The organism is Planomonospora alba (assembly GCF_039534085.1).
GTDB classification, from domain to species: domain Bacteria; phylum Actinomycetota; class Actinomycetes; order Streptosporangiales; family Streptosporangiaceae; genus Planomonospora_B; species Planomonospora_B alba.
Genome location: NZ_BAAAUT010000012.1, coordinates 1 through 57,671, shown reverse-complemented (window position 1 = coordinate 57,671; position 57,671 = coordinate 1). Strand labels below are relative to the sequence as shown.

The window sequence follows — 57,671 nt, the reverse complement described above, 5'->3', positions numbered from 1 at the left end:
GCCGCTCGGTGGGCAGGCCGTTGTCGTCCCAGCCCATCGGGTAGAAGACCTCGCGCCCGCGCATGCGCTGGAAGCGGGCGATCGTGTCGGTCTGGGTGTAGGAGAAGACGTGGCCGACGTGGAGGGAGCCGGAGACGGTCGGCGGCGGGGTGTCGATCGAGTAGATCTCCTCCCGCGTGCGCGAGCGGTCGAACCGGTAGGTGCCCTCGGCCTCCCAGCGGCCTACCCATACGGACTCCAGGCCGGCGAGAGTCGGTTTCTCGGGCATGGGCGCGTGGCGTGGTCGCTGATTCGTCATGCTTCCCCATGGTATGGCTTCACATGATCCGCCGCCGGGGGAGACTAGTGTTCGTTATCCGAGGGGAACCATGCGCAGGGCGGCGGCGCCGCCCGGGGAGGAGACGCACCGTGGCCGACGAGCAGGAGAAGCAGGATCTGGTCTGGAAGGCCGTCGGCGGCCTGGTGGGGTTCGCCACGGCGTGGGCGGCCAAGAAGGTCCTCGGCTTCGCCTGGGAGAAGACGACCGGCAAGAAGCCCCCGGCCGACCACGACTCCCTCGACGTCAGCCTCGCCGAGGCGATCGGATACGCCGTGGTGATGGGCGTGGGCATGCAGGTGGCGCAGATCGTGATGGCCCGTACCGCCAGGAAGCGCTACGACGCGTGGAAGGCCCTGAAGGAGGCCGCCAAGGACGTCGTCGACTGAAGGGGCGCCGGAGCCTCCTGGCGGTGCGGGTCACCGCGGTGACGCCGGCGGCGTCAGGCCTCGAGCGCCGTCAGGAACTCCCTCGCCCAGTGGTCCACGTCGTAGGTCGCCACCCGGCGGCGCAGCGAGCGCATGCGCCGGGACAGGTCGTGCGGCGTGGCCCGCATCGCCGCGAGCATCGTCCGTTTGAGGCCGTCCACGTCGTAGGGGTTGACCATGAACGCCTGCCGCAGCTCGTCGGCCGCCCCGGCGAACTCGCTGAGCACCAGGGCGCCGCGCAGGTCGTGCCGGCAGGCGATGTACTCCTTGGCCACCAGGTTCATGCCGTCGCGCAGGGGCGTGACGACCATCACGTCCGCGGCGAGGTAGAGCGCGGCCAGCTCGTCCCGGCCGTAGGACTGGTGGAGATACTGCACGGGCTGCTGGCCGATCTCCCCCTGCTCGCCGTTGATCCGGCCCACCTGCAGCTCGATCGAGTCGCGCAGCCGCACGTACGCCTGGACCCGTTCCCGGCTGGGCGTGGCGATCTGCACGAAGACCGCCTCGCCGGGCTTGACGGAGCGGTCGGCGAGCAGCTCGCCGAAGGCCTTCAGCCGCTGGCCGATGCCCTTGGTGTAGTCGAGCCGGTCCACGCCGAGCAGGACGTACTCGGGCTCGCCCAGCTCCGCGCGGATCTCCTTGGCCCGGGCGACGATGTGCGGCTCGCGGACCAGGGTGTCCAGCTCGCTGAAGTCCACCGAGATCGGGAAGGAGCCGGCCCGCACCACCCGGCCGTCCTCGGTGTAGATCTCGTGCTTCTGGTGGTTGAGGCCGAGCATGCGCCGGCAGAGCCGGACGAAGTTGGAGGCCCCGCCGGGGCGCTGGAAGCCGACCAGGTCGGCGCCGAGCAGTCCCTCCAGGATCTCCCGCCGCCAGGGGAGCTGCTGGAAGAGCTCGCCGGGCGGGAAGGGGATGTGCAGGAAGAAGCCGATGCGCAGGTCGGGGCGGAGCCTGCGGAGCATCGCCGGGACGAGCTGGAGCTGGTAGTCCTGGACCCACACCACGGCGCCCGGCTCGGCGGCCTCGGCGGCGGCCTGGGCGAAGCGCTCGTTGACCGTGCGGTAGGCGTCCCACAGGACGCGGGAGTAGACCGGGGTGGCCACCACGTCGTGGTAGAGGGGCCAGAGGGTGGCGTTGGAGAAGCCCTCGTAGTAGAGCTCCACCTCCTGCCGTGACAGCGGGACGGGGATCAGGTGCATCCCGTCGTGGTCGAAGGGGTCGAGGTGCTCGTCCGGGGCTCCGTGCCAGCCGATCCAGGCGCCTTCGCGGCGCTGCAGGACGGGGGCGATGGCGGTGACCAGTCCGCCGGGGCTGCGCCGCCACATGTCCTCTCCCACCCGGTCGACGGGGAGACGGTTGGCGACGATCAGGAACGAGCTGGTGCTCGTCACAAAATCCTCCAAGTAGTCGACTTACCCTGTCAACTACCCCATTCCGGCGATTTTATGACTTTCCGGACGGCAGAGCACGGTTGCGGCGCAGGTCGTCACGGACCGTGTCCGCGAGCCTCCTCGTCGCCGCCCGGTTGAGCGCCCCTCCCGCCACGGCGCCGGTCAGGAACGGGCCGAGCGTGGTGAGGTGGCGGCCGAGCGTGCGCATGAGCCGGTTGCGCAGAGCGGTCTTGGTCGCGGTGCCCAGGGCGAGGGTGACGGAGGCGGGGGACAGCGGGTCCACTCCGCGCTGCTTGGACCAGGCCGTCACGAAGGCGACGGCCCGCTGGGCGCCGGTGCCGGGGACCTGCACGCCGTACACCTCGTGCAGCTCGGCGATGAGCTTGACCTCGATGGCCGCCACGACCAGCGTCTCGGCGACGAGCTGGGCGGGGGCGGACAGCAGCAGGGGCGGGGCGGCGAACTCCGCGGCCGCGAGGGCTCCGCCGATCGCGCCGACCGTCATGGTGGCCTTGGCCGCGGTCCGGACGAGGTCGTCGGCCAGCGCCTCGGCGGTGAGCCCGTGGTGGTGCTCGGAGAGGGTGGCCAGGTCGCGGATCGGGATCCGGGGGGCCACCGCCATGAAGACGTCGGCGAGCCAGCGGCCCCGGCCGACCCCGGCCTGCCTGGCCTTCTTCGCGCCCTCGGAGAGCGCCCCCGCCAGCCGGCCGAGCAGCCGGCGCCGCTCGGCCCCGTCCATGCCGCCGTCCTCGGCGAGCCGGCCGACGAGCTCGGCCACCTCCCGCTCCGCCGGGCCGGTCGGCTCCCCCGCCGTGGAACCGTCCGGCCCGGCGCCGGTCCGTTCGTTGTCTGACGTCATGTCGCGGAACCTCCTCAGGGCGTGTCCTCGGTCGCGGCCCCTACCCTCGGGTGAAGGGACACACCTACAGGACAGGCCGTCGGAACGGTCGTCAGGCCGCGCACTCCCGGCAGATCTGCTGGCCGTTCTTCTCCACGGCGAGCTGGCTGCGGTGGTGCACCAGGAAGCACCGCGCACAGGTGAACTCGTCGGCCTGGCGAGGAATCACCCGGAGCGAGAGCTCCTCGTTCGACAGGTCCGCGCCCGGCAGCTCCAGCGACTCGGCGAGGTCGGTCTCGTCGATGTCGATGCTGCCCGAGGACTTGTCGGTACGGCGTGCCTGCAGTTCCTGGAGACTGTCCTCGCTGAGGTCGTCGTCAGTCTTGCGTGGACTGTCGTAGTCGGTAGCCATCGGTCTGCTCCATCCCCCTCATCTATCTGTCTGCGCCCGCTCGCGCGTTCTAACGTCCGAGAGGTCCGTCTTGTGCCCGAACCGACGGAGAGATTCCTGCTTCGGTACCCCGCCGGAACGACCGCCGAACCTCCTCACACGTGAGGGACCCGCCACCAACGGGCATGGTTAGCCAAATATGGCCGGAACCACAGCATTGGCGGCATGCACCACCGTGTTCGACGGCACATCCAACCACATGTGCGGCGTGAGCGAGACGCCCCCCGCCGGATCACCGCGACTGGAGTCTCACGGTGACCACGAGGCCGCCTCCGTCCCTGGGGACGGCGGCCACGTTGCCTCCGTGAGCCCGCACGACCGCGCGCACGATGGACAGCCCCAGGCCCGCTCCCTTGTCCGAGTCGACGCGGTCGGCGCTCAGTCTCCGGAACGGTTCGAACAGGCTGTTCACCTCGTACGCGGGCACGTGCGGCCCCGTGTTGGCCACCTGAACAAGCAGAGCACCCTCCACCATTCCCGTCCGCACCCAGACTTTTCCGGATTCGGGAACGTTGTACTTGATGGCGTTCTCCACCAGGTTGGCCACGCACCGCTCCAGGAGCACCGGATCGCCCACGGTCCCGGCGCTGCGCAGCTCCGTGGCGATCTCGACCCCGGCCTCCTCGGCACGCGGGGCGAGCTGCTCCACGGCCGTCTCCGCCACCTCCTTGACGTCCACCGGTTTGCGCACGCTCAGCTCGCGCTCGCTCCGGGCCAGCAGCAGCAGGCCCTCGATCAGGCGCTCGTTGCGGGCGTTGACCTCCAGGAGGGTGCGGCCCAGCGCCTTGAGGTCCGCCGACGCCTCCGGGTCGCTCAGCGCGATCTCCAGAACCGTCCGGTTGATCGTCAGCGGGGTGCGCAGCTCGTGCGAGGCGTTGGCCACGAACCTGCGCTGCGCGTCGAAGGCGACGTTGAGCCGGGTCAGCATGGCGTCGAAGGTGTCGGCCAGCTCCTTGAGCTCGTCGTTGGGGCCCTGCAGGTCGATGCGCTCGTGGGCGAGGGTCGAGTCCGAGAGCTTGCGCGCGGTGACGGTCATCTTCTGGATCGGCCGCAGCGCCCGGTCCGCGACGACGTAGCCGATGATCAGCGCGAAGATGCCGACCCCGACCAGCGCCATCAGCGACCTGTAGAGCATGTTCTGCCGGGTGAGCAGGATCGTGCTCTCGCGCTGCAGTGCCCACCACTGCTTGACCTTCCACTCGTCCCCCGGCGGGTAGTCGAAGGCGGTGTAGTGCGGCCAGACCACGTCGATGGACCAGGCGACCATCACGTACATGACGAACAGCAGCACCGCGCCCGCCATGAAGAACAGCGCGCCGTAGGTGAGGGTGAGCCGCCACCGGATGCTGATCCGGTTGGTCACCGCCTTCGCCCGCTCCAGGAGGGGCACCTGCAGCGGCGCGGCGCCCACCGGAGGCGGGCCGTCCCAGGCCGGCGGCCCGCTCGGCGGCGGGGGCGGCGGTCCGCCCGGACGTCCGGGCGCGGGCTTCGGCTCCCTGCTCCCGGCGCGCTCGGAGTGCGGGCTGATCATCGGATGGGTCGGCACCGCGTGCCCCGGCTCCTCCTCCGGGCCGGGGACCGGACGCTCCTCCGGAGTCCCGCTCACCGCTTCCCCCGTCCCCGCCGCACGCCGGACCGCCCGCTCACAGCCGGTATCCCACGCCGGGCACCGTCTCGATCACCTGAGGCTCGCCCAGCTTCTTCCGCAGGGTCATCATGGTCACCCGCACCACGTTGGTGAACGGGTCGATGTTCTCGTCCCACGCCTTGTCCAGCAGGTCCTCCTGGCTGACGACCGCGCCCTCGGCGCGCATCAGCTCCTCCAGGACCGCGAACTCCTTCTTGGTGAGGCTGACCTCCTGGCCGTCCCGGGTCACCAGCCGCTTGCCCGGGTCCAGGCGGATCCCGGAGCGCTCCAGCACCGGCGGGAGCGCCGGGGCCGAGCGGCGGCCGAGCGCCCGCACGCGCGCGACCAGCTCGACGAAGGCGAAGGGCTTGGCCAGGTAGTCGTCGGCGCCCAGGCCGAGTCCCTCGACCCGGTCGTCGACGTCGCCCGAGGCGGTCAGCATGAGGATCCGGGAGGCGGTCCGCCCGGCCACCAGCCGGCGGCACACCTCGTCCCCGTGCACCTTGGGCAGGTCCCGGTCCAGCACGATCACGTCGTAGTCGATGTAGCCCGTCTTCTCCAGCGCGGCGGCGCCGTCGTAGGCCACGTCCACGGCCATGGCCTCGCGCCGCAGCCCGGTCGCGATCGCGTCCGCGAGCACCCGCTCGTCCTCCACCACAAGCACCCGCACGACCCCTGACACCTCCGCTGGGAAAAACCGGGAACAGTCCGGGAGACCCGCGCGCACGAGCGCCGGAACGGTCTCCCGCCTCCGCCCCATTGTCGCCCCGCCGCTCGTAAGCCTGCGGTAAGGGGTCCGCCACGGAGGGCGGCCCGACGGTGATGTGGCGCACACCGATGTTTAGGACACGCGGAGCAGCGGGTACAGGCGTAGGCACCCCTTTTACACCGAACGCCCTTCGGACCCCGTGAGAAAGAAGGTGAGATGGGCGAGTTCACCACCACGATCGAACACCGCCTCGACCAGGCCTACAAGCACCTGAAGGAGGCCCGGTCCACCGGCGACGACTACCTCGCCGACACGCTCACCGCAGAGATCGAGGACCTGCGCCGACTCGCCACCGACAACGGCGTCTCGCTCCAGCGCTGACGCGAGCAGCCGCACGGCGCCCCCCGTCCTCGACGGGGGGCGCCGTGCGGCGTCCCGGGGCCCGGGCTCAGGCGTCCCGCTCCGGATCGAGCGGGGCCAGCAGGTCGTGGAGCTCCTCGAACAGTCCCGGCGCCGCGCAGATCGTCAGCTCCGGGCTGCACGGCCTGCCGTGCAGCCCCCCGATCCTGGCTCCCGCCTCGGTGGCGACGAGCCCGCCGGCCGCCCAGTCCCAGTACTGCGGGCCGCGCTCGTAGTAGCCGTCCACCCGTCCCGCGGCGAGCGCGCACAGGTCCGAGGCCGCCGAGCCGCCCCGGCGGATGTCGCGCACCCGGGGCAGCACGTGCGCGAGCACCTCCGCCTGGACCGCCCTCCTGCCGGGCTCGTAGCCGAACCCGGTGGCGATCAGGGCGCGGTCCAGCCGCACCCCGCTGTTGCAGCGCAGCCGTTCGCCGGCGAGCCAGGCCCCCTCGCCCCTGGCCGCGGTGAAGACCTCCCCGCGGGGCACGATGTTCACCACGCCCGCGACGATCTCGCCGTCGGCCTCGACCGCGATGCTCACCGCCCACTCGGGCACGCCGTACAGGAAGTTGACCGTCCCGTCGATCGGGTCGACGACCCAGCGGACGCGGCCCCCGCCGGTGGCGCCGCCCTCCTCGCCGAGGATCGCGTCGTGCGGCCTGGCCTCCTTGATCCTGGCGCGGATCAGCTCCTCCGAGGCCCGGTCCAGCGCCGTCACCACGTCGGTGGGGCTGGACTTGGTCGCCAGCACCTCGGGCCGGGCCGGCCGCTTGGCCAGGAGCATCTCCCCGGCCTCGCGGGCGATCCGCTCGGCCAGTTCCAGGAACTCCACGGCGCTCCAACTCGTCATCGCTCACCACTCCTCAGCCGGTCCACGCCCCCATCGTCCCCCGCGGGCCGTACGGCGTGCCGCGCCGGGCCTGTGACGATGCTCACGGCCGCCGTCCGCGGCCGCGCCGCAGGCCCCGGCGGCGCGGCCGGGAGCGCTGCGGGCGGCGGCGGGCAGCACGCGGGAGCGCGGTCAGGAGAGCGACTCCGGGCGCTTCCACTCCTGGCCGAGCACGTGCTGGGCCAGGAAGGCCAGGACGGTCTCGTACCAGACGACGGCGTTGCCCGGCTTGAGCACCCAGTGGTTCTCGTCGGGGTAGTACAGGAACTTCGACTCCACGCCGGAGCGCTGCAGGTCCCACCAGAGGCGCAGGCCCTCGCCGATCGGCACCCGGTAGTCCTTGTCGCCGTGGATCACCAGCATCGGCGTGGTGATCTTCTCCAGCGACAGGTGCGGGGAGAGCTTGGCGTACAGCTCCGTGCCGGGCCTGCCGAACTCGCGCTGCCAGTACATGGACGCGTCGGTGGTCCCGGCGAACTGGTCCAGGTGCCAGAGCGAGGCGTGGGTGACGATCGCCCGGAACCGGTCGGTGTGCCCGGCGACCCAGTTGGCCATGTAGCCGCCGAAGGAGCCGCCCATCGCGGCGGTCCGCTCGGCGTCGACCTCGGGCAGCTCCAGCGCCGCGTCGGTGATCGCCATCAGGTCGGCGTGGGTGCGCGGGCCCCAGTTCGCCCAGCCGCGCCGGATCATCTCGGGCCCGTAGCCGGTGGACAGGCACGGGTCGGGCAGCAGGACGGCGTAGCCCTTCTCCGCCATGATCCACGGGTTCCACCGCCAGGACCAGTCGTTCCAGCTGGACAGCGGGCCGCCGTGGATCCACAGCAGGAACGGCGCCGGGCTCTCGGCGGAGGCGCCCTCGGGCAGCACCAGCCAGGCCCGGATCTCCGCGCCGTCGTCGGCGGTCGCGGTGAGCTCCCGGAGCGTGCCGGGCAGTTCCAGGGCGGGGGCCGGGGACGCCAGCTCCTCGACCGCCCCCTCCGCGGTGATCCGCACCGGGCCCGCCGGGCGGTCCACGGCGCTGCGCAGCGCGTAGACGGCGCCGTCGGGGGCGGCGTTCAGCGAGGAGTAGGCGGCGTCGTCGGGTGTGAGCCGCACCGGCTCGGAGCCGTCGGCCGGGACGCGGAAGACCGGGCGGCGGCCCCGGTGGTCGGCGGCCACGTACAGCGAGGCCGAGTCGGGCGCCCACACCATGTCCGACGGCCACAGCCCGCCGCCGGCGGCGTGCCCCTCGCCGGTGGCCAGGTCGACGATCCAGATCGTGCTCTCGGGGATCTCGGTCGTGGAGGCGTGGTTGCCGCGCACGCAGGCGACCCTGCGGCCGTCGGGCGAGACGGCGAGCGGCCCCTCGAAGTCGTGGCCGTCCAGGCTCGCCAGGACCCGGCGGGCGCCGCCGTCGCGGGTGTCGATCAGGACCAGCTCGGAGCGGAGCTCACCGCCCGGCAGCGGGACCGACCAGGTGGCGACGGCCGCGCTCCCGTCCGGGAGCACCTTGTAGGAGGCGTTGGTCAGCGCCTTGCCGGCTTCGGGGGTGAGATCCCTCACCTCGGCCAGCCGGTCGCCGCCGAGGACGCCGGCGAACAGCCGGGGCTCGCCGGGACCCAGGTCGTGGTCCCAGTAGCGCACCGGGTAGCTCTCGTGCAGGATCGCGCTGATCCCGGCGTCCTTGCGGGCCTTGCGCCGCTCGGCCTCGGTGGCCTCGTCGCCGGGCAGGACGTCGGAGCCGAAGACGACGACGGGCCCGCCGGTGGCGAAGCCGCCGATTCCGCCGGGCCGGGAGGCGATCTGACGGGCCTCGCCGCCGCCCATGGGCAGCAGCCAGAGCGCGGGCGCCTCCTCGTCGGGGTCCTTGACCGTCGGGTCGGGGCGGCGGGAGCCGAACAGCACGTCACCGTCCGCGGTGAACTCCGCCCCGGCCTCGCCCTTGACGGACCTGGTCAGCCGGTACGGCGCGCGCCCGTCGAGGGGGATCTCCCACAGCGCGGTCCCGTAGGACCTCCCGTCCGGGTTCAGGGCCTGCACCACGCTCACCAGACGGGTCCCGTCCGGGGAGAGCCGCAGGGACAGCACCCGCGGTACGCCGACATAGTCACGCATGTCAGAAAAAGGGGTCACGCCACCGAACCTACCTCTCCCGGGCGGGCCGTCCACCCGTCCGGCGGGCCGCTCCGCTGCCGGGTGCCGGTGCCGCCGTCCGGAGCACCCGCCGCATGCGGTTTGATGAGAGCCATGGGGACTGTGGGGAGTTACGACGCGCTGCTCGTCGTCTCGTTCGGAGGTCCGGAGAAGCCGGACGACGTGATGCCTTTCCTGGAGAACGTGGTACGGGGGCGGGACATCCCGCGCGAGCGCCTGCTGGAGGTCGAGGCGCACTACCAGCGCTTCGGCGGGGTCAGCCCGATCAACCAGCAGTGCCGCGACCTGATCGCGGCCATCGAGCCGACCGTCGGCGTGCCGGTCTACTGGGGCAACCGCAACTGGCACCCCTTCCTGGAGGACACGCTCCGGCGGATGGCCGCCGACGGGGTCAAGCGGGCCGCGGCCTTCGTCACCTCGGCCTACAGCTCCTACTCCGCCTGCCGGCAGTACCTCGACGACATCGCGCTGGCCCGCGCGGCCGTGGAGGGCGCCCCGGAGGTCGTCAAGCTCCCGCACTACTACGACCGGCCGGGCTTCGTCTCGGCCATGGTGGACCACACCCGCCAGGCCCTGGAGCGGCTCCCGGCCGAGCACCGGGACCGCGCGCGCCTGGTCTTCACCGCGCACAGCGTCCCGCTCTCGATGGCCGCGACGTCCGGGCCGGACGGCGGGGCGTACGAGGCCCAGCTGCGCGAGGCCGCCCGGCTGGTCGTGGCGGGCCTGGGCGGCGACCGCGCGTGGGACCTGGTCTGGCAGAGCCGGAGCGGCCCGCCGCACGTGCCGTGGCTGGAGCCCGACGTCTGCGACCACCTGCGCGGGATCGACGCCCCGGCGGTGGTGCTGGTGCCGATCGGTTTCGTCTCCGACCACATGGAGGTCGTCTACGACCTCGACGTGGAGGCGGCCGGTCTCGCCCGGGAGATGGGCCTGCCGCTGACCAGGGCCGCCACCGTGGGCACCCACCCGGACTTCGTCGCGGTGGTCGGCGAGATGCTGGCCGAGCCCGAGCCGCCGGCCTGCCCGGCGAACTGCTGCCCGGCCCCGCCGCGCCGCCGCCCGCACGCGTAGCGCGCCGCCGGCCGGTCCCGCGCCTCACGGGTAGGCGCGGGCGTAGCCCTCGGCCAGCCCCAGGACCTTCCTGACGTACGACCACGAGTGGTTGTAGAACCAGACGGCCTTCTCCAGCTTCTTCCCGCCCTGGCCGGCGCCGTTGGCGCACAGGTAGTTGGCCGCCGAGGGGACGGCGTCGTAGGGGTTCCAGATGTCCCTGACGCCGTCGCCGTCGCCGTCCACGCCGTAGGCCTTCCAGGTGGCGGGCATGAACTGCATCGGCCCCAGGGCGCCCGCCGAGGACGGGCCGTTGTTGCGCCCGTGCGAGCTCTCCACCTGGCCGATCGCGGCGAGCACGGTCCACGACAGGCCGGGGCAGACCTCCGCCCCCCTGCGGTACAGCTCCAGGTAGCTGTCGGGCCGCCCGACCGTCGCCCGGCGCGCCGCCTGGGGCCGCGCCCCGCCCTCCTCCCGCGCCGCGGCGTCCCGCGCGGCGGAGGGGTCCGCCGCCGCGCCCAGCGTCACCACCTGCGATCCGGCGCCCAGCAGCTTGCGCATGTCGGCCGCGAGCGCGGCCGTCGCCTTCGCCGGGCCGTGCACCAGCAGCGCCACCCCGGGCAGCAGCCCGAGCCGCCGCCCGGTCTCCGTGCTCACCAGGCCGTCCACGCCGGACAGGCCGAGGCGGGCCGAGGCGGCGAGCCGGAGGCGGGGGCCGCCGTCCACCTGGTAGTGCGAGCCGAGGAGCAGCCCGAGGCGCCGCACCGCCGCGCCGTCGGCGATCAGCTCCCCCCGGGCCAGCGCGTCCCACACGCCCTGCTCGCGCGCCACCGCCCGCGGCGCCCAGGGGCGGAAGCGCTCCGGGTCGACCGCGAGCAGGTTGAGTCCCGTCCCGGAGACCTGTACGGCCCCGCCGTCGAACGCCTCCGCCTTCCGGACGTGCTCCAGCCCGGCGATGTCCTGCCTGGTCTGCTCCGGCAGGGTGGACCTGGAGACCACCATGAGCCGGGGCGGGGTCAGGGCGAGACCGGAGCCGGCGGGCGGCGCGGCCGGCGGCGCGGCGGTCGGCGGCGCGGCGGCCGCGGGCACGGCCTGCGGGGAGAGCGCCCTGAGGTCGGCCGGTCCCGCGCCGGGGGCGCCCGAGGCGGCGGGGTCCGGCTCGGAGGACGTCATGAGGCCGGCGGGCCGGACGGCCACCACCACCGCGCCCGCCGCGGCGGCGAGGGCCACCAGTCCCACCAGGACCGCCACGAGCACCCGCAGACCGGGAAGACCCGGGCGGTCGTTCACGTTGCCTCCACCGGGCCGTACAGCATGCCGTCGCGTGTTAAACCACTTGCCGGGCTGCCGTTTGGTACGAAATCGTCAGATCGATCCACGCCGGGGGCGTGCGGAAGGGGAACATCGGTGGTCGGGCCGTACCGGGAGCTGTTCAGCACGCCCGGCGTCAAGGGTTTCGTGATCTCGGGCTTCGTCGGGCGGATGCCGATGTCGATGCTGGGGCTCGGCATCATCCTGCTCGTCGAGACCCTGACCGGGTCGTACGGCATGGCGGGCGCGGTCGCTGCCACGGTCAGCGTCTCCTATGCCGTCGCCGCGCCCTTCTCCGGGCGCCTGGTGGACACGTTCGGTCAGGCCAGGGTAATCGTCCCGCTCGTCCTCGCGCACGGCAGCGCGCTCACGGCCCTGATGCTCTGCGCGGAGTTCGCCGCGCCGACCTGGACGCTGTTCGCCTCGGGCCTGGCGGCGGGCGCGACGTCGGTCTCCCTCGGCGCGCTGGTGCGCGCCCGCTGGACCCACGTGCTGGCGGGATCGGACCGGCTGCACACCGCGTTCTCGTTCGAGTCGGTCGCCGACGAGCTCATCTTCGTCGGCGGCCCGGCGCTGGCCACCGCCCTGGCCACCATGGTCAACCCCTACATCGGCCTGATCGTGGTCGTGGTCTGCACGCTGGCCGGCACCCTCGTCTTCGCGCTGCAGCGCGGGTCCGAGCCTCCGGTCCGCCGGGACGGGGCGCGGGGCGGCACCCCCATCACGATCCCCGGGGTCGCCCTGCTGTCGTGCGTCTTCCTGGCCATGGGCGCGGTCTTCGGCTCGATGGACCTGATCACGGTGGCGTTCGCCGAGGAGCGCGGGGCGCCCGCCGCGGGGGGCCTGCTGCTGTCCGCCGTGGCGGCCGGGAGCCTGACCTCCGGGCTCTGGTACGGCGCGCGGCGCTGGAAGCTCTCGCTGCGCGGCCGCTTCGTCCGCGCCCTGGGCGCGTTCGCCGCCGGGTTCGCCCCCATCGTCCTGGTGGGCGACCTGCGGGTGATGACCGTGGCGCTGTTCGTCGCGGGCCTGTCGATCTCCCCCACGATCATCACCGGCTACGCGCTGATCGAGCGGCTGGTCCCGGCCCACCTGCTGACCGAGGGCATGTCCTGGCTGTCCACCGCGATCGGGTTCGGGGTGGCGCTGGGCGCGTGGGCCGGAGGGCGGCTCACCGACGCGTTCGGCGCCTCCAACGCCTACGCCCTCCCCCTGCTGTGCGCCCTGCTGGCGGCGGCCGTCGGCCTGGCGGGTTCCGCCTGGCTGCGCACCCCTGTTGCCCGGCAAGAATCATGAGTATCGTTCATATTCGTGCGTGAGTTCCGCAACTGGGCGGGGAACCAGTCCGCCGTGCCCGCCGAGGTCCGCGCCCCCGCCTCGGTGGAGGAGGTCGTGCGGGCCGTACGGGACGCCGCGGCGTCCGGGCGGCGGGTGCGCATGGCCGGCACCGGCCACTCCTTCACCGGCGTCGCGCTGACCGACGGCCTGCTGCTCCGGCCGGACGCGCTGACCGGGATCCGCGAGGTCGGCGACGGCTGGGTCACGGCGGCGGCGGGCACCCCGCTGCGGGCGCTCAACGAGCAGCTCCACCACCGGGGCCTGGCCCTGGCCAACATGGGCGACATCACCGCGCAGACGCTGGCCGGGGCGATCCAGACCGGCACCCACGGCACCGGCCGCGACGTCGGCGGCCTGGCCGACCAGGTGCTCGCACTGGAGCTGGTGCTCGCCGACGGCGAGGTCGTCACGGTCCGCGCGGGCGCCGCCGACCCCGGCGAACGGGACCTGTTCGACGCCGCCCGGGTGGGGCTGGGCGCGCTCGGCGTGCTGACCGCCGTGACCTTCCGGGTGGAGCCGTCGTTCCTGCTGCGCAGCGTCCGCGAGCCGATGGCGCTGAGCACGATCCTCGGCTCGCTCGACGCGCTCACCGCCGCCGACGAGCACCTGGACTTCTTCTGGCTGCCGCACACCGACACCTGCCTGACGAAGCGGAACAACCGCAGCCCGGGCCCGGCGGACCCCCCGGGCGCCCTGCGGCACTGGCTGGACGCCGTGTTCATGGAGAACACCCTGTTCGGCGCGCTCTGCGGGATCGGCGCCCGCCTGCCCGGCGCGATCCCCCGGCTCAACGCGCTCTCCGCGGCGGCCCTGTCGGCCTCCGCCCGCACCGACACCTCCTACAAGGTCTTCACGAGCGTGCGGAGCGTGCGCTTCCTGGAGATGGAGTACGCCGTCCCGCGCGAGCACCTGGGCCGGGCGCTGCGCGAGACCCGCGACCTCGTGGCGGCGGAGGGCTGGAAGATCAGTTTCCCCGTCGAGGTGCGGGTCACCCCGCCCTCCGGCGCGTGGCTGTCCACCGCCTACGGCAGGGAGACGGGCTACATCGCCTGCCACGTCTACCGGCCCACGCCGAACCCCGAGTACTTCGCGGGCGTCGAGGAGATCATGACGCGGCTCGGCGGGCGGCCCCACTGGGGGAAGCTGCACACCCGCGACGCCGCCTACCTGCGCACCGTCTACCCGCGCTTCACCGACTTCCTGGCGCTGAGGGACCGCCTGGATCCCCTGAGGCTGTTCGCCAACGACCACCTCGACACCGTCCTGGGCCCCTGAGCGCCGGGCGCAAGGCCGTGCCCAAGCGGCCGCCAAGGAACGGCGTGTCCGCGCCCCCGGCACGCTCCCGGCGGGCACACTGCCCAGTGCCCGAGCCGTCCCGACCCCGAGGGAGCCCGCCGCCGATGACCTTCCTCCGCCGCCCCGCCCCGGTACGGCGCGCAGCCGCGCCCGCCCCGGCCGCTCCGCAGGCCGCCCCGCAGGCCGCCCCGGCGTCGACCGCGGGCACCGGCCCGACGGCGACTCCGGAGACCGGTCCGGCGGCCGTCCCCGCGGCCGGATCCCCACCGGTCCGCCGCCGCGCCCTGACCGCACCCGCCGCGCCGTCCGGCCCCGGCGGCGGGCCGGACGCCGCCCGGGAGCGCGAGGCGGGCCCCGCCGCGCGGGACCCCCGGCCGGTTCCGGTCTCTTCGGCGAAGTCCACGGCGGCGCCGGAGGTTATTCGGAAGAATCCGTCCAGGACCCGAACCTGCTGCTCCGCCCGGATGTCCCCCGATCGGGCGAACACACCAAATGTGATCGGCGTCACATCGATGCGAGCCCTCTCCGGCAAGGCTATGTTCGGACATGCCGGGTACGGTGCTGGCAGGCAACCGGCACACGCGAGACACTCAAGGGTCCGGGGGAAGATTGAGCACGACGACGAAGGGACTCGCATGCAGGAGCTCCGACTCGTCGCGGTGAGTGAGGACGGGACCTACCTCGTGCTGGCGACGGCCGGCCGGGGGACCCGGTTCACACTCCCCGTCGACGACCGGCTCCGCGCAGCCGTCCGCGGCAACTTCTCCCGTCTCGGCCAGTACGAGATCGAAGTGGAGAGCCCGTTGCGCCCCAAGGAGATCCAGGCCAGGATCCGCGCCGGCGAGACCGCCGAGGAGATCGCCGCCACCGCGGGCATCCCGGTCGAGCGGGTGCGCTGGTTCGAGGGCCCCGTGCTCCAGGAGCGCGAGTACATGGCCCAGCAGGCGCAGCGCTGCGCCGTCCGGCTGCCCGACGCCACCGCGCCCGGGCCCACCCTCGGCGAGCTGGTCACCGAGCGGCTGACCCGCCGCGGCGTGCCCGCCGACGAGATCGACTGGGACTCCGCCAAGCGCGACGACAACCTCTGGCGGATCAAGCTCGGGTTCGTGTGGAACGGCCACACGCGCCACGCCGAGTGGCTCTTCGACCCCCGGCGGCGCCACATCACCCCGCACGACGACGAGGCCAGGCGCCTGTCGGCGAGCGAGTACGTCGAGCCGCCCGAGGACACCACGGTCACGCCGTTCGTGCCCCGCGTGGTGACCAAGCTCGCCCCGGTGCCCCCGCTGACACCGGAGCCCCCGGACCCGGCGCCCGTGCCGCTGGCCTCGGTCCTGCGGTCCGGCCCTCCGGCGGAACCGCCCGCCGCCGGACCCCCCGCCGTGCCCCCCGCCGTGCCCCCCGCCGTGCCCCCCGCCGGGTCCGCCGATCCGGCCGCCGACGCCCCCGCCGATCCCCCGGCGGCGGACGCGGCCGGGCTCCGCCTTCCGGAGACGCCCGCCCCGCAGGCGCCGGCCGGGCCCCCAGCCGCCTACGTGCGGCCTCCGATGCCCCCGCTCCCGGAGGGCTTCGAGGCCCCGCCCGTGCCCGCCGTGCCGCCGCTGCGCGCCCCGGGGGCGCCCGCTCCCGAGCCGGTGGTCCGGCCCGCCGAACCCGCCGCGCCGTCCGAACCCGCCGCAGCCGCACCCGCCGAGCCCGCCGTGCGGGAAGCGGTGGAGGAGACCGCGGAGCCCGCGGGCGAGCCCGCGACCCCGGCCGCCGAGGCCGGCCGGGTTCCCGGCGGGCCCGCCGCCGACGCCGAGCGGGTCCCCGAGACCCCGCAGGCCCCCGCCGAGGACGGGGAGGCGGCCGCCGCCCCGGCCGCGCAGGAGGCTCCGATCACCGTGCCCGCGGCTCGGCTGAGCGCCGACCGGCCCGGCCGTCCCCCCGCCGAGCCGGCCCGCGAGGCCGTGCGCAAGGAGGCCGAGCCCGCACCGCGGAGCGGACCGGACAAGCCCGCGGACAAGGCCCCCGCGGACAAGCCGGTGGACAAGCCCGCCGACCCGCCGAAGCCCGCCCCGGCCCCGGCCCCGGCCCCGGCCCGCCCGGCGAAGCGGGGCCGGGGACGCCGCGCGTCCGTGCCGACCTGGGACGAGATCATGTTCGGCGCCCGCCGCCCCGACTGACCGGAGCGTCCCCGGGCCCGTCCCGGACGGGCCCCGGGGCACCCGCGGCGGAGCGGCCCGGCGGCCGCCCGCACGAGGCCCTCCCCGCCCGGGCGGCGGGGAGTGCCGGCGGATCAGTCGGCGCCGGGCGCGACGAACGGCGCGAGCCAGTCGGGGGTCACCTCGGAGACGAAGGCGACGCCCTCCGCCTCGCCGACGTCCAGGGCCGTGTATCCGCCGGTGCCCGCGCCCACCCCGGCCACCACGCTCAGCAGCCCGGCCCTGCGCTGGAACCAGGTCTGGCTGAGCGTCCAGCCGACGACGGCGCGCCGCTCCACCACGGCCTGGGACCGGCGCAGCGACCCCGACCGCACCGCCAGGCGGGAGCCGTCGTAGGCGTGCCCCAGCGAACGGTAGCGGTCGAGGCCGAGCGGGACGCCCAGCAGCGCGAGGAGCAGCCCGGCGGCCACGGCCCCCCACCAGGGCCCTGACCAGATCACCGCGGGCGGCAGGGCGCACGCGGTGGCCGCCAGCCAGGGGAAGACCGCCCGGAACAGCCTGCGCCTGCGCGCCGCCGGAGGATGCGCCCGCAGGTCCGCCCTGATCGGCCCGACCGCCTCCCCCGTCACCTCGAGCGCGACCTTGCGCGGCACCACGGGCAGGAGCTGGCCGCGGGTCTGCGAGTCTCCCAGCCCGGTCACGATCGCCCAGGCCCGGGCCATGCCCGCCTGCCGTTCCAGCAGGCTCTCGACCAGTTCGAACCCGCGCACCCTGCGCCGCTCCAGCGACACGCTCCTGCGGGTGAGCAGACCGCGCTCCGCGACCAGGTACCCCTCCCTGGCCTTCAGGGTGAAGTCCCAGTTGAACAGCGCGTACACCGCCATGTCGACGGGCGGGGTGATCAGCAGCAGCAGGACGAGGGCCGCGACCAGCACCCCCCAGTGCTGCCACAGCCACTCCGCGGCGCTCCACAGGGCCCGCCGCTCGACGCCCAGCTGCTCACCCCACTGGAAGGCGGCGCCCACCCCGGCCGCCAGCAGCGCGAAGGGGCTCAGCAGGTACGCCCCCGACAGGGGGCCGTAGGCGAGCCACCTGCGCGGCACCGCCAGGAAGACCCGCTCGGGGGTCGCCTCGCCGATCTCGTGGCGGACCGGGGCGGGGACCGCGCCGTCCGGCACCGGAACGCCCGTCGCGGGCCCCTGCCCCGCACCGGCCACCGGAGCCCCGGGGGCGGCCCCGGCGGCCCCGCGGGCCGCCCGCCGTGCCATGCGGGCCCGGGCGTGCCAGAGCAGCACGGCCTTGAGCCGCTCGGCCTCCGCCCGGGTCACCCCGTCGAGCTCGCCCTCCTGCTTGTCGTCGCCGCCGGCGCCGGTGTCGATGCGCAGCACGGCGATGCCCAGCAGGCGGTGCAGCGGCGGATGGCTGACGTCGACGCCCCGGATGCGCTCCAGCGGGATCGTCCGCACCGACCGGCTGACCAGCGACCGGGTCAGCTCCAGCCGGTCGCCGACGACCTGGTAGGTGAAGGTCGCCCAGCGCACGGCGGAGTAGACGACCGAGCCCACGACGCCGAGCGCCGCCCACGCGAACGAACCGGCCGAGAACCCGCCGAGGAACAGGACTCCGACCAGCGGCAGGAAGAGCGAGGGCAGCATCCGGATCGGATCGGTCAGCAGCACCTTCGGACTGAGCCGCAGCGCCGGCGTGGCCGGCGGCTGCGCGGGCTCCGGGCCGAACTGCGGACCGGGCTGCGGAGCATACGGCGAGGCCGTACCGGATGGCGGCTGATCCGACGGCTGCGGGCCGGCAGGCGGAGGCTGCTCGGACGGCCGCGGATCGGAAGGCGAGGGTCCGGTCACGTCGCGTCGTCCCTCAGCTCCTCGGCCCGCCGGGCGAGCTCCGCGGCCAGCCGCGCCGCCACCTCGTGGTCGAGGCCTCTGATCGTGGACGAGCCGGCGTGGGAGGCCGTACGGATCTCCAGCGTGGCGAGGCCGAGCATCCGCTCGAACCAGCCCTGCGCCTTGTCCACGGTCTGGATCCGGCTGACCGGGACGAACACCCACTCCCTGCTGATCCATCCGGAACGCGCGTAGACCACGTCCCCGGTGAGCTCCCAGCGGTGGACCGCGTACCGCCAGAGCGACTCGGTGACGGTCCCCGCCGCCAGCGCCACGCCCACCGGCCACGGCAGCAGCGCGGCGTTGTCCAGCGCCCAGCCGGGCAGCCAGGACCAGCGCGCCTCGTCGATCCAGCGGGCCAGGAACACCGAGCCGCCGGTCAGGAGCACCGCCCAGACCATCCCCTGCAGCAGCCACAGCCAGATCGCCCGCCGGGAGACCGGATGGGCCGGGTCCCTCAGGGGCACCCCTCCGGGGCCCTGCGCGGACCGGGCGCGCCCGCCCTCCCCGGCGGGCGGCACCGCGGCGTCCACGGCGTTCCCGTTCATATCGCTCTGATCGCTCACAACGCCAGCCTAAAGGGTCGTTTTCCGGCAGGTGGAGCGCCGTGTCAGGGGCCCGTCAGCGATCCCTCAGCGATCCCTCAGCGATCCCTCGGTGACCCCCGGCTCCCGCCGGACGGGCGTCAGGAGAGTGTCAGCGGGCCCGTGCATGCTGAGGGCGCATCGCGTCGCTCCGGGTGTCCGGAGCGACCCACTCCAGACGCTCCGACCTCAGGGAACCGCTCATGCAACCTGCCATCCAGGCGGAAGGCCTGATGAAACGCTACGGAGAGACCCGGGCACTCGACGGGGTCGACCTCGTCGTCCCCCAGGGGCGCCTGCTCGGCGTCCTGGGACCGAACGGCGCGGGCAAGACCACCGCCGTGCGGATCCTCGCCACGCTGCTCCGCCCCGACGCGGGCAGGGCCTCGGTCGGCGGGTTCGACGTGGTGCGGCAGGCCCACCGGGTGCGCTCGCTCATCGGCCTGACCGGGCAGTACGCCGCGGTGGACGAGATGCTCACCGGCGTGGAGAACCTCATGATGATCGGCCGGCTGCTCGGCATGTCGCGGGCGGACTCCCGGCGGCGGGCGGCCGAGCTGCTGGAGCGCTTCGACCTGTCCGCGGCGGGCGCGCGGGCCGCCAAGACCTACTCCGGCGGCATGCGCCGGCGCCTGGACCTGGCGGCGAGCCTGGTCGGGCGGCCCCAGGTGCTGTTCCTCGACGAGCCCACCACCGGCCTCGACCCCCGCAGCCGGACGGAGCTGTGGAGCGTCGTGCGCGGCCTGATGGCCGACGGGGTGTCGGTGCTGCTCACCACCCAGTACCTCGAGGAGGCCGACCAGCTCGCCGACGACATCGTGGTCTTCGACCACGGCAGGGTGATCGCCTCGGGCACCTCCGACGAGCTCAAGGCGACCACCGGCGCGCAGGTCCTGGAGGTCCGGCCGCTGCGGTCCTCCGACCTCGACCTGGTCGCCCGGGTCGTCGCCGACGTCATCGGCGAGACCCCGGACCTGACCGGCGGGAAGGCCACCGCGTCCGTGCGCGACCCGGCGGTCGTGCCCGCCGTCGTGCGCCGCCTCGACGACCTGGGCGTCGTGGCGGGCGAGCTGGCGCTGCGCAAGTCGAGCCTCGACGAGGTGTTCCTGGCCCTCACCGGCCACCGGGCCGAGGAGGAGCCCGACGCGGAGAAGGAGGAGAGCCTCGTATGACCGCGATGACGACGGCGGCCCCCGCGGCCCCCGCCCCGGCCGCGCGCGTCGGCCCGGTGGCCACGCTGCGCCAGACGATGACGCTGGCCTGGCGCAGCCTGGTCCAGATCAAGCACAACCCGTGGGAGCTGCTCGACCTGAGCATCCAGCCCATCATGCTCCTGCTGCTGTTCACCTACGTGTTCGGCGGCGCGATCCTCGGATCGACGGACGGCTACCTGCGGTTCGCCCTCCCCGGGCTCCTGGTGCAGAACGCCCTGTTCTACACGCTGTCCACCGCGATCGGCCTGAACACCGACATCTCCAAGGGCGTCTTCGACCGGCTCCGGAGCCTGCCGATCGCCCGGACCGCCCCGCTGGCCGGCAGGGTCATCGCCGACACCGCCAAGCAGGTGTGGGCCTTCGCCCTGCTCGTCGGCTTCGGCATGCTCCTGGGGTTCCGGGTCGGGACGAGCGTGCTCGGCCTGCTGGGAGCCATGGCCCTGCTGGTCGTGGTCGCCCTGGCCATGTCGTGGATGTCGGTCCTGATCGGGCTGCGGGCGTCCAGCCCGGAGAAGGTCCAGATGATCGCCTTCTCCGTGATGATGCCGCTGACCTTCACCAGCAGCGCCCTGGTGCCGGACCAGACCTTCCCCGGCTGGCTGGAGACCTGGTCCGGCCTCAACCCGGTCACCCACCTGGCCGACGCGATCCGCGGCCTGCTGATCGGCGGCGAGGTGGCCCGTCCGGTGCTGGTCTCCCTGCTCTGGTCCGCCGGCTTCGTCGTGGTCTTCGCGCCGCTGGCGGTCCGCGCCTTCCGCAGCCGGGTGTGACCCGCTCCCGCGGGCCCTCGCCGCGGCGGGAGACCGCCCCGGCGCCCCCGCGGGCCCTGCGGGGGCGCCGGGTGAGCCGCCCCGCGGAGGCGGGAGTCGCGTAACGTTTCCGGTCCGGGGACGGATTCCCACCGGGGCGGCGGGAGATCCGCCGCTGCGGGCGTCCCGCCCTGAGGCGGGCTCCCCGCCGGAGGCGGCGGGCGGCCGCGGGGCACCGCGGAGTTCCGGGAGAACGGGGGTACGGCGTGCTGGTGGTCCACGGTGCCTGGGTGGACGGGCGGCTGGGGCTGTGGGCGGAGGACACCGCCCGGCCCCGCGGCCCCGCCCCCCGCGGTCCCGCCTCAGCCGGTCGCGCCGATCCCGCCGCGCCGCAGGCCGGTCCTCCCGGGCGGGAGGCCCCTCCCGCCCATCCGTTCGCGGCGGCCGCGCCCGTCCTGGCCGCGGCGCTCGCGGAGGGGGCCGCCCCCTCCGAGGGCGCTGCGGAGCAGGCCGAGCTGCCCCTGCTGCTCCCGGCCTCGGCGCGGGGCCCGCTGCCCTCGCCCGAGTCGGGCCGGGCCGTCCCGGCCGCCGCAGGCGCCGCGATCTCCCCCTGGCGGGTGCCGGCGCTCCTGCTCCGGCCCGCCGCCGCCCTCCCGCTGCTCGGCTCGGTCCCGCTGCACGACGTCCCGCCCGTGCTCGACGCCGGTGACGAGCCGGTGTGGGCACCCGGCCTGTCGCTGCGCTACTTCGCCGTCGTGGGCGAGCACGCGCGCGCCCTGGTCCGGCGGGGCCGGATCCTCCCGCAGCTCGCCTGGGCGGGCGACGTGCCCGAGGCCCGCTGGCGGCCCGTGCTCACCGGGGCGGACGCGGCCGCCCTGCGCGACCTCGCCGCGGCCATGCCGCCGGTCTGCCGCGCCGTACGCGGGGAGCGGCCGTCGGCGCGGGTGCTGCGCGAGGCCCTGGACGCACTGGTGGACGGCGCGGCGCGGCTGGCGATGCCCGACCGGCTGATCGCGGGGAACCGGCCCGGCCTGCGGAGTGCGCTGACCGACCGCTGGCTGCACGCGCTGACCGCCGAGGACCCCTCGCTCCCCTCCGCCCGGCCCGCCGAGGCCGCCGCGCTGGACGAGGCCCTGCGCGCGTGGCTGGCCGCCGGGCACGAGCTGGACGGCCCCGTCCGGGCCTGCTTCCGGCTGACCGAACCGGCGGACGACGGCGGCCCGGACGGTGACCCGGACCGCGCCCCGTGGCAGGTGGAGTTCGGCCTGTCCCCCGCCGGGGAGCCCGGCCGCATGCTGCCCGCCGCCCGGATCCTGGCCGGCGAGCGGGCCCCGTGGCTGCCCGAGCGGCCGATGGAGCTCCTGCGCACCGAGCTGGAGCGCGCCGTCCGCCTCCACCCCGGCCTGCACACCGCGCTGCGCTCCGCCGAGCCGACCGGCATGGCGGTCGAGACGGCCTGGGCCTTCTCCTTCCTGCGGGGCGGCGCGCCGGCGCTGCGGGCCGCCGGGTACGGCGTGCTGCTGCCCGCCTGGGCCGGCCGGACGGGACTGGGCCTGCGGATGACCGCCCGCGCGACCGGCGCGGAGGGCCGGACCGGGCGAGGGGCCGACCGGGGGACCGGGCGGACGACCGGCCTGGACGACCCGGTGGCCGTACGGTTCGACGTGGTCGTCGGCGACCACGTCCTGAGCGAGGAGGAGCTGGCCGGGCTGGCCGGCCGGCGGATCCCCCTGGCCCGGATCGCGGGCCGGTGGGTCGAGCTGGACGACGCGCAGCTCAAGGCCGCGCTGCGGGCCGCCGGGCGGCGCGGCGGCGAGGCGACCGTGGGCGGGGTGATCCGCGAGGTCGTGGAGGGCGGTGACGGGGAGCTGCCGCTGGTCGGCGTGGAGGCCGACGGTCCCCTCGGCGATCTGCTCTCGGGTGAGGCCGACCGCCGCCTGACCCCCGTCGCCACCCCCGCCGCCTTCCGCGGCACGCTCCGCCCCTACCAGGAGCGCGGCCTGTCCTGGCTGAGCTTCCTGTCGGGTCTCGGCCTGGGCGGCGTGCTCGCCGACGACATGGGACTGGGCAAGACCGCGCAGACGCTCTCCCTGCTGCTCGGCGAGCGGGCCGGCGGACGGGCGGTGCCGCCGACGCTGCTGGTCTGCCCGATGTCGCTGGTCGGCAACTGGCAGAAGGAGGCGGCCCGGTTCGCCCCCTCGCTCCGGGTCTACGTCCACCACGGCGGGGCGCGCCACCGCGAGGAGGCGGAGCTGGCCGCGGCCGTCCGGGAGGCGGACCTGGTCGTCACCACCTACGGCACGGCCCTGCGCGACGCCGGGGCGCTGGCGCGGCTGGAGTGGGAGCGGGTGGTCTGCGACGAGGCCCAGGCGATCAAGAACAGCACCGCCCTGCAGTCCCGCGCCGTGCGGTCGATCCCCGCCAGGACCCGGCTGGCGCTGACCGGCACCCCCGTGGAGAACCGCCTCTCGGAGCTCTGGTCGATCATGGAGTTCTGCAACCCGGGCCTGCTCGGTTCCGCCAAGCGGTTCCGAAAGCGCTACCAGGAGCCGATCGAGACGCGCGGCGACGAGGACGCCTCCCGGGCGCTGCGGCGGGCCACCGGGCCGTTCGTGCTGCGCCGTCTCAAGACCGACCGGTCGATCATCTCCGACCTGCCGGAGAAGCTGGAGATGAAGGTCTGGTGCACGCTCACCTCCGAGCAGGCGGAGCTGTACCGGGCCGTGCTGAACGACATGCTCGGCAGGATCGACCGCACCGAGGGCGTCGAGCGGCGCGGCAACGTGCTGGCCACGATGACCCGGCTCAAGCAGATCTGCAACCACCCCGCCCACCTGCTCGGCGACGGCTCGCCGCTGGCGGGCCGCTCGGGGAAGCTGGCCCGGCTGGAGGAGATCGCGGCGGAGGTCGTCGCGGAGGGCGACAGGGCGCTCGTCTTCACGCAGTACGCCGCCTTCGGCTCGCTGCTCCAGCCGTACCTCGCCGCCCGGCTGGAGGTTCCGGTGCTCTGGCTGCACGGCGGTCTGCCCAAGGCCCGGCGCGACGAGCTGGTGGAGCGTTTCCAGAGCGCCGAGGGGCCGATGCTGTTCCTGCTCTCGCTGAAGGCGGCCGGGACCGGACTCAACCTGACCGCCGCCAGCCACGTCGTCCACGTCGACCGGTGGTGGAACCCCGCGGTGGAGGACCAGGCCACGGACCGGGCGTTCCGGATCGGCCAGAAGCGCAACGTCCAGGTGCGGAAGTTCGTCTGCGTGGACACTCTGGAGGAGCGGATCGACGAGATGATCGAGCGGAAGAAGGCCCTGGCGGAGACCGTGGTCGGCACCGGCGAGGACTGGATCGCCGACCTGTCCACCGAACGGCTCCGCGAGCTGTTCGCCCTCGGCCCCGGGGCGGTGAGCTGACGTGGCACGCGCCGGGCACGGCGGGCCGGGGCGGAGCGGACCCGGGCGGGCGGGGTCCGGGGGCGGCGTCCCGGGGCGCGACGCCGGGCAGGACGCCCCCGGGTCGGAGCCGGTGGAGGACACGCCGTTCGAGCGGCGGCTGGACGACTTCTACTCGCCGGGCGTCCCCTTGAGCCGGCTCCGCCCCCGCGCGGACGGCACGCCCGCGTCCGCCGACTTCCTCCTGCGCGCCCTGGAGCCGCCGCAGGTCAAGGTCCGGCACATCCCCCTGGTCGACCTGCTGCGCAAGCCCTACCGGGCGCTGGGCGAGGACGACTGATCCGCGGGCCCGCCCCCGGCGGTCCCGCGGCCCGCCAGGGAGAGGAGGTCCGTGCGGGACAGCGCCCGGCCGCGCCCGTAGTGCCGGGCGAACTCCTCCTCGCCGAGGGCGGACCTCGCCCCGCCGGTGATCCGCACGTGGTCGAAGTCGACGACCGCGTCGGCGCCCCGGGCCGTCGCGGCCCCGCCGAGCAGCGCCGCGGCCCGGGCGGGGTCGCCCTCGGCCAGCGACAGACCCGCCAGGCCGATCAGCACCACGCCGAACGCGGCCGCGTCCGCCGAGCCCGCCGCCTGCTCCAGCGCCGTGCCGAGCAGGCGGCGGGCCCTGGCCAGGTCGCCCTCCTGCTCGGCCAGCATGCTGAGCGAGACGTTCACCAGCGCCCTGATCTGGACCGGCATGGCGGCCTCGGCGTCCACCATCCGCAGGGCGTCGGCGTAGTAGCCCCGGGCCTCGGCCAGGTCACCGCTCTCGCGGGCGAAGTCGCCCCGGGCGGTGAGGAAGGCCACTCCGCCGACCCGGTCGCCGCTGCGCAGGGCGGTGCGGAGCGACTCGTCCAGCATCCGCCTGGCCGTCGCCCGGTCCCCCAGCAGGTTGAGCGCGAAGGCGACCCTGCCGCGCATGTAGGCGATCTCGTCGACCGCGTCGATCCGCTCCAGGACGGCGACGGCCCCGCGCAGCCGCTCCAGCCCCTTCTCCGGCTCGCCGCGCATGAAGTCGAGCTCCGCGAGCACGCCCATCGCGTTGCCGGTGCCCCAGCACTCGCCGAGCTCCTCGAAGCCGCGCAGGCAGCCGCGCAGCTCCGCCTCGGCGGCGTCCGTCCGGCCGGCGGCGAGGTGCTCGGAGCCGCGGAACATGCGGGCCAGGGCCCGCACCCAGGGGTCGGGGTGAGCGGACATCCCGTCGAGGTGCCCGCCGTCCGGGTGGACGCCCGTGAACATCTCGGCGATCGGCCCGGCCAGCACGACCAGGGGGTGCCAGGGAGGCTCGACCTCCTGCCTGGCCAGGCGGGCCGCCTCCGCCAGCTCGGCCCGCGCGACGTCGAGCCCGATGCCGGTGCCGACCGCGCTGGCCCCGTGGACCGCCCGGACCAGGGCCAGCTGCCCCGGTCCGGCTCCGTCGGCGAGCCGGAGCACCTCGCGCGCCCGGTGGGCGGCCTCGGCGCGGTGCCCGCGCAGCCACCAGTACCAGCCCATCGCGCCGACCAGCCGGAACGCCAGGCCGGCACGGCCCGCCTCGGTGGTCCAGCGCAGCGCCGCCGACAGGTTGTCGTGCTCACGGGACATCTCGGCGAGACAGGCCGCCTGCCGCCGGTCGCGGAGCCCGGGGTCGGCGCTCTCGGCCAGCTCGGCGAAGAACTCCGCGTGCGCCAGCCGGAACCGCTCCTCCTCGCCCGCGGCGGCCAGCCGCTCGGCGGCGTAGGCGCGGATGGTCTCCAGCATCCGGTAGCGGGGGACGGCCCCGTCGCGGGCGGCCACCGTCACCAGCGACTTGTCGACCAGGCGGGCCAGCACGTCGAGCACGTCGCCGCGCGGCAGCCCCTCCCCGGAGCAGACCCGCTCGGCGGCCTCCAGGGAGACGCCCCCGGAGAAGACCGACAGCCGCCGCGCCAGCGTGCGCTCCGGCCCGTCCAGCAGGTCCCAGCTCCACTCCACCACCGCGCGCAGCGTCCGGTGCCGGGGCAGCGCCGTACGGCTGCCGCCGGTCAGCAGGCGGAAACGGTCGTCGAGGCGGTCGGCGAGCTGACCGGCGGACAGGGAGCGCAGGCGGGCCGCGGCCAGTTCGATGGCGAGCGGCATGCCGTCCAGCTCGCGGCAGACCCGCACCACCGCCTCGATCTCGGCCTCGGGCCGGTAGCCGGGGCGGACGGCCGCGGCGCGCTCGGCGAACAGGCGGACCGCCGGGGAGCGGAGGGCGGCCTCGGCGTCGAGGGCGCCGTGCGGGCCGCCGCCCTCGGGCGGGAGCCCCAGCGGCGGCACGGGCCAGGTCAGCTCTCCGGTGATGCCGAGCGGCTCGCGGCTGGTGGCGAGGATCCGCACGCCGGGGCAGCCGGGGAGCGGCCGGCCGGCGAGCGCCGCCGCCGCCTCGACCACGTGCTCGCAGTTGTCCAGGACGATCAGCACCCGCTTGCCGGACAGGACGGCGAGCAGGCGGGAGACCGGGTCGCGGACGGGCGGGGGGAGGACGCCGGGCGGCGGGATCGATCCGTCGCGCAGCCCCAGGGCCGAGAAGACCGCCTGCGGCACCTCGTCCGGCTCCCCCACCGGGGCCAGCTCGACCAGCCGGACGCCGTCGGGCATCCGGCCGGCGACCGCCTCGGCCGTCTCGACCGCCAGCCTGGTCTTGCCGGCGCCGCCGGGGCCGAGCAGGGTGACCAGCCGGTGGTCCGCCAGCAGCTCCGACGCGCGGGCCACGTCGTGCTCCCGGCCGACGAAGCTGGTGAGCCTGGCCGGCAGGCTGCCCGGGCGCGGCGCCGCGGGAGGCTCCCGCGTCCCAGCCGGGGCCCGGGGGCCGGGGCGGGTCCCGGACGGGGGATCCCCGCGCAGCATGGACAGGTGGAGCCCGGTCAGTTCGGGTGAGGGGTCAGCGCCCAGTTCCTCGGCGAAGAGCGCGCGGGCCTCCTCGAAGGCGGCCAGCGCCTCGACCCGGCGGCCCGCGCCGTACAGCGCGCGCATGAGCTGGCCGCGCAGCCGCTCGCGGAGCGGATGGGCGGCGATCAGCGCGGGCAGTTCGGCGATCAGGTCGCTCTGGCGGCCGAGCAGCAGGTCGGCCTCGACGCGGTCCTCCAGGGCGGCCAGGCGCAGCGCGTCCAGCCGGGCCACCTGGGCGGCGACGATCCCGTTCCCGCCGAGGTCGGACAGGGCGGCCCCGCGCCAGAGGGCCAGCGCGGCGCGGATGGTGTCCGCGGCGTCGGCCGGGGAGCCCGCGGCGAGGGCGGAGCGGCCCTCGGCGGCCAGCCGGGCGAACCGGTGGGCGTCCACCCGGTCGGGGTCGGCGGCCAGCCGGTAGCCGGTCGCCGTGGCCTCCACCAGGGCCCGGTCCTCCCGCAGGACCGTGCGGAGGCGGGAGACCAGCGCCTGCAGGGCGTTGCCCACCGCGGCCGGGGGGTCGTCCCCCCACACCCCCGCGACCAGCCGGTCGGCCGGGACCGCCCGCCCGGCGTCGAGGAGCAGCAGGCAGAGGAGGGCGCGCAGGCGCCGCCCCGCGATCTCCACGGTCCGGTCGGCACGGCGGATCTCGAGGGGACCGAGGATCGAGAAATTCACCCCGATATCCAACTTCACCCCGTCCATCCATTGATTCTGTCCGATTCCACGGCATTCCCGTCCCGCGGAACCTGGCGATCCGGTCGGTGCACCTTCCAGATCCGCGTAGCATCATCGGGCATGGGGCAGTCGAACACGTCTACGCGCGCGCGCCGGGCCGCCACGATGGCGGTGTCCGCGGCGCTCGTCGTCGTCTCCTCCGGATGCGGCATGGTCGGCAGCGCCGCCTCCGCCGAGCGTCTCCAGCTGGAGCCGCTCAGCGTCTCGAGCCCCACGCTGCGGGACGGTAGCCCCCTGCCGTCCGACTACTCCTGCCGCGGTTCGGTCGGCAACCCTCCCCTGCGGTGGTCCGGGGTGCCGGACGGAGCCGAGTCCATCGCGATCGTGGTCGACAACAACGACTCCACGACCCGCGCCGAGGTGCACTGGGTCGTGTTCGACATCGACCCGCGCACCAACGAGCTGACCGAGAGCGCGATCCCGGTCGGCGCCCTGGAGGGCAGAACGACCTCCGGCAAAGTGGGCTATGAGCCTCCGTGCCGGCCCCGGGAGAACTATCGTTTCACTGTCTACGCGCTCGACCGGAAGGTCGGTCTCGCCAAGGGTGCCCCCCTCTCGGAGACCCTCAAGAGCATTGCGGACAGAACGATCGCCTGGGGACGGCTGACCGCGACGAACATCGAGTGACAGGCTGAACACCGGAGGTAGTGATGGTTACCGATTCTTCACTTAGGGTGTGACAACGCTCCTCGTGGTCCGACACAATCAGTTCCAATGTCCGAGCGCAGGTGATCACAGGGGGCAGGTCGCGTCGATGGCCGCGCGATCTCACCGGCGCCGCTGGGAGGCCATGGCCTTGAGGGTGGTGCAATGATCCTGGTCATAGTGGGCCTGGTGGCCGTCGTGCTCCTCGTGCTCGTCGTCGTGGCACTGGGGATGCGGTCGATGAACCGCAGGGAGAGCGCGCTCCCCGCGGAGCGCCTGCGTGAGATGGCCGAGAAGGAGGCGTCGACCCCGCCCCGGTCCATCGACGAGTTCGCTGCCCGCGAGCCCAAGATGGACCATTTCACTCCGGACCTCTCGCCGTTCGACGAGCCCAAGCCCCGCCCGCGCCCGTCGGGCGCCCGCGGCAAACGCGGCGTGAACGAGTTCGGGGAGCCCGACGACTACGACGAGGACTACTGGGAGAAGCTCCAGGCCGACGACGGCGGCTTCGGCGGCTCCCTGAGCCCCAAGGTGGGCGCCAGCCGTCCCGTCGGTGAGCCCGACCACGCGGGCTCCGGCGCCGACGCCGACGCGACGACCGTGCAGGCCCCGCTGCCGGGCAGGCCCCGGCCGGACCAGGACGTCCCCTCCGTCCCGGCCGCCCCCGCTCCCGCCGCCGCCTCGGCATCCTCCGACCTCGGCGACCTGGCCGGGCCCGTCCAGCCGAGCCCGGCTCCCAGCGCCGCCTCCCTGGCCGAGCAGAAGACCGTCACCTTCGCCGCGCCCACTCCCGGCACCTTCGGCGAGGGCCGTACGCCGCGCGCCGGCTCCCGCGGCTCCCGCCGGAGCAGTCGCGCGGCCGCCGCGAGCGCCGCCGCGCCGAGCGCCGCCGCGGGCGCCGCGGGCACGGGCGCCGCGGGCGGGGATTTCCCCGGCCCGCCGCGGCCGGATCCGGTGAGCGACCCGCTGGGCACCTCCTACCCGCGCGGCGCCGCCCCGTCCGCCTCCCCCGCGCCCGACCCGATCACCGGCGGGCCCGCGATGGCGCCCATGGGCCCCACCACCAGCGGCGGCTTCCCCGCCATGCCGGTGCCCCCGGCGGCTCCCGCGCCTTCCGCGCCGGACCCGCTCGCCGCCGCCTACGGCGCCGCCGGCACCACGCCCCCGCCCGCCTCCGACAACCCGTGGGCGCAGGCGACGACGCCGGGCTCCGGCGGCTGGGCGGCGGTCAACACGGCCGACATCCTGGACGACCCCGCCCCCTCCTACGGCTCGTACCAGACGCCGGTCTACGACGCCGCGCCGCCCGCCGCCTCCTCCTACGAGGTCAGCGCCGGCTGGGCGACCATCGAGGACGACGTCACCGGCCCGAGCCCCGCGGTCTCGACCCCGACCGGGCCGTCCCGCGCGGTCTCCCCCTACGACCACCCGGCGGGCTCGCCCTCCGGGTCGGCGGCCGGCGGCGAGTACGGGTACGAGACCGGCCAGTACGTCTCCCCGGCGAACCCCGTCGCCTGGCCCGAGCCGGCGCCCTCCGCCGGTCCGGCGCCGAGCCCCGCGCAGGGCTCCCCGGCGGCTCCCTCCGGATCCGGCTCCGGGAGCTGGCCGAGCTACGGCGACCTCTACGGCCCCGGCTCCGCACCCGCGGCCGGTGAGGGGCGGAGCCGGGCGGGTTCCCGGGGAAGCCACCACCGCAACCGGGAGCAGGACCAGGACTACCCCGACTATTACCGCTGATTTCCTCCGTCCTCCGTAAAGGCCCCCGGCGAGCAGAGGCTCCGCCGGGGGCCTTCGTCATAAGGTCTGTGCCATGGAGACGGACACGAAGAGTGAAAAGACTGTCACTTCACGCGGCATCTCCTCCGTGCTGCGGTACGACCTGCCCGCCTCCCTGGTGGTCTTCCTCGTCGCGGTGCCCCTCTGCCTGGGCATCTCCGTCGCGTCGGAGGCACCGCCGGCGGCCGGGCTGATCGCCGGGGTGGTCGGCGGCGTCGTGGCGGGTTTCCTGGGCGGTTCCGCGGTCCAGGTGAGCGGCCCCGCTGCCGGGCTCGCCCTGGTGGTCGCCGACCTCGTCATCCGGTACGGCTGGCGGGCCACCTGCATGATCACTCTGATGGCGGGCGCCCTCCAGCTCCTGCTGGGCGTCTTCCGGGTCGCCCGCGCGGCCCTGGCCGTCTCCCCGGCCGTGGTGCACGGCATGCTCGCCGGGGTCGGCGTGGTGATCGCCCTCTCCCAGCTCCACGTGATCCTCGGCGGCAGCCCGCAGTCCTCCGCGGTCGAGAACATCGTCGAGCTCCCCCGGCAGATCGCGGACCTGCACGGCTACGCCGTCTTCGCCGGTCTGCTGACCATCGCGATGCTGGTCGCCTGGGGCCGGCTGCCGCAGCGGCTCCGCCTCGTCCCCGCCCCGCTGGCCGCCCTCGCGGTGACCGCCGTGACCGCCTGGGGGCTCGACTGGGACGTCACCCGCATCGACCTGTCGGTGGGCCTGGGCGAGTGGTCGGCTCCGGTCCTGCCGCAGGGGGACTGGCACGGGATCGCCACCGCGGTGATACTCGTCGCCCTGCTCGCCGGGGTGGAGTCCCTGCTCTGCTCGGTGGCCGTCGACAAGCTGCACGACGGCAGGCGCGCCGACCTGGACCGGGAGCTGACCGCCCAGGGCGCGGCCAACATGGTGAGCGGCGCGCTGGGCGGCCTGCCCGTGGCCGGGGTCATCGTGCGCAGCACCGCCAACGCGCGGGCCGGGGCGCGAAGCCGCTGGTCGGCGGTCCTGCACGGCGTCTGGATCCTGCTGTTCGCGCTCGGCCTGGGCTGGACGGTCACCTTCATCCCGCTGGAGGCGCTGGCCGCGCTGCTGGTCTTCATCGGCACGCAGATGGTCAACATCGGGCACGTGCGGAACCTGCGCGGCCACGGCGAGGTCCCGGTCTACTTCGTCACCCTCGGCGGCGTGGTGGTGCTCGGCCTCGCCGAGGGCGTCCTGCTCGGCCTGGCGCTCGCCGCGCTGCTGGCACTGCGCCGCCTCACCCGGGTGACCGTACACGCCGAACGGGAGTCCGACGGCCGCTGGCACGTGGCGATCGGCGGCTCGCTGACCTTCCTGGGCGTGCCGCGGCTCACCGCCGAGCTGAGCGCCATCCCGCCCCGGGCCGCCGTCGACCTCGACCTGAACATCGACTTCATGGACAACGCCGCCTTCGAGGCCCTCCACGCCTGGCGGCAGAACCACGAGCGCGGCGGCGGCACGGTGGACATCGACGAGGTCCACGACGAGTGGTACGCCATGGCCGCCAGCGGCGCCCGGACGCTCCCGGCCAAGAGCCCGCCGGCGGCGCCCGACCACTGGTGGCTGCCCTGGTCCCATCGGCGGCGGCGCAGGCCGGCGCCCGCGGGCGCCCTGATCCCGGTCCGCCACCAGCACTCCGGAGGCGGGCCCGCCGTACCCGACCTGCTGGCCGGCGCCCGGGAGTTCCACCGCCGCACGGCCCCGCTGGTCCGGCCGGTCCTGCACGGCATGGCCCGCAAGCAGGAGCCCTCCCACCTCTTCATCACCTGCGCGGACTCCCGCATCGTGCCGAACCTCATCACCGCCAGCGGCCCCGGCGACCTGTTCACCGTCCGCAACATCGGCAACCTGGTCCCGCGCCGGGGGGCGGCGCCGCCGGACCACTCGGTCACCGCCGCGATCGAGTACGCCACGGAGGTGCTCGGGGTGCGGACCATCACGGTCTGCGGCCACTCCGGCTGCGGCGCCATGGCCGCGCTGCTCGACGGCGGCGGGAGGACGCCGGGGCTGCCCGAGCTCTCCCGCTGGCTCCGGCACGGCGACCTCAGCCTGGCCCGGTTCGTCTCGGCCGGGGACGAGCCGGCCGGGGACGGCCCGCTCGACCGCCTCTGCCGGATCAACGTGCTCCAGCAACTGGAGAACCTCCGCACCCACCCGGGGGTCGACCGGCTCGTGCGCGCCGGGCGCCTGGAACTGGTGGGCCTCTACTTCGACATCGCCGCCGCCCGGGTCCACGTCCTCGACCACTCCCCGGTCCCCGCCGCCCCGACCGCCCCGGCCTGACCGGCCGTTCCGCCGGGGGCGTACGGCTTGCGCCACGAGTGAAAGCGGGTGCCCCCGGTCCCGGCGGATACGAAGAATCGCTGCCATGAGAGTTCTGATCATCGGCGGCTCGGTCTTCCTGGGCCGGGCGATCACCGAGGAGGCGCTGCGGCGCGGGCACGAGGTCACCACGTTCAACCGGGGCAGGAGCGGGGTGGACCTGCCGGGCGTCGAGGCGGTCCGGGGCGACCGCGAGTCGGCCGAGGACCTGGCGCGGCTCGCCTCCGGCCGGGAGTGGGACGCCGTCGTCGACGTCTGCGGGTTCGTCCCGCGCGTCGTCGGCGAGGCGGTGCGCGCGCTCAACGGGAAGGCCGCCACCTACGCCTTCATCTCCAGCATCTCGGCCTGCTCCGAGTGGCCGGGGAAGGGGCCGGCGGACGAGTCCTCGCCCCGCTTCGCCTGCGCTCCCGACGCGGGTCCCGAGGACGGCGACTACGGCACGCTCAAAGCGGGCTGCGAGCGCGCGGTGGAACAGGGCTTCGACGGCAACGCGCTCATCATCGAGCCGGGCCTCATCCTCGGCCCGCACGAGAACGTCGGCCGCCTGCCCTGGTGGCTGACCCGGATCGCGCGCGGCGGCAGGGTCCTCGCCCCGGGGGACCCGGAGACCGCGATGCAGGTCGTCGACGCCCGGGACATCGCCGCCTTCACCTTGTCGCAGGCGGAGGCGGGCACGGCCGACCGGTTCTTCGTCAGTGGGGTCGCGGGCAACACCACCTACCGCGGCCTGCTGGAGGAGTGCCGGGCCGCGACGGGCTCGGACGCGGAGTTCACCTGGGTCGACGACCGGTTCCTGCTCGACCGGGGGGTGCAGCCGTGGACCGAGCTGCCGCTCTGGGCCCCCGCCGACCCCGCCTTCGCCGGGGTGTGGCTGCCCTCCTCGGCCAAGGCCCTGGCCGCCGGGCTGACCTGCCGCCCGGTCGCGCAGACCGTCCGCGACACCTGGGAGTGGCTCCGCGACATCCCGGTGGAGCGGCGCTCCTTCGGCAGCGAGCGCATGCGCCACGGCATCGACCCCGGCAAGGAGGCCGAGATCCTCGCCGCGTGGGACAAGCGCTCCTGAACACGCATTTCTCCACAGACGCCGGGCGCCGCTCCCCCTAGGGTGACCGGTGTCCGGCCTCGTCCCCCGAACGCCGGACCGCGACCGGTGTCTCCGCCGGCCGCGCGCGGAGGGCGGCTCCGGCGACGCACGGGCCTCCCTCCGCTCCGCCGCCATGCCGCCACGCCGCAGGGGCCGTGACGGCATGGCGGCGCGGGGCGGCGCGTGATCCCGCACCCACCTGCCCTCGGGCGGCTTCCGCTCCCCTGCCCGGTCCCCCGCGGGCGCGGGTGGAACGCTTCGCCTGACGGCGGTGGGCACGGCCGCCGTCCTCGAGGGGAGAGGAGTGTGGCGGATCGTGTACTGAGACGAACATGAGCAGGGCTCTATTCTCCGTTCATGCGAGCAGCCTCGTCCCGCATGACACGACTGGCCGTCGTCCCCGCCCTGGCCGCCGCTCTGACGTTCGCCCCCGCCGCCGGCGACACCCGTGCCCCCGCGACCGCGACCGCGACCGCGACCGCGGCCGCGGCCCGGACCGCGCCGACCGCCGCGCCCCCGACCGCGCTGACCGTCGCCGCCAAGCAGCGCGGCTGGGTCTTCCGCGACGGCCACGGCCGGGAGGTGACGCTGCGCGGGTTCAACGTGTCCGGCAGCACCAAGCTGTACGAGAACGCACTGCTGCCGTTCCGCAGCGCCGCCGACGCCGCGCGCTCGGCCCAGGCCATGCGCGACCTCACCGGCGCGAACGCCATCCGCTTCCTCATCAGCTGGGAGGGCGTGCAGCCGTCCCCCACCACCATCGACCACGCCTACCTCGACAGGGCGGTCGAGCAGATCCGCGCGTTCACCGGTCGTGGGATCCGCGTCCTGGTCGACTACCACCAGGACCTGTACTCCTCGCACCTGTTCCACGAAGGCAGCTGGTACACCGGTGACGGCGCGCCGGAATGGGTGGTCAGGGCCGGGGACTACCCCAGGGAGTCCTGCGGGATCTGCTTGCTGTGGGGGCAGAACATGCAGACCAACGAGGCGGTCCGCCGGGCCGCCTACGACTTCTGGCGGAACCGGCGCGTCAGCACGGAGACGGGCGAGGTCGGCGTCCAGGACGCCTTCCTGCTGCAGGCGAAGGCCGCCATGACCCGCATCCGGCAGCGGCTGACCGATGCGGAGTTCGCCTCCGTCATCGGATTCGACCCCTTCAACGAGCCCTACGACGGGGGCCTCGACGGCAGGAGCGGCCTGGAGTGGGAGAAGACCTACCTCATGCCCTTCTACCAGCGTTTCCGCGCCGCCATGGACGCCGCCGGGTGGGGGGACAAGCCCGCCTTCGTCGAGCCCCTGGTCTTCTGGAACACCGGCTTCTTCGAGGAGGGCGGGCTCACCGCGGTCGGCGCCCTCGGCACCCGGTACGTCTTCAACAGCCACTTCTACGACGGCGCCCGCATGACGATCGACCCGTCACCGGCCTCCGACGGCACGTACGGCGCCGCGATGAACGAGATCCGCGACCGGGCCCGCACGCTGGCCACCGCGCCCTTCGTCTCGGAGTTCGGCCACAGGATGTCGGGCGGCGGCAGCGACCGCACGCCGTGGATGGTGCGCGCGATGTACCAGGCCATGGACTCCGGCGTCCCCGGGCGGAACTGGTGGCGGGACGCCGCCGCCGGAGGGGACGTGCTCTCCTCCACCCAGTGGCACTGGGACCTCTACAGCGGCCGGCACCACGAGCCGATGAACCGCAACCCCGCCAAGGTGCAGACCGAGGGCGACGCCTGGAACGACGAGGACTTCTCCGTGGTCGCCGCCGACGACTCGGGCACCCTGGCCACCCGGCTGGACCAGGCGGTGCTGGACCGCCTCTACCCCTCCGCGGTCGCAGGCGACGTGCTGGCCTTCGCCTACGAGGACCTCGCCCGGTCCGGCTACGGCGACGCCGGACGGCGGCAGGCGTGGCTGGCCGTACCGTCCTCCATGCCGGACACCGCCGCGCTGGTCGAGGGACGGCGGTTCGGCGTCCTGGTCTGGCGCGGGCCGGCCACGGCCCCGGGCGCGCCGACCGAACTGCACCTGCCCGCGTCCTTCACCGCCGAGACCACCGTCGTGGTCGGCGACGTGGCCACCCGCGCGGGCCTGCCCGCCTCCGGTCCCGCGGCCATCGCGACGGAGACCGGCTCGCCCACCGCCCACCGCCTGCTGCTGAGGCCGTCCGGCGCCGCGCCGGGCACCGTGCACGCGGCGCTGGTGGTCGGCGCCTCCACCGGCCCCGCCGTCACCCCCGCCCAGCTGACGGCCGCCGCCGCCGAACTGGCCGCCTGGAAGGAGCAGCGCTTCCCCTCCTGACCGCGGACGCCCCGCACTCCTCCCCGGGGCGGCACCGCCGCGCCCGCCGCCCTGCGGACCCTCCCGGCCGGATGACATTTGTCATCGGATCCACCCACGAGATCCACACGCGTCCGGTGATATCGGCGACTGTCCGCGCGCGGCCGGGAAAGACCAAGATCTTTCCTGTCAGGACACCCCTCCCGTCAGGAACTCCAGATCATGAGAAGAGCCTCCACGCGCCCGATGAAGATCGCCGCGGTCGCCGCCGCCCTGCCTCTGGCCCTGGCCACCACCGGCGGTCCGGCCGCCGCGGCGGGCACCGGCTCGGGCGCCGCCGCGCCGGAGACGATCGCCTGGGGGTCGTGTGCCGACATGCGCCCCGCCGACGGGCAGAAGCTCCCCGCGGGCACCGAGTGCGGCACGCTCACCGTCCCCCTCGACCACGCCGATCCCGGCGGCAGGACCATCGAGCTGGCGTTGATCCGCATCAAGGCCACCGATCCCGGCAGGCGGCTGGGATCGCTGGTGTTCAACTTCGGCGGGCCCGGCGGCTCCGGCGTGGACACCCTGCCCCTGGCCGCTCCGGCCTACACCGCGCTGAACGCCCGCTACGACCTGGTCTCCTTCGACCCCCGGGGGGTGGAGCGCAGCTCCGGCGTCCGGTGCGGCGGCACCGCGGAGATGGACGACTACAACGCCGCCGACGCCACCCCGGACACCCGGGCCGAACGGGCGCGGCTGAGGCGGGCGATCGCGGAGTTCGCCCGGGCCTGCCAGAAGACCTCCGGCGGGATCCTGCCGCACGTGGGCACCGTCGACTCCGCCCGGGACCTGGAACGGCTGCGCGCGGCGCTGGGCGAGGACAAGCTCGACTACTTCGGCATGTCGTACGGCACGCATCTGGGCGCGGTCTACGCCACGATGTTCCCCGGCAAGGTCGGCCGCTTCCTGCTGGACGCCCCGCTCGACCCGACGCTCTCCTTCCGGCAGCGCACCCTCGACCAGATGAAGGGGTTCCAGCGGTCGTACGAGGCGTTCCTCGACGGCTGCGTCGCCAAGGGCGCCGGCAAGTGCGCGCTCGGCGCCGACCGCGAGTCGGCCGACAAGAAGGTCCGGGCGCTGTGGAAGCGGCTGGACGGCAAGCCGCTGAAGGTCGGCGCGCGGGAGCTCACCCAGGGGCTGGCGGTCACCGGCATCGGGGCGGCGATGTACGCCGAGCAGGTCTGGCCGGTGCTGGAGCAGGCACTGGACACCGCGCTCAAGGGTGACGGCCGGCTCCTGCTGGGCCTGGCCGACAGCTACACCGGCCGCAAGCCCGACGGCAGCTACTCGACCCTCATGACCAGCTTCCCGGCCATCAGCTGCGTCGACACCGCCGAGCGGCCCAGCGCCGCGGAGCAGGCCAGGACCGAGGCCGCGGCCCGGAGGATCGCCCCGATGTTCGGCGGCTCCGGTCTGGGCGGCCTCTGCGCGGCCTGGCCGGTCGCCGGCAGCAACGCGGCCAAGAAGGTCGACGCCACCGGCTCGGCCCCGATCGTGGTGGTCGCCACGACCGGTGACCCGGCCACGCCGTACGCGTGGGGGCCGAAGCTGACCAAGCAGCTCAAGACGGCCGTGCTGGTGACGTCCGAGGGTGAGGGCCACGGCGCCTACGGGGTCAACGCCTGCACGACGAAGGTCGCCGACGCCTACCTGATCGACGGCGAGGTCCCCGCCAAGGGAACGGTCTGCGGTTCCTGACCCGGTGCCGAGCGGGGAGGGGGCGCTGCCCGCCGCCCCCTCCCCGGCACCGGGACGGCCCTCGACGGAACGGTGTTAGCGGCCGAGGACTCCGGCCGCTCGCCGGATCTTCGCGCCGCCGTACTCGCCGCGGTCGACGCACAGCGGGCACGGAGGCGTGCCGTGGGCGTCCGGCCGGTACCTCCAGCCGGTCACCTGGTTCACGGGACGGATGCGGCGGATCTCCCCGGCGGCGATCGCGCGGGGGACGAAGACCTCGTAGCCTCGGGGATCGTCGTGTTCGAGGATCAGGGCGGCGGCCTCGGCGCTGGAGACCCGCACGTGTCCCCGCCCGTAGTGTCCCGCGTGGACCGGCTCGTCGTCGGGGATCCGGAAGTCGACGGCGACCACCGTGCGCCGGCCGAAGCGCCTGAGCTCCCGGGTCCACTGGTGCGTGATCTGGTAGGGCGGCACGATCGGCTCGCCTACCGGAAGCATCCCGCACCTCCCGTGATCATCATGGGCACGACGCGCAGCCTACGCGCCGGGCCCATCCGGGCCAACCGCTTTTCCCGCCGGCCCGGACGAGCCCGTGCTCTCGACCGGCTTCGAGCGGATGCGCAACCGTGGAGTCACCCCCGGCGTCCTCTCCGGACCGGCGGAGACCCTGTCGCGACCGCCCGGCTGGGGCGGTGCCCCCGGAAGCTGGTCGCGGCGGACTACGCCGGGCGCCCGCCGCTCACGCCGATCGCGCTGGCCCGGCCCGACGCCGCCGACCTCGTCACGGGCGGCACCGGAGGTCAGCCGGCGCGGCGCAGGGCGTCGGCCAGGCCCGCCAGGCCGACCGGGCCGAGGTCCAGGGCGGCGGTGTGCCAGCGGCGCAGGTCGAAGGCGGCGCCCTGGCGCCGCCTGGCCTCCTCGCGGGCGGCCAGCCAGGCGCGCTCGCCGAGCTTGTAGGACGGGGCCTGGCCCGGCCAGCCGAAGTAGCGGACCACCTCGGCGCGGACCCGGTGCGGCTCGCAGCGGCCGCGGTCGCGCAGCACCTGGCACGCCCGCTCGAAGGTCCACTTCGAGCCGTCGGGGAGCGGCAGGTCCAGGTGCACGCCGATGTCGATGACCACCCGGGCGGCGCGCATCGCCGACCCGCCGAGCATGCCCAGGCGCGTGCCCGGCTCGGTGAACCAGCCCAGCTCGTCGGCGAGCCGCTCGGCGTACAGCGCCCAGCCCTCACCGTGCCCGCTCACCCAGGAGTTCCTGCCGAACCGGGACAGGCTCTCCCCGGCCACCCGCGTCTGGCCGAGCTGCAGGTGGTGGCCGGGCACGCCCTCGTGGAAGACCGTGGTCAGCTCGTTCCAGACGGTGAACCGCCGCTCGGCGCCCACCGGCCACCAGGTGCGGCCCGGCCGGGACAGGTCCTCGCTCGGCGAGGTGTAGTAGGCCGCGCCCGAGGTCGAGTCGAGGGCCAGGGTCACGTCCACCCGGCGCAGCGGCTCGGCGATGTCGAAGTGGGTGCCGTGCAGCCGCTCGATCGCCTCGTCGTGGCGGTCCTGCAGCCAGCCCCGGTAGGCGTCGAGCCCTTCGACGAACCGCGTCTCGTCGAGGATCGCGGTCGCCTCCTCCACCGACGCGCCGGGCCGTACGCGGTCCGCCTCGGCGGCCAGCTCCGCCTCGATCCTGGCCAGCTCCTCCCAGCCCCACCGGTAGGCGTCCACCAGGTCGATGTCGGCGCCCAGGCTCAGCCGGGCGTTCACCGCGTAGCGCTCCGCCCCGGCCGCGTCGGTCTCGGTCGCCCGGGGGGCGTACTCCTCGCGCAGGTAGCGGGCCATCCCGTCGTAGGCGGCGTACGCCGCCGCGGCCCCCTCCTCCAGCGCGGCCCGCGCGGGGCCGTCGCCGTAGGAGTCGACCAGGCCCTTGTGGGTGGCGCCGGAAGCGAACAGCTCCATCTGCACCGCCAGCTCCAGTGCCTGGCGGCGGGGCGCGGCCAGGCCGCGCGCGAGGCCCTCCTCCATGCTCGCCCGCCAGCCGTCCAGCATCCGCGGCATGCCCGCCAGCCGGGCCGCCACGTTCCGCCAGTCGTCCTCGCTCTCGTGGGGCAGCAGGTCGACGCTGTCGCGCAGGTCGGTCAGGGGCCCGAACGGCGCCCGTACGGCTCGCAGCGGCTCGCCGATCTCGTGCCAGGCGAGCTCGGCCTCCAGCCGCTCCCGCAGGTGCGCCGCGGCCCGCACGTCCGCCTCGCCCTCCGGCTCCAGGGCGGCCAGCCTGCCGAGGGTCTCGCCGATCAGGGCGGCCCGGGCGGCGTGCCCGTCGGGGCCGTAGTCGGAGGTGGCGGCGAACTCGACGTCGATCCCGTCCGCCGCGGCGCCGACCGGGTCGAGCGCCGCGGAGCGGGTCACGTACTCGTCGCAGAGGTTGAAGATCGGGCTTGTCATTCCGGCACGATAACCCACCGGGGGGCCGGTGGGCGGCCGGTGATCCGGCAGGTCATCCGGTGGAGCGCGCCGATGCTCCTTCCGCGCGGAGCACACCGGCCCGGCGAGGAATCCGAGCGGCGGACCTCGTCGAGGACTCCCGCGCAGCGGTACGGATACGGGCGTCCGCGAAAGAAGTCATGACCGCCCGAAAACCACACTGTGAATCTTCTCACAGCGCTCGGCCCGGTCCGATCTTTCTCCCGAAGAAGAACCTCAGGCAGGCCCCGTCACGCTCCGCCGTATCTTTGTCACAATCAATCCGCTGCAAGATTTCAGAAATCTTCCACAATCTCTTGCACAGCGTGGGAGGCGTGAGAAGAATCCAGGGTCGCAAGGAGCTCCGCGCGCCCCGGGGACGCCGACGCCGCAGCAACGGCGTCCCCGGCTGTTCTCATCCGCCAAGAGCAAGGAGAAACCGCGGTGTCACCACACCCGATGGAAAAGTCCCCGGTCAGGCGCGTCCGGCAGGTGCTCCTGTTGGTGGCGGCCTTCGCCGCCGCGCTGGCGACCACGGCGGTTCCGGCCGGCGCCACCGGCACGGTCACGGTCACCTTCACCGCCGAAGCGGCCACCTACCTGGGCCAGAGCGTCTACGTCGTCGGCAGCGCCCCTGAGCTCGGCGCCTGGAACCCCGCCCGCGCCGTGGCGCTGAGCTCGGCGGACCACCCCCGCTGGCGGGCCGCCGTCGCCCTGCCGGGCGACACGGTCGTGCAGTACAAGTACATCAAGAAGCACCCTTCCGGTGCCGTGACGTGGGAATCCACCCCCAACCGGGCCTTCGTCACGCCTTCGGCGGGCGCGGCCGCCCGCGACGACGTGTGGGACCGGGGCACGCCCGGGCGGGTCGCGGTCTCCTTCAACGTGGAGGCCGGCACCGCCTTCGGGCAGAACGTCCACGTCGTCGGCGATCTGCCCGAGCTGGGTGGCTGGGATCCCGCCAAGGCCCTGAAGCTGTCCTCGCGCGACTACCCCGTATGGCGCGAGGCGCTGCTCCTACCGCCGAACACCCCCGTCGCCTTCAAGTACGTCAAGAAGAACGCCGACGGCTCGGTGACCTGGGAGTCCGGCCAGAACCGGACGTTCGCCACTCCTCCGACCGGCACCGCGAGCAGGAACGACTCCTGGCAGCAGTGACGGGCTGATCGGCCGGCCGTGCCCGCCCAGCCGGCGGGCCGCCGCACGGCCGCACCCGCCGCCCCTGGTCCTCCGGCCCGCCCCGGGCCGGAGGACCAGGGGCGGGCCCCACCGCCCGCCGCTCCATCCAGCGGGGAGGGGAGAGCTCGGCGCTCCCTCCGGCGAGGAAGGACGGGCCCGGCCTTCCCTGAAGCACGTGAAGGCCGCGCCCCTGACGTGGGGCCTCGCGCCGCACCCCTTCTGAAAGATTTTGCAAGAATTCCGCAAACCATGCGGGCTCTGTTCACCACGAGCCCCGGCTCACGATGGAGAAGCACATGAGATGCCGCCGCTGAGCTGGCACTCCGGCCGGCCGTGCGCCAACAGGGCCGCCGGCCTGTGGGAGTGCACCGTCACCGGCATACCCGACGGGCGGCGTTTCGAGTACAAGGTGCTGGTCAACGACGACATCTGGTCCACCGGACCCAACCACGTCGGCGTCGGTGGCCGGACCCGCCACGTCCGTCCCGTCTTCTGATCGTTGCGGAGATTCATCTGCGGGACCGGGAAAAAAATTCGGGCGGCGATGTCGAGAATCCGCACCCGGCTCCGTCCCCGGGGTGAACGCGACCAGAATGGGTCGCACGAGCACCGAGGAGAAACACGATGGCCAAGTACCTGCTGCTCAAGCACTACCGTGGCGCCCCGGCCGCGGTCAACGACGTGCCCATGGACCAGTGGACGCCGGAGGAGATCTCGGCCCACGTGCAGTACATGCACGACTTCGCGGCCCGGCTCGAGAAGACCGGCGAGTTCGTCGACGGTCAGGCGCTCGCCCCCGAGGGGGTGTTCGTCCGATACGACGGCGAGGGCCGCCCGCCGGTCACCGACGGCCCGTTCGCCGAGACCAAGGACCTCATCGCCGGCTGGATGGTGATCGACGTCGACAGCCACGAGCGCGCCATCGAGCTGGCCGGAGAGCTGTCGGCCGCCCCCGGGGCGGGCGGGAAGCCCATCCACGAGTGGCTCGAGGTGCGCCCGTTCCTGACCGCGCCGCCCACCATCACGGAGTGACCGCTCCGATGGACGAGCTCCTGCTCCGGAGCCTCACGCCGAGCGTGCTCGGAATCCTCGTCCGCCGCGGAGCCGACTTCGCGGCGGCCGAGGACGCCGTGCAGGACGCGCTCGTCGAGGCGGTCCGCGTCTGGCCGGCCGGCCCGCCGCACGACCCGAAGGGCTGGCTGGTGACCGCGGCCTGGCGCAAGTTCCTCGACGCGACCCGCGCGGACACCGCCCGCCGCCGGCGTGAGGACCTCGTCAACGAGGAGCCCGCGCCCGGGCCCGCGCCCGCGGTGGACGACACGCTCCGGCTCTACTTCCTGTGCGCCCACCCGTCGCTGACGCCGTCGTCCGCGGTCGCGCTCACACTGCGCGCCGTCGGCGGGCTGACCACGCGCCAGATCGCCCAGGCCTACCTGGTGCCCGAGGCCACCATGGCGCAGCGCATCAGCCGGGCCAAGCGCACCGTCTCCGGCGTGCGGTTCGACCGGCCCGGCGACGTCGCCACCGTGCTGCGCGTCCTCTACCTCGTCTTCAACGAAGGCTACTCCGGCGACATCGACCTCGCCGCCGAGGCCATCCGGCTCACCCGGCAGCTCGCGGCCGTGATCGACCATCCCGAGGTGGCGGGACTGCTCGCCCTGATGCTGCTGCACCACGCCCGGCGTGCCGCCCGGACCGCGCCGGACGGCAGCCTGGTGCCGCTCGCCGAGCAGGACCGCGGCCGGTGGGACACCACGTTGATCGCCGAGGGCGTCGAGATCCTGCAGACGGCCCTCGCCCGCGACCGGCTGGGCGAGTTCCAGGCCCAGGCGGCCATCGCGGCGCTCCACGCCGACGCGCCCACCGCCGAGGAGACCGACTGGGTGCAGATCGTCGAGTGGTACGACGAGCTCGTGCGCCTGACCGGCAGCCCGGTCGTCCGGCTCAACCGCGCGGTGGCCGTCGGCGAGGCCGACGGACCGCGCGCCGGCCTGGCGGCGCTCGCGGCGCTGGACGACTCGCTGCCCCGCCACGCCGCGGTGGCGGCGTACCTCCATGAGCGCGACGGTGACCTGGCGACGGCGGCACGGCTGTACGCCGAGGCGGCCCGGAAGGCGCCTGACCTCGCCGAGCGCGACCATCTGACGCGCCAGGCCGCCCGGCTCAACTCCCGGCTCAGGACCCGCCGGTGACATCGCCTGTCATCGCGGATGCGGTGTGCCCCGATGCCTGCCCTCGATGTGCCCTCATCCGGGCCCCTTGAGAGGCGAGCAGTCGCTTCTCACCGTTTTCCGCGCATCCACGGAGCGGCGATGGAGCAGAGCGGGAGGCCGCGCCATGGCCGGACACCGGACGGTGGCGTCGGCGAGCGTGCCGCGCCAGTACGTCTCCTCCATCACCGGGTTGATCGCGGCGAAGAGCAACCATGGGGCGATCAGCGTGGCATGCGCGGCGACGAGGTCGAGATGCAGCAGCAGGCAGGATGCCGGCGATCGGCAGGGATCCGAGCGCAAGGGCGGCGGGGAAGGCGGACGAGTCGGCCTGTAGGCCGGGTTCTGTCCTTCACGGATGTGAAGGGGCGACCATCCATCTAGGACCGGCGTTGCCGCCGGCCTCGAGCGGTCTACCCGCGCGGCTCGGACGGGCAGCCCTCGAACGCCGCGCGCGGGACGCTCCGAGGAGCGTCCCTTCTTGACCTTGCTCCGGGTGGGGTTTACCGAGCCGCCCACGTCACCGTGGGCGCTGGTGGTCTCTTACACCACCGTTTCACCCTTACCGCCCTCTCGCGAGGGAGGCGGTCTGCTTTCTGTGGCACTGTCCCGCGGGTCGCCCCGGGTCGGCGTTACCGACCACCCTGCCCTGTGGAGCCCGGACCTTCCTCGGCGGGCCCCCGGAAGGGCCCGACGCGGCCGCCCGGCCGGCTCGTCCGCCGTGCCGTACAGCTTATCCGCTCCCGGGCGATCTCCGTCCGGGAGCAGGCCCGTCCCCGCCTCCGGCACGCACCGGCCGGGCGATACGGACAAGACAGTGAGGGGGCCTGTGGCCAGGCTCCTATGAGGTCACGCGCCGCGTCCGGTGAGTGCAGACGAACGCCTCCCGGACGGGGCCGGCAGATCGCGTTGAAGACACCGTGGTCAGTCAGGGCAAGAGCCGGGCTCCACCGGGAGGCGTTCACCTCCATCCTCACTGTCAGCGCAGGTGCGCGGTGTCGTTGAACGCCTTCACCACGGCCGGGCCGTCGGCGTAGTACTCGATCAGCGAGATGCAGGCCAGGTCGAGGTGCATGCGGTACAGCGCGGCGGGCGGGGCCGTCAGCGCGAGCCGGAGCAGCGTCTTGATCGGCGTCACGTGGGAGACGGCGAGGACCGTCCGGCCCTCGTGGCGCCCGACGATCCGGTCCCTGGCCGCCTCGACCCGCCGGGCCGCCGCCTCGAAGCTCTCCCCTCCCGGCGGCGCGACGGACGGGTCCGCCAGCCACGCGGCCAGCTCGTCCGGCCAGCGGCGCTGGATCTCGGTGAACGTGCAGCCCTCCCAGTGGCCGAAGTCGACCTCGCGCAGGCCGTCCTCGACGACCACGTCCAGGCCGGTCCGGGCGGCGACGGCCTCGGCGGTGGCCCGGGCCCGCTTCAGCGGCGAGCTGACGATCACCTCGATCCCGTACGGCTCGCCCGCCAGCCTCTCCGCCGCGGCCGCCGCCTGGGCGAGGCCCTCGGCGGTGAGCTCGGGGTCGCCGAGACCGGAGAACCGGCGCTCGACGGAGAGCGGGGTCTGGCCGTGGCGGAGCAGGACCAGGGTGGTGGCCGTGGACGTGGGGGGCCGCCAGCCGGTGCCCGCGCCCGCCCGCCCCACCGCCTCGGCCGGGGCCTCGGAGATGTCCGTCGAGTCGAACAGGGAGCCCTGCTCGGGGGCCCCGGCGGACGGGGCCCGGGCGGGGGCGCCGTGCGCGGCGGCCCGCTGCGCGGGAGCCGTCGCGGAACGGCCCGGGTCCGCGGAGGCGGCCGCTGCCGGACCGGCCGGGCCTTCCCCGGCGGCCGCGACCTGGCCCCCCACGGCCGTGGCGCGGTCTCCTGCGGCGGAGGCGGTCGCCCGCCAGGGCAGGCCCTTGGCGGCGGCGTCCATGGCCTCGTTGGCCAGGCGGTCGGCGTCGGCGTTCCGCTCGCGCGGGATCCACGTCCAGGAGGTGACCCTCAGGCGCCGGGCCAGCTGCCCCGCCTCCAGCGCGAGGGACCGCAGCGCCTCGTTCTTGATCTTCCATCGGCCGGCCATCTGCTCGATGACCAGCTTGGAGTCCATCCGCACCTCGACCGCCGCGCCGTCCCCGGCCACATCCAGCAGGGCCCGCAGGCCCGCGATCAGCCCGCGGTACTCGGCGACGTTGTTGGTCGCGGTGCCGATCGCCGCGGCGTCCTCGGCGAGGATCAGGCCGTCGGCGGCGTCCTTGACCACGGCGCCGTACCCGGCGGGCCCGGGGTTGCCCCGGGACCCGCCGTCGGCCTCGACGACGTAGGAGGCCGCGCGCGAGGTCACCCGGGAGGTCACAGCCCCGACTCGGGCGTGCGGACCAGGATGCGGCGGCACTCCTCGCAGCGGACCACCTCGTCGTGCGGGGCGGTCTTGATCCGGTTGAGGTCGGCGATGGACAGGCTCGTGCGGCAGCCCAGGCAGCGGCCGCCCTGGAGCATCGCGGCGCCGATGCCGAACTGCTCGCGGAGCTTCTCGTAGAGGCCGAGCAGGTCGGCGGGGATGTCACCGGCGACGGCCGAGCGCTTGGCCCTGACCTCGGCGAGCTCCTTGTCGATCTCGGCGAAGGCGGCGTCCCTGCGGTCCTCGGCGGCGCCCCGGGCGGCGGCGAGCTCGTCGCGCTCGGCGGCCAGCTTGACCACCTGGGCGTCGGCGGCCTCCCGCCGCTCCATGATCTCCAGCACGACCTCCTCCAGGTCGCCCTGGCGGCGGGTCAGCGAGACGATCTCCGACTGGAGGTTGGCCAGGTCCTTGGGCGAGGAGACCTGCCCGGAGTCGAGCCGCTTCTGGTCGCGCTCGACGCGGACCCGGACGGCGTCGACGTCGGACTCGGCCTTGGCCTGCTCCCTGGCGAGGTCTCCCGCCTCCGTCTCGGCCGCGATCACCTGGGTCGCCAGCCGGGCCACGCGGGCGGCGAGCTCGTCGATCTCGGCCAGCTCCGGCAGCGTGCGGCGGCGGTGGGTCAGCCGGTCGACGGCGGAATCGATCTCGGCCAGGTCGAGCAGGCGCTTCTGGTCTGCCGGGGCTGCTTTCACGTTGATTCCTCACCCTGTGCTGTTGTGATCCATGCGTCCGTGACCGTCTCGGAGACACGCGCCTCAACATTAATCCCCTTCGCCGCCAGACCGGACGTCAGCAGGCGTGCCGCGTCGGCCAGCCAGGGCCACTCGGTGGCCCAGTGGGCGGCGTCGACGAGGGCGGGGCCGCCGCCGTGGCGGGAGGCCTCGGCGAACTCGCTCGCCGGGTGGTGGCGGAGGTCCGCGGTGAGGAAGACGTCGACGCCGGCGGCGCGGGCCGCGGCGAGCAGGGAGTCGCCCGCTCCCCCGCTCACCGCGACCCGGCGCACCTGGCGGTCGGGGTCTCCGGTGACGCGCAGGCCGCCGGCCGTGCGGGGCAGGCCGCGGGCGGCCTGCCGTACGAAGGCGCGCAGGGGCACCGGATCCGGCAGGGAGCCGATGCGGCCGAGCCCGCGCCGGGGGTCGTCCGCGGCGGGGCTCAGCGGGACCAGCGGCCCGGTCAGGCCGACCGCGCGGGCCAGGGCGTCGGAGACGCCGGGGTCGGCGACGTCGGCGTTGGTGTGCGCGGTGTAGAGCGCGATGTCGTTCTTGATCAGGGTGTGGACGAGGCGGCCCTTGAACGTGGTGGCCGCGACGCTCGTGGTGCCGCGCAGGTAGAGCGGGTGGTGCGTCACGATCAGGTCGGCGCCCCAGGCCAGGGCCTCCTCGGCGACGGCGGCGACCGGGTCCACCGCGAACAGGATCCTGCGGACCGGCTGGGCGGGGTCGCCGCAGACGAGCCCGACCGCGTCCCAGGACTCCGCCCACGCGGGGTCGTAGCGGGATTCGATCTCGGTGACGATGTCGGTGAGCGTGGACACGTGCGCAGACTATCGGCCCGCCGCGGGGCGCGAGGAACCCCGCGCCGCCGGTGCCGCGGGGCTGCCGCCGGTGCCGCGGGGCCGGTAGCGTCGGGGCCGCAACCCACTCGCGAGGAGGTACCCGTCCGTGTCCGCCGACCTCCCCACCGGCCCGCACCGTGGCCTGCACGACGGCGCCGTGGTGGCCGACGCCCACAACGACCTGCTGATGGCCGTGGCGGCCCGGCCGCCGCACCGGTGGGCGCCGTTCTTCCGCGAGCGCTGGCTGCCCCAGCTCCGCGAGGGCGGGGTGGACCTGCAGGTGCTGCCGGTCTTCGTCGACGAGCGGTACCGGCCCGAGGGCGCGCTCCGGCAGACCCTGCGCATGATCGAGTGCGCGCACGTGCTCGCCGAGGGCAACGCCGACGCGGTGCGGCTCTGCACGGACGGCGCCCAGATCGACGAGGCGCTCGCCGACGGCAGGATCGCCCTGGTCCTGGCGCTGGAGAGCATGCCGGGCCTGGACGCGGACGTCGAGCTGCTGCCCACGCTGCACCGGCTGGGCGTGCGGGTCGCCTCGATCGCCCACTGGGGCCGTACGGCGCTGGCCGACGGCAGCGGTGAGGACGCCACCGGGAGCAGGCTGACGGCGGCGGGCGTCGAGGCCGTCCGGGAGATGGAGCGCCTGGGCGTGGTCTTCGACGTCTCGCACCTGGGCGCCTCGGGTGTGGAGCACGTGCTGGAGCTGGCCACCCGGCCGGTGATGGCGACCCACTCGTCGGCCCGCGCGCTCCGCGACCACCACCGCAACCTCACCGACGAGCAGATCCGCGGCGTCGCCGCGACCGGCGGCGTGGTGTGCGTGAACTTCCTTCCGGCGTTCCTGTCGGAGGATCCCGCCGAGTACACCGCGGACCGCCTGGTGGACCACATCGCGCACGTGGCGGGCGTCGCCGGGATCGACCACGTGGGCCTGGGCCCGGACTTCATCCGCGAGGTGCTGTACGACACCACGCCGCCGTGCTGCGAACCCGACTTCGGCGGGCTCGACGTGATGGCGGCCGTGCCCGGCCTGGACGGGCCCGCCGGCCTGCCGCTGGTGACCGAGGCGCTGGACAAGCACGGCTTCGCCGAGGAGGAGATCGTCAAGATCCTCGGAGAGAACGTCCTGCGCCTGTTCCGCGCGGAGCTGGGCCGGCCGGCCTGAGCGCCGGGGGTCGCGGGGGGACGCCCTTGCGGCCGGACCGGTCGCGGGGCCGTCTCAGCCGCTCCAGACGCCGGTGGCCGCGGCGGCCTTCGCGTAGTCGGCGAAGTCGCGGGGCGGGCGGCCCAGGGCGCGCTGGACGCCGTCCCCCAGCCAGGCGTTGCGGCCGTCCAGGATCTCCGCGAACATCCCGGCCAGCACCTCCGCCTCCCCGGCCGGCACGCCGTACTCCGCCAGCATGGCCGCGTACCCGTCGGCGGAGACGGACACGTAGCGGACCTCCCGTCCGGCGGCCCGGGAGATCTCCGCGGCCGCCTCGGCGAAGGTCAGCAACCGGGGACCGGTCACCTCGTAGACCTCGCCCGCGTGCCCGGGCCCGGTGAGCGCGGCGACCGCGACGTCCGCGACGTCCCCGGCGTCGACGAACGGCTCGGCGACGTCCCCGGCCGGGAGCGCGACCGTGCCGCCGAGCACCGGCTCCAGCAGGTGGCCCTCGTCGAAGTTCTGGAAGAACCAGCTCGCGCGCACGATCGTCCACTCGGCGCCGGAGTCCCGCACCGCGTCCTCGCTGCGCCGGGCCTCCTCCTCACCCCTGCCGGACAGCAGGACCAGACGGCGGACGCCGGCGGCCGCGGCCCGCGCGGCCAGCCCGCCGACGGCCTCGGCGGCTCCGGGGACCGCCAGGTCGGGGTGGTAGGCGATGTAGACGGCCGCCACGTCCCGCAGTGCGGACTCCCAGGTCTCCGGGTCGGCCCAGTCGAACGGCGGGTCCCCCTTCCGGGAGCCGATCCGCACCGGCAGGCCGCGGGCCCGCAGTCCCGCGGCCACCCGCCTGCCGGTCTTGCCGGTGCCGCCCACCACCAACGTCGTCTTCTCGATCATGGGACCAGTCAACCCGGCGCGGCCGGGACGCGGCCATGGCCGGGAGTCTCACCTCCATGCGCGTGCGTCCACCCCGACCCGCGCCGGTCCAGCCGCCCCGCACCGGGAGGCGCCCGCCCGCGCCGGGGAGGGCGCGCGTGCCGTACGGCGTGCCGGGCCGGTCAGTCCGCGGCGCCCGCCGCCAGGTACTCCTCCCGGACCCTGGAGCGGGAGAGCTTCCCCGTGGGGGTGCGGGGCAGCTCGTCGCGGAACTCGATCACCCGGGGGTGCTTGAACCGGGCCAGGCGCGGGCCGAGGTGCTCCAGCAGCTCCTCCGTGCCCGGCCGGGAGCCCGGCATCGGCTGGACGAGCGCGACCACGCGGTGGCCCCACTCCTCGTCCGGCACGCCGATCACCGCGGCGTCGGCGACCGCCGGGTGCTCCAGGAGGGCCGCCTCGACCTCGGCGGGGTAGATGTTCACCCCGCCGGAGACGATCAGGTCGGTACGGCGGTCGCACAGGTACAGGAAGCCCTCGGCGTCCATGAAGCCGATGTCGCCGGGCGCGTACCAGTCGTCCCGCATGCTGGCCGCGGTCTTGGCGGGGTCCTTGCGGTACTCGAACCGGTTCGTCGCCGACCGGACGTGGATGAGGCCGGGCTCGCCGGGCGGGAGCTCCTCGCCGTCCTCGCCGAGGATCCTCGCCTCGAACGTCGGGGCCGGGCGGCCGACGGTGCCGGGGTGGGCCAGCCAGTCGTGCGGTTTGACGGCGAAGGCGATGGTGGACTCGGTGGAGCCGTAGTACTCGTACAGGACGGGGCCCCACCACTCCATGATCTGCTTCTTGACCGCGACCGGGCAGGCGGCGCCGGTGTGGATCACCTGCCGGAGCGAGGAGACGTCGTACTTCTCGCGGACCCCGGGCGGCAGGCGGAGCATCCGGTGGAACATCGTCGGCACCATCATCGCGTTGGTGACGCGGTACCGCTCGATCAGCTCCAGCACGGTCACCGGCTCGAACCTCGGCGCGATCACCAGGGTGTGCCCCAGGTGCAGGGCGAACATGGTGTGCGCGCACGGCGAGGAGTGGTACATCGGCGAGGTGACCAGGTGGACGGCGTCGCCCGGCTCGAGGTCGCACACCTCGCCGAGGAACCAGGTGTACAGGGCGACGGTCTGCTCCGGCTCGGCATCGGACAGCGGCCGCTGCACCCCCTTGGGGAAGCCGGTGGTGCCGGAGGTGTACCACATGACCGAGCCCGCGGTCCGGTCGGCGGGCTCGGTCTCCGGCTGCCCGTCCGCCAGCGCGGCGGCCCCGCCGGTCCGCGGGGTCACCGTGACCGCGGCCTCGCTGTCGGCCAGGATGTAGTCGATCTCGCTGCCGGTCAGGTGCCAGTTGATCGGGACGTAGTACATCCCGACCTGGCCGGTGGCCATGAGCATGACCACCTGGTCGATCCCGTTGGGCAGCACGCCGGCGACCACGTCGCCCCGGCCCAGCCCGCGTGCCCGCAGGCCGTGCGCGACCTGGTTGACCCGGGCGAGCAGCTCGCCGTAGGTGGTCACGGCGCCGTCGGTGTCGATCACCGCCCTGCGGCCGGGGTCGGCCTGGGCGATGCGGTAGAAGCCGGGCAGGGCGCTGATGTCGGCCATGGGGTCCCTTCCTCTGCGGCGCGGCTCGGCGGGGCACCGGGCGCCGGTGCTACAGCTCCAGCAGGTCGGCGAGGCGGGCGCGGTGGGCCCGGGGCGGGCCGAGGAGCACCTCGTCCGCCTTGGCGCGCTTGTAGTACAGGTGCGCGTCGTGCTCCCAGGTGAAACCGATGCCGCCGTGCAGCAGGAGGCTGCCGGAGGCGACCTCGAAGCAGGCGCGGCCCAGGTAGGCCTGCGCCAGCGCGGCGGCCCCGGGCAGCTCGTCCGGGGCCTCGTCGGCGGCCCAGGCCGCGTAGCGGACGATCGACTCGGCCTGCTCCAGGGTGCAGTGCATGTCGGCGAGCTTGTGTTTGACGCCCTGGTAGGAGCCGATGAGCCGGTTGAAGGCGACCCGGACCTTGCTGTAGGCGACGATCGCCTCCAGCGAGGCCCGCAGCACGCCGAGCTGCTCGGCCGCCACCGCGACCGCGAACAGGTCGCGGGCGCGGGCGACGCCCTCGGCCGAGGCCGCCACGACCTCGCCCCCGGGCTCCACCAGGGCCTGCCTGCGGGTCGGGTCGAGGGTCCGCAGCGGGCGCCGGTCGCCGCCGGTGCGGGCGAGCACCCTGTCCCCGCCGTCCCCGCCGATGCTGAGCACCACGTCGGCCTCGGCTCCGCACAGCGCCCGGTTCCCGTCGAGGACCACGGTCGCGACGGTCGTCCCGGCGGCGATGCCGGCCAGCAGGTCCTTCTCGCCGGTCTCGGTGAGCAGGATCGCGGCCAGCGTGGTGGCGAGGAACGGTCCTGGCAGCAGCGCCGCGCCGGTCTCCTCCAGCACGACCGCCAGCTCGCCGTACCCGGCTCCGGACCCGCCGTGCTCCTCGGGCACGATCAGGCCGGTGAGGCCGAGCTCGCCGGCCATGCGCCGGTGGACGGCCGGGTCGTAGCCCCGCTCCGACTCCGCCGCCCGCCGTACGGCGGGCGGCGGCGAGGCGGAGGCGAGGAAGGAGCGGACGGTCTCGCGCAGCTCTCGCTGCTCGGGGGTGAGCACGAGTCTCATCGGGCGTCCTCTCCGCTCGTCCTGAGGTCCTTGAACGGCACGTTCTTGTCCGTGCGCGGTTCCGGGGGCAGGTTCAGCACGCGCTCGCCGACGATGTTGCGCATGATCTCGTTGGTGCCGCCGCCGAGGGCCATGGCGGGGGCGAGGGACAGGGCGTGGGCCAGGCGTCCGCCGGCGTCGTCGTCCTCGTCCCAGGAGACCGCCTCGGGGCCGGCCAGCGAGGTGGCGAGGTCGGCCTGGAACACGGTCAGCTCGGCCAGCAGCAGCTTGGCGGCGCTGCCCCGGGCGCCGGGGAACAGGCCCGCCCTGGTCTCCTGGGCGAGCCGCTGGTTGAACAGGGCCAGGGCGCGGGAGCGGATGTGGAGCTCGACGAGCCGGTCGCGGACCACGGGGTCGGTGGTGTCGGCGGTCCGGCGCAGCGCCTCGAAGGCCGCGGGGTCGTCCTTCCGGCCGCCCATGCCGACCCCGCCGGCGATCGACAGGCGCTCGTGGAGGAGGGTGGTGACGGCGCAGTTCCAGCCGTCGCCGACGCGGCCGACGACGTTCTCGGCGGGGATGTGCACGCCGTCGAAGAAGATCTCGTTGAAGTGGGCGCGGCCGGTCATGTCGCGCAGCGGCCGGACGGTGACGCCGGGGGCGCGCATGTCCACGATGAACATCGTCAGGCCCTTGTGCTTGGGCACGTCCGCGTCGGTGCGGGCGAGCAGCAGGCCCCGGTCGGCGTGCTGGGCGACGGAGGTCCAGACCTTCTGCCCGTCGACCACCCAGCCGCCGTCGGTCTCCACGGCCCGGGTCTGCAGGGCGGCGACGTCGCTGCCGGCGGCGGGCTCGGAGAAGAGCTGGCACCAGATCTCCTCGCCGCGCAGCAGCGGCCGGATGAAGCGGCGGCGCTGGGAGTCGGTGCCCAGGTCCACGAGGGTCGGCCCGCACATGCCCAGGCCGATGGAGAAGACGTAGGTCGGCAGGGTGTAGGCGGCGGCCTCGGCGGCGAAGGCGCGCTCCTCCGCCTGGGTGAGCCCCTGGCCGCCCCACTCCTTGGGCCAGGTGATGCCCGAGTAGCCCGCGTCGTACAGCTTCGCCATGAACGCCTTGGCGGCGGCGACCCCGTCGGCCCCGGGGTTCCCTCCGCCGGTGTCCTCGGCGGTCCGCGGGGCGTTGGCCTCCAGCCACTCCCTCGCCTGCCGCCGGTACTCCTCAAGATCCATGAACACTCCAATCAGTGCTCACTTACTCTAACGAGCGGCGGTGCGGCCGTACAGAGCATTGCTCCACAACCGGACCTGGAAGTGATCTTTGCCCCTTCTTGGCCATGTATTGCCAGGTAACGGCAATTAATCCGCCTAGTGCGATCGTCTGGTCTCGGGGGGAAGGTTGGTGTGATCACACGGTACTCGTGGTCCGTCCGCACCCGGCTGACCCTGATCGCCGTCGTCACGGCCGTACTGTCCGACGTCATCATCACGGCGACCGTCATGATCTTCGTCCGCGGGCTGGTGGAGGCCTACCGGCCCGGCGCCGCGGTCCCCTGGTACGTCCACCCGGGGCTGTTCGCCTTCCTCGTCGTCACCTCCCTGCTCACCGCCACACTGTCCGGGATCGGCGCCTACCACGCGGTGACCGAGGCGCTGACCCCGGTGAACGCGATCACGGGCAAGCTGGCGGAGATCACCGCGACCGACGTGGGCCGCCGCGTCCCGGTGCCGAGGGCGCAGGACGAGATCAGGCAGCTCGCCGAGACGATCAACGAGACCCTCGACCGACTGGAGGAGGCGGTCGAGCAGCAGCGCAGGTTCGCCGCCGACGCCTCCCACGACCTGCGCAGCCCGCTGACCGCCATGCGCACCCAGGTGGAGGAAGCGCTGCAGTATCCCGAGGACGTCGACTGGACCCCCAAGGCCGAGGCGATGCTCGCCAGCCTGGACCGGCTCCAGTCGATCGTCTCCGACCTGCTGATGCTCGCCAGGCTCGACTCCGGCACGCCCGCCTCCAAGGAGCTCCTCGACCTGGGGGAGCTGGTCGGCCGCGAGCTGGACCGCCGGCCGCCCGGCCGGGCCGCGCTGATCCGGAAGCTGGAGCCGGGCGTGACGGTCGTCGGCGACCCGCTCCGGCTGGCCCGGCTGCTGACCAACCTGGTGGACAACGCCGAACGGCACGCCGCCTCCACGGTGACCGTGACCGTGACCGCGAGCGCGGGCGCAGGCCCCGGGAGAGGCCCGGCGGGAGGGGCCGCCGTGCTGGAGGTGCTCGACGACGGCGCCGGGATCGCCCCCGAGCAGCGCGAGCTGGTCTTCCGACGGTTCACCCGGCTGGACGCCGCCCGCAGCAGGGACGCCGGGGGCACCGGCCTGGGCCTGTCCATCGCCAGAGAGATCGCCGAGGGGCACGGCGGCACCCTGCGGATCGAGGACAGCCCGAGGGGCGCGCGCTTCGTGCTGCGCATCCCGCTGGCCCGCCCGTGACCGGCCCGCCTCCGCCCCGGGGGCCGCCCGGGGCCCCGCACGCCGCGCCCCGGCCGCCCGGCGCCCCTCTCCCGGCCGGCCGCCGCGCGGGCTGCACCACCAGGAGCATCGCCGCGGCGATCAGCCCGCCCCCGACCAGCACGCTCCAGGTGAGCGGCTCGCCGTACACGGCGGCGGCCAGGGCGGTCACCCAGAGGGGCTGCGACGACAGGATCACCGCGGCGGGCACCGGCGGGACGTGGGCCTGGCCGAAGGAGCGGGCCAGGAAGCCGAGCGCGCAGGCCACGACCGACAGGTGGCCGAGGACCGCCCAGTCGCCGGGGGTCGCGGGCGGGGTCAGCCCGTCCGGCACGGCGAGCACGCCCGTCATCACCGCGATCACGCCGAGCTGGATCACCGCGACCGCGTAGGCGTCCTGCCGCGCCCGGCCGGAGGCGCCGAGCACCAGCGTGTGGGCGGAGTACAGCACCGCGGAGAGCAGGGTGAGGGCCAGCGCGAGCGGGTGGACGCCGTCCCCCTCGGCCCCGCGCAGGAGCGTGAAGGAGACCAGCGCCCCCGCCGCCAGGGCCACCGCCGCCCAGGTCCGCCCGGTCAGCCGGGTGCCGAGCACCGCCAGCCCGAGCAGCGGGGTGATCACCACGTAGGAGCCGACCGTGAACCCCGAGACCGGCGAGGGCAGGTCGTGCAGCGCCACCGCCTGGGCGGTCTGCCCCACTCCGAACAGCAGGCCGAGCAGGATCCCGGTGGGCCAGGTGCCCTCCGGCAGCCCGCGCAGGCAGCGGGGGCGCAGCGCGAGCAGGACCAGTGTGGCGATGCCGTACCGCTCGGCGAGCAGGTCGGCCACCGGGACGCGGTCGATGAGGTCCTTCATCAACGGGAAGGCCGACCCCCAGGCCGCGCTGACGAACATCAGGAGCAGTGCGCCCAGGAGGGGCCGGGACGCGGACGGTGCCATACGGGAAGGGTGGCATCACCCGCAGCGACGGCGGGGTGACGGTGCGGGTCGGGGGGTGAGCTGAATACAACCCGGGTGGAAGGACCCCCTTCCCCCGGGCGAGACAGGCCACTCCGGCGGGCGATCGCGCCCCTCCTGTTCTGAAAGACCTCAGTTTTCCGGTCTTTCCGCGCTATTGGATTCTTCGTACAATTAGCGCCGGGAGACCCGAGAGGAGTGCGCATGGCACCGACCCCGAGCACCACCGCGGACCGGCAGGGCGACCGGGCGGTCGCGGACAGGCGGGCCTACGAGGCCGTCATCGAGCGCCTCTCCAAGGCCTCGGTCGACAAGCACTGGGAGCCGTACGTCGACATCCCCTGGGACGACGAGGACTTCCTCGTCCGCCAGGACGACCCCCGCTGGGAGCTGCCCGAGGTCGACCGGCTGGGCGGCCACCCGTGGTACCGCGCCCAGCCGCCCGAGGTCCGGGCGAGGATCGGCCTGTGGCGGGTGGCGACCGCCATGAAGATCGGCCTGCAGTTCGAGAACCTCCTCAAACGCGGCCTGCTCAACTACGCCTACCGGCTGCCCAACGGCTCCCCCGAGTTCCGCTACGTCTACCACGAGACGATCGAGGAGGGGCATCACGGGATGATGTTCCAGGAGTTCGTCAACCGCACGAAGCTCCCGATCAAGGGGATGCCCGGCCCGCTGAGCCTGATCGCCCAGGTGACCCCGTGGATCCCGCTGATCTCGACCGAGCTGTTCTTCGTCTTCGTGCTCGGCGGCGAGGACCCGATCGACCACGTGCAGCGCACGGCGCTGAGGGAGGGGCAGATCAAGCACCCGCTGGAGGAGACCATCATGCGGATCCACATCGCCGAGGAGGCCCGGCACATCTCCTTCGCCCGGCACTACCTGCGCCGCCGGGTCCCGGCGATGCCCCGCCCCCTGCGCTTCCTGCTCGGCGTGCTCTCCCCGCTCGTCCTCGGCACCATGGCGCGGATCATGCTCTCGCCGCCCGGATCCATGATCAGGGCCTTCCGCATCCCGGACCACGTGGTCAAGGAGGTCTACACCGACGACCCCGGCACCGCGCAGCAGATCCGCGACTCGGTGCGCCGGACCCGCGAGCTCTGCGCCGAGCTGGGCATGATGAACCGGGTCCAGCGCGCGGTCTGGAAGGCCATGGGCGTCTACGACGAGCCGGGGAGGGCGGCGGGATGAGCGGACGGACCGGAGGGGAGGCCGGGACGGCCCCCGCGGGCGGGACCGGCGGAGGCACCGGGACGGGCCCCGCGGGCGGGACCGGCGGGCGCGCCGCCCCGCGTCCCGCGCCCGGGCGCAGGACCGCGATCGTGACGGGAGGCGCCTCCGGCATCGGCCGGGCGGTCTGCCGGGAGCTCGCCCGGCGCGGCGCCCACGTCGTGGTCGCCGACGTCGACGGGGCCGGGGCGGAGCGCGCCGCCAAGGAGCTCGGCTGCGCGAGCGCGGAGCTGGACGTCACCGACGCGCGGGCCGTGGGGGACCTCGTCGGTCGGGTGCGGCGCGAGCACGGCCGGCTGGACTTCATGTTCAACAACGCGGGCATCGCGGTCGGCGGCACCACCGACGAGCTCACCCTCGACCACTGGAACCGCACGATCGACGTGAACCTGCGCGGCGTGGTCCACGGCGTGCACGCCGCCTACCCGGTCATGGTGGAGCAGGGCTTCGGGCACATCGTCAACACCGCCTCCCTGGCCGGGCTGACCCCCGCCCCCCTGATGCTGCCCTACACCGCGACCAAGCACGCCGTGGTCGGCCTGTCGCTGGCGCTGCGGGCCGAGGCCAGGGCGCACGGCGTGCGGGTGAGCGTGGTCTGCCCCGGCTTCACCGACACCCCGCTGCTCGACCACGCCAACCCCGGCCTGCCGAGGACCGCCGTCTCCGAGGGCGCCCGGCAGGCGGCGGTCGGCATCCAGCGGCGGCTCTACTCCGTCGACGCCCTGGCCGGCGACATCATCCGGGGCGTGGCCCGCGACCGGGCGCTCATCGTCGCGCCCGCCTCGGGCCGGCTGGCCTGGCGCGCGGTACGGCTCTCGCCCGCGGCCGCGGTGCGGGTGGCCGCGCTCGCCGAGCGCCGCCTGCGCGGCTGAGGGCCGCGGGGAAC

The 57,671-nt window shown here is 74.6% G+C and carries 45 protein-coding genes, 1 other RNA gene and 1 pseudogene (1 of these 47 running past the window's edge); 24 read left to right on the top strand and 23 right to left on the bottom strand.

What is annotated here, in order from left to right; translation table 11 throughout:
• On the bottom strand, nt 1-298 hold the 5' end (the start) of the coding sequence (gene valS / locus ABD823_RS09410) for a valine--tRNA ligase (RefSeq protein WP_344857911.1). Its footprint begins 2,243 nt before the window's first position; only the first 298 of its 2,541 coding nucleotides appear in the window; the start codon lies at nt 296-298; its stop codon lies off the left edge, out of view.
• Between the two features lie 110 nt (nt 299-408).
• On the opposite strand from valS, the gene ABD823_RS09405 reads away from it, so the two are divergent.
• Nucleotides 409-705, top strand: coding sequence for a DUF4235 domain-containing protein (locus tag ABD823_RS09405; RefSeq protein ID WP_344857909.1), 297 nt, complete (start codon nt 409-411; stop codon nt 703-705).
• A gap of 53 nt (nt 706-758) precedes the next feature.
• Here ABD823_RS09405 and ABD823_RS09400 read toward each other — a convergent pair whose 3' ends face one another.
• From ABD823_RS09400 to ABD823_RS09380, 5 genes are all read right to left on the bottom strand, one after another.
• Nucleotides 759-2,135 (bottom strand): alpha,alpha-trehalose-phosphate synthase (UDP-forming), encoded by a 1,377-nt coding sequence (locus tag ABD823_RS09400; protein ID WP_344857907.1) that lies wholly within the window; start codon nt 2,133-2,135, stop codon nt 759-761.
• 52 nt (nt 2,136-2,187) lie between these two features.
• Complete coding sequence (locus tag ABD823_RS09395; protein WP_344857905.1) at nt 2,188-2,994, bottom strand: hypothetical protein; 807 nt, start codon at nt 2,992-2,994, stop codon at nt 2,188-2,190.
• A 91-nt stretch (nt 2,995-3,085) separates the two neighbouring features.
• Nucleotides 3,086-3,385 carry a DUF4193 domain-containing protein gene (locus tag ABD823_RS09390; RefSeq protein ID WP_030914836.1) on the bottom strand — a complete coding sequence of 100 codons (300 nt, stop codon included), beginning with the start codon at nt 3,383-3,385 and terminating at the stop codon, nt 3,086-3,088.
• 271 nt (nt 3,386-3,656) lie between these two features.
• Nucleotides 3,657-4,955, bottom strand: coding sequence for a sensor histidine kinase (locus tag ABD823_RS09385; RefSeq protein ID WP_344858042.1), 1,299 nt, complete (start codon nt 4,953-4,955; stop codon nt 3,657-3,659).
• A 112-nt stretch (nt 4,956-5,067) separates the two neighbouring features.
• Nucleotides 5,068-5,721 (bottom strand): response regulator transcription factor, encoded by a 654-nt coding sequence (locus ABD823_RS09380; protein WP_344857903.1) that lies wholly within the window; start codon nt 5,719-5,721, stop codon nt 5,068-5,070.
• Between the two features lie 255 nt (nt 5,722-5,976).
• On the opposite strand from ABD823_RS09380, the gene ABD823_RS09375 reads away from it, so the two are divergent.
• Nucleotides 5,977-6,141, top strand: coding sequence for a hypothetical protein (locus ABD823_RS09375; protein WP_344857901.1), 165 nt, complete (start codon nt 5,977-5,979; stop codon nt 6,139-6,141).
• A 67-nt stretch (nt 6,142-6,208) separates the two neighbouring features.
• Here ABD823_RS09375 and ABD823_RS09370 read toward each other — a convergent pair whose 3' ends face one another.
• Both ABD823_RS09370 and ABD823_RS09365 read right to left on the bottom strand, forming a co-directional pair.
• Nucleotides 6,209-7,009 carry an inositol monophosphatase family protein gene (locus ABD823_RS09370; protein WP_344857899.1) on the bottom strand — a complete coding sequence of 267 codons (801 nt, stop codon included), beginning with the start codon at nt 7,007-7,009 and terminating at the stop codon, nt 6,209-6,211.
• A gap of 171 nt (nt 7,010-7,180) precedes the next feature.
• Nucleotides 7,181-9,142, bottom strand: a complete 1,962-nt coding sequence (locus ABD823_RS09365; RefSeq protein ID WP_344857898.1) for a S9 family peptidase — start codon at nt 9,140-9,142, stop codon at nt 7,181-7,183.
• A 132-nt stretch (nt 9,143-9,274) separates the two neighbouring features.
• Between ABD823_RS09365 and ABD823_RS09360 the strand changes: the two genes are divergently transcribed.
• Nucleotides 9,275-10,252, top strand: coding sequence for a ferrochelatase (locus tag ABD823_RS09360; protein WP_344857896.1), 978 nt, complete (start codon nt 9,275-9,277; stop codon nt 10,250-10,252).
• Between the two features lie 24 nt (nt 10,253-10,276).
• Here the strand turns inward: ABD823_RS09360 and ABD823_RS09355 are convergent, their stop codons facing one another.
• Nucleotides 10,277-11,521, bottom strand: coding sequence for a lytic transglycosylase domain-containing protein (locus ABD823_RS09355; protein WP_344857894.1), 1,245 nt, complete (start codon nt 11,519-11,521; stop codon nt 10,277-10,279).
• Nucleotides 11,522-11,638: 117 nt separating this feature from the next.
• On the opposite strand from ABD823_RS09355, the gene ABD823_RS09350 reads away from it, so the two are divergent.
• The 3 genes from ABD823_RS09350 to sepH all read left to right on the top strand — a co-directional run bounded on the left by ABD823_RS09350 (nt 11,639) and on the right by sepH (nt 16,338).
• Nucleotides 11,639-12,835, top strand: a complete 1,197-nt coding sequence (locus tag ABD823_RS09350; RefSeq protein WP_344857892.1) for an MFS transporter — start codon at nt 11,639-11,641, stop codon at nt 12,833-12,835.
• Between the two features lie 15 nt (nt 12,836-12,850).
• Complete coding sequence (locus ABD823_RS09345) at nt 12,851-14,152, top strand: D-arabinono-1,4-lactone oxidase (protein WP_344857891.1); 1,302 nt, start codon at nt 12,851-12,853, stop codon at nt 14,150-14,152.
• Between the two features lie 656 nt (nt 14,153-14,808).
• On the top strand, nt 14,809-16,338 hold the full coding sequence (gene sepH, locus ABD823_RS09340) for a septation protein SepH (protein ID WP_344857889.1): 1,530 nt from the start codon (nt 14,809-14,811) through the stop codon (nt 16,336-16,338).
• A 113-nt stretch (nt 16,339-16,451) separates the two neighbouring features.
• Here sepH and ABD823_RS09335 read toward each other — a convergent pair whose 3' ends face one another.
• Nucleotides 16,452-17,996 carry a PH domain-containing protein gene (locus ABD823_RS09335; protein WP_344857887.1) on the bottom strand — a complete coding sequence of 515 codons (1,545 nt, stop codon included), beginning with the start codon at nt 17,994-17,996 and terminating at the stop codon, nt 16,452-16,454.
• Nucleotides 17,997-18,172: 176 nt separating this feature from the next.
• Nucleotides 18,173-18,781: a PH domain-containing protein gene (locus tag ABD823_RS09330; protein WP_344857885.1), complete on the bottom strand. Its 609-nt coding sequence runs from the start codon at nt 18,779-18,781 to the stop codon at nt 18,173-18,175.
• 221 nt (nt 18,782-19,002) lie between these two features.
• Between ABD823_RS09330 and ABD823_RS09325 the strand changes: the two genes are divergently transcribed.
• The 4 genes from ABD823_RS09325 (at nt 19,003) to ABD823_RS09310 (ending at nt 24,485) form a co-directional block, all read left to right on the top strand.
• On the top strand, nt 19,003-19,971 hold the full coding sequence (locus ABD823_RS09325; RefSeq protein WP_344857883.1) for an ATP-binding cassette domain-containing protein: 969 nt from the start codon (nt 19,003-19,005) through the stop codon (nt 19,969-19,971).
• Nucleotides 19,968-20,783 (top strand): ABC transporter permease, encoded by an 816-nt coding sequence (locus tag ABD823_RS09320; protein WP_344857881.1) that lies wholly within the window; start codon nt 19,968-19,970, stop codon nt 20,781-20,783. Before ABD823_RS09325 ends, ABD823_RS09320 begins: the two co-directional genes overlap by 4 nt.
• Nucleotides 20,784-21,028: 245 nt before the next feature.
• Entirely contained in the window at nt 21,029-24,166 is a 3,138-nt protein-coding gene (locus ABD823_RS09315) for a DEAD/DEAH box helicase (protein ID WP_344857879.1), read from the top strand.
• Nucleotides 24,167-24,278: 112 nt separating this feature from the next.
• A complete protein-coding gene (locus tag ABD823_RS09310) occupies nt 24,279-24,485 on the top strand; it encodes a hypothetical protein (RefSeq protein ID WP_344857877.1) in 207 nt (68 codons plus the stop codon).
• On the opposite strand, the gene ABD823_RS09305 is transcribed toward ABD823_RS09310, so the two are convergent.
• Complete coding sequence (locus ABD823_RS09305; protein WP_344857875.1) at nt 24,458-27,748, bottom strand: AfsR/SARP family transcriptional regulator; 3,291 nt, start codon at nt 27,746-27,748, stop codon at nt 24,458-24,460. The genes ABD823_RS09310 and ABD823_RS09305 overlap by 28 nt on opposite strands.
• Nucleotides 27,749-27,868: 120 nt before the next feature.
• Here ABD823_RS09305 and ABD823_RS09300 point away from each other — a divergent pair, with 120 nt between their 5' ends.
• The 6 genes from ABD823_RS09300 to ABD823_RS09275 all read left to right on the top strand — a co-directional run bounded on the left by ABD823_RS09300 (nt 27,869) and on the right by ABD823_RS09275 (nt 37,668).
• Nucleotides 27,869-28,435: a YbhB/YbcL family Raf kinase inhibitor-like protein gene (locus ABD823_RS09300; protein ID WP_344857873.1), complete on the top strand. Its 567-nt coding sequence runs from the start codon at nt 27,869-27,871 to the stop codon at nt 28,433-28,435.
• Nucleotides 28,436-28,618: 183 nt separating this feature from the next.
• Entirely contained in the window at nt 28,619-30,190 is a 1,572-nt protein-coding gene (locus ABD823_RS09295; RefSeq protein WP_344857871.1) for a hypothetical protein, read from the top strand.
• Between the two features lie 73 nt (nt 30,191-30,263).
• A complete protein-coding gene (locus ABD823_RS09290) occupies nt 30,264-32,522 on the top strand; it encodes a SulP family inorganic anion transporter (protein WP_425566584.1) in 2,259 nt (752 codons plus the stop codon).
• An 85-nt stretch (nt 32,523-32,607) separates the two neighbouring features.
• Nucleotides 32,608-33,624: an NAD-dependent epimerase/dehydratase family protein gene (locus ABD823_RS09285; protein ID WP_344857867.1), complete on the top strand. Its 1,017-nt coding sequence runs from the start codon at nt 32,608-32,610 to the stop codon at nt 33,622-33,624.
• Between the two features lie 378 nt (nt 33,625-34,002).
• Nucleotides 34,003-35,946, top strand: coding sequence for a cellulase family glycosylhydrolase (locus tag ABD823_RS09280; protein ID WP_344857865.1), 1,944 nt, complete (start codon nt 34,003-34,005; stop codon nt 35,944-35,946).
• 201 nt (nt 35,947-36,147) lie between these two features.
• Nucleotides 36,148-37,668: an alpha/beta hydrolase gene (locus ABD823_RS09275; protein ID WP_344857863.1), complete on the top strand. Its 1,521-nt coding sequence runs from the start codon at nt 36,148-36,150 to the stop codon at nt 37,666-37,668.
• 75 nt (nt 37,669-37,743) lie between these two features.
• Here ABD823_RS09275 and ABD823_RS09270 read toward each other — a convergent pair whose 3' ends face one another.
• Complete coding sequence (locus ABD823_RS09270) at nt 37,744-38,145, bottom strand: hypothetical protein (RefSeq protein ID WP_344857861.1); 402 nt, start codon at nt 38,143-38,145, stop codon at nt 37,744-37,746.
• Between the two features lie 302 nt (nt 38,146-38,447).
• Nucleotides 38,448-40,076: a DUF885 domain-containing protein gene (locus ABD823_RS09265; RefSeq protein ID WP_344857859.1), complete on the bottom strand. Its 1,629-nt coding sequence runs from the start codon at nt 40,074-40,076 to the stop codon at nt 38,448-38,450.
• A gap of 462 nt (nt 40,077-40,538) precedes the next feature.
• Between ABD823_RS09265 and ABD823_RS09260 the strand changes: the two genes are divergently transcribed.
• The 4 genes from ABD823_RS09260 to ABD823_RS09245 all read left to right on the top strand — a co-directional run bounded on the left by ABD823_RS09260 (nt 40,539) and on the right by ABD823_RS09245 (nt 43,465).
• A complete protein-coding gene (locus ABD823_RS09260; protein ID WP_344857857.1) occupies nt 40,539-41,252 on the top strand; it encodes a carbohydrate-binding module family 20 domain-containing protein in 714 nt (237 codons plus the stop codon).
• Nucleotides 41,253-41,574: 322 nt separating this feature from the next.
• Entirely contained in the window at nt 41,575-41,769 is a 195-nt protein-coding gene (locus ABD823_RS09255; RefSeq protein WP_344857855.1) for a CBM20 domain-containing protein, read from the top strand.
• A gap of 128 nt (nt 41,770-41,897) precedes the next feature.
• Nucleotides 41,898-42,305, top strand: a complete 408-nt coding sequence (locus ABD823_RS09250) for a YciI family protein (protein ID WP_344857853.1) — start codon at nt 41,898-41,900, stop codon at nt 42,303-42,305.
• Nucleotides 42,306-42,313: 8 nt separating this feature from the next.
• Nucleotides 42,314-43,465 carry an RNA polymerase sigma factor gene (locus ABD823_RS09245; protein ID WP_344858040.1) on the top strand — a complete coding sequence of 384 codons (1,152 nt, stop codon included), beginning with the start codon at nt 42,314-42,316 and terminating at the stop codon, nt 43,463-43,465.
• A gap of 336 nt (nt 43,466-43,801) precedes the next feature.
• On the opposite strand, the gene rnpB is transcribed toward ABD823_RS09245, so the two are convergent.
• The 4 genes from rnpB to ABD823_RS09225 form a co-directional block, all read right to left on the bottom strand.
• Nucleotides 43,802-44,198, bottom strand: an RNA gene (gene rnpB / locus ABD823_RS09240) — RNase P RNA component class A.
• A gap of 264 nt (nt 44,199-44,462) precedes the next feature.
• Complete coding sequence (locus ABD823_RS09235) at nt 44,463-45,812, bottom strand: bifunctional RNase H/acid phosphatase (RefSeq protein WP_344857851.1); 1,350 nt, start codon at nt 45,810-45,812, stop codon at nt 44,463-44,465.
• Complete coding sequence (locus tag ABD823_RS09230; RefSeq protein ID WP_344857849.1) at nt 45,809-46,549, bottom strand: zinc ribbon domain-containing protein; 741 nt, start codon at nt 46,547-46,549, stop codon at nt 45,809-45,811. The genes ABD823_RS09235 and ABD823_RS09230 overlap by 4 nt, the downstream gene beginning before the upstream one ends.
• Nucleotides 46,546-47,391, bottom strand: a complete 846-nt coding sequence (locus tag ABD823_RS09225; protein WP_344857847.1) for a Nif3-like dinuclear metal center hexameric protein — start codon at nt 47,389-47,391, stop codon at nt 46,546-46,548. Before ABD823_RS09225 ends, ABD823_RS09230 begins: the two co-directional genes overlap by 4 nt.
• Nucleotides 47,392-47,518: 127 nt before the next feature.
• Between ABD823_RS09225 and ABD823_RS09220 the strand changes: the two genes are divergently transcribed.
• Entirely contained in the window at nt 47,519-48,577 is a 1,059-nt protein-coding gene (locus ABD823_RS09220) for a dipeptidase (protein WP_344857845.1), read from the top strand.
• A 54-nt stretch (nt 48,578-48,631) separates the two neighbouring features.
• Here ABD823_RS09220 and ABD823_RS09215 read toward each other — a convergent pair whose 3' ends face one another.
• The 4 genes from ABD823_RS09215 to ABD823_RS09200 form a co-directional block, all read right to left on the bottom strand.
• Entirely contained in the window at nt 48,632-49,456 is an 825-nt protein-coding gene (locus tag ABD823_RS09215) for an NAD(P)H-binding protein (RefSeq protein WP_344857843.1), read from the bottom strand.
• A 161-nt stretch (nt 49,457-49,617) separates the two neighbouring features.
• Nucleotides 49,618-51,087, bottom strand: a complete 1,470-nt coding sequence (locus tag ABD823_RS09210) for an AMP-binding protein (protein ID WP_344857841.1) — start codon at nt 51,085-51,087, stop codon at nt 49,618-49,620.
• A gap of 49 nt (nt 51,088-51,136) precedes the next feature.
• On the bottom strand, nt 51,137-52,123 hold the full coding sequence (locus tag ABD823_RS09205) for an acyl-CoA dehydrogenase family protein (protein ID WP_344857840.1): 987 nt from the start codon (nt 52,121-52,123) through the stop codon (nt 51,137-51,139).
• Entirely contained in the window at nt 52,120-53,328 is a 1,209-nt protein-coding gene (locus ABD823_RS09200) for an acyl-CoA dehydrogenase family protein (protein WP_344857838.1), read from the bottom strand. The genes ABD823_RS09205 and ABD823_RS09200 overlap by 4 nt, the downstream gene beginning before the upstream one ends.
• A gap of 171 nt (nt 53,329-53,499) precedes the next feature.
• On the opposite strand from ABD823_RS09200, the gene ABD823_RS09195 reads away from it, so the two are divergent.
• Entirely contained in the window at nt 53,500-54,582 is a 1,083-nt protein-coding gene (locus ABD823_RS09195) for a sensor histidine kinase (protein WP_344857836.1), read from the top strand.
• Nucleotides 54,583-54,688: 106 nt separating this feature from the next.
• Here the strand turns inward: ABD823_RS09195 and ABD823_RS09190 are convergent.
• Nucleotides 54,689-55,537, bottom strand: a pseudogene (locus ABD823_RS09190) (DMT family transporter); the annotation flags it as partial.
• Between the two features lie 222 nt (nt 55,538-55,759).
• Between ABD823_RS09190 and ABD823_RS09185 the strand changes: the two are divergent.
• Complete coding sequence (locus ABD823_RS09185) at nt 55,760-56,746, top strand: AurF N-oxygenase family protein (RefSeq protein WP_344857834.1); 987 nt, start codon at nt 55,760-55,762, stop codon at nt 56,744-56,746.
• Complete coding sequence (locus ABD823_RS09180; RefSeq protein WP_344857832.1) at nt 56,743-57,657, top strand: SDR family NAD(P)-dependent oxidoreductase; 915 nt, start codon at nt 56,743-56,745, stop codon at nt 57,655-57,657. The genes ABD823_RS09185 and ABD823_RS09180 overlap by 4 nt, the downstream gene beginning before the upstream one ends.
• The last annotated feature ends 14 nt before the right edge of the window (nt 57,658-57,671 follow it).

Coding starts and splice junctions, on each gene's coding strand:
- ABD823_RS09295 (WP_344857871.1), top strand. CDS start 28,619: ATGATCCTGGTCATAGTGGGCCTGGTGGCCGTCGTGCTCCTCGTGCTC.
- ABD823_RS09375 (WP_344857901.1), top strand. CDS start 5,977: ATGGGCGAGTTCACCACCACGATCGAACACCGCCTCGACCAGGCCTAC.
- ABD823_RS09300 (WP_344857873.1), top strand. CDS start 27,869: ATGGGGCAGTCGAACACGTCTACGCGCGCGCGCCGGGCCGCCACGATG.
- ABD823_RS09395 (WP_344857905.1), bottom strand. CDS start 2,994: ATGACGTCAGACAACGAACGGACCGGCGCCGGGCCGGACGGTTCCACG.
- ABD823_RS09185 (WP_344857834.1), top strand. CDS start 55,760: ATGGCACCGACCCCGAGCACCACCGCGGACCGGCAGGGCGACCGGGCG.
- ABD823_RS09370 (WP_344857899.1), bottom strand. CDS start 7,009: ATGACGAGTTGGAGCGCCGTGGAGTTCCTGGAACTGGCCGAGCGGATC.
- ABD823_RS09320 (WP_344857881.1), top strand. CDS start 19,968: ATGACCGCGATGACGACGGCGGCCCCCGCGGCCCCCGCCCCGGCCGCG.
- ABD823_RS09210 (WP_344857841.1), bottom strand. CDS start 51,087: ATGGCCGACATCAGCGCCCTGCCCGGCTTCTACCGCATCGCCCAGGCC.
- ABD823_RS09215 (WP_344857843.1), bottom strand. CDS start 49,456: ATGATCGAGAAGACGACGTTGGTGGTGGGCGGCACCGGCAAGACCGGC.
- ABD823_RS09385 (WP_344858042.1), bottom strand. CDS start 4,955: ATGATCAGCCCGCACTCCGAGCGCGCCGGGAGCAGGGAGCCGAAGCCC.
- ABD823_RS09270 (WP_344857861.1), bottom strand. CDS start 38,145: ATGCTTCCGGTAGGCGAGCCGATCGTGCCGCCCTACCAGATCACGCAC.
- sepH (WP_344857889.1), top strand. CDS start 14,809: ATGCAGGAGCTCCGACTCGTCGCGGTGAGTGAGGACGGGACCTACCTC.
- ABD823_RS09200 (WP_344857838.1), bottom strand. CDS start 53,328: ATGGATCTTGAGGAGTACCGGCGGCAGGCGAGGGAGTGGCTGGAGGCC.
- ABD823_RS09245 (WP_344858040.1), top strand. CDS start 42,314: ATGGACGAGCTCCTGCTCCGGAGCCTCACGCCGAGCGTGCTCGGAATC.
- ABD823_RS09285 (WP_344857867.1), top strand. CDS start 32,608: ATGAGAGTTCTGATCATCGGCGGCTCGGTCTTCCTGGGCCGGGCGATC.
- ABD823_RS09205 (WP_344857840.1), bottom strand. CDS start 52,123: ATGAGACTCGTGCTCACCCCCGAGCAGCGAGAGCTGCGCGAGACCGTC.
- ABD823_RS09390 (WP_030914836.1), bottom strand. CDS start 3,385: ATGGCTACCGACTACGACAGTCCACGCAAGACTGACGACGACCTCAGC.
- ABD823_RS09265 (WP_344857859.1), bottom strand. CDS start 40,076: ATGACAAGCCCGATCTTCAACCTCTGCGACGAGTACGTGACCCGCTCC.
- ABD823_RS09250 (WP_344857853.1), top strand. CDS start 41,898: ATGGCCAAGTACCTGCTGCTCAAGCACTACCGTGGCGCCCCGGCCGCG.
- ABD823_RS09280 (WP_344857865.1), top strand. CDS start 34,003: ATGCGAGCAGCCTCGTCCCGCATGACACGACTGGCCGTCGTCCCCGCC.
- ABD823_RS09180 (WP_344857832.1), top strand. CDS start 56,743: ATGAGCGGACGGACCGGAGGGGAGGCCGGGACGGCCCCCGCGGGCGGG.
- ABD823_RS09360 (WP_344857896.1), top strand. CDS start 9,275: ATGGGGACTGTGGGGAGTTACGACGCGCTGCTCGTCGTCTCGTTCGGA.
- ABD823_RS09325 (WP_344857883.1), top strand. CDS start 19,003: ATGCAACCTGCCATCCAGGCGGAAGGCCTGATGAAACGCTACGGAGAG.
- ABD823_RS09255 (WP_344857855.1), top strand. CDS start 41,575: ATGCCGCCGCTGAGCTGGCACTCCGGCCGGCCGTGCGCCAACAGGGCC.
- ABD823_RS09365 (WP_344857898.1), bottom strand. CDS start 9,142: ATGCGTGACTATGTCGGCGTACCGCGGGTGCTGTCCCTGCGGCTCTCC.
- ABD823_RS09290 (WP_425566584.1), top strand. CDS start 30,264: ATGGAGACGGACACGAAGAGTGAAAAGACTGTCACTTCACGCGGCATC.
- ABD823_RS09275 (WP_344857863.1), top strand. CDS start 36,148: ATGAGAAGAGCCTCCACGCGCCCGATGAAGATCGCCGCGGTCGCCGCC.